Below are 54,058 nucleotides of genomic sequence, written 5' to 3' on the forward strand. Positions count from 1 at the left end.
CGTGGGGTGGATCGCTGTGACCTGCTGGTTCGCCTGGCTGGGACCTCCTAATCACCTCCTAAGTTTGGAAAGACTGGGTAGCTGCGCTGCCGCGGCTGATCTGGGGAGGAACAGATAGATCACGCAGGTTCTGTGCCCAGCCCCAGCCACCGGCGTCCGACGGAGCAGCTTTAGGCCGGCGCGGAGCCGGTCTCCCCCCAACGCACCCTCTAACTCCCATCCCGTCTGCCGTCGACCCACACACCGTGGAGCAGGCGCGGTGCCGGGCGTCCAGGTGGAGCGCGCCACTGTACGAACGACCTGGACGCCCGGTGCCGTGTCTGCTCGGCTCTGCCTGGGTCGACGGCAGACGGGATGGGAGTTCCCCACCGCAACACCCCACGGCCGGCACCCGCTCACAAAGCCCACGCCATCCCGGAGCCTGAGCGCCCCCGCCGGAGGCATCGTCTTGAGCCGCACTTGCGTGCCGCCTCGGCCGCATCGTGGTTCGTCGCCCATCAACCCGAGCTGTCAGGCGTGCGGACGGCGGCCGGGCTGGAGCGGGGCGGAGACAGGAGCGCAGGCCCGGGCGACGGGCCGCGCGCGCCGCGCTGTGCGCGGCGGGTGCCTTGATGAGGTAGAGAAACCTGTAACAGCTCTCCCGCTGCCCCTCGGCTACGCCGTGATGAGTGCGTCGGCGATGGCCTGCATGTCCTCTGTGATGACGTCGGCCTGGGCCTCGGTGAACTGGTCCGTCTTGTGGGGCTTGTTGGCGTAGCCGATGACCGTTGCGCCTGCCGCGTGGGCCGCCTGGATGTCCGTGAGCGAGTCGCCGATCAGGGTGCAGCTGGTGACGTCGATGTGCATCTGCTCGGCTGCCGTGATGAGCGGGAACGGGTTCGGCTTCATCAGGTGCGGCTGCTCGGAGGGCCGACCCACGATCTTCGTGACGCACTCCTCCAGCCCGTGGAGCCCAAGGAAGACCCGCACACACTCAGTGGAGTTGTTGCTCACCACGGCTACACCTCGACCGGCCGCGCGTGCTGCCTGGAGTGCTTCGGCTGCTCCTGGCGTCGGCTGGCCAGACACGGCAACGGCTCGGACCTCGGCGGCCGTGAGAGCCTGCTCGATCTTCTGGCCCAGTTCGGAGTCGGCCTCGTGTGCGATGCGCAGGACCTCGATGGGGTCGTCCGTCTGGGAAGCCTTCGCGCCCGCGGCTTCATCCTGAGCTGAGACGAGGGCGGTCAGCTCCCGCGCGACTTCGGGCGCCGGCAGTCCCGCGAACACGTCGCACACGGGTCCGTCGAAGTCGAAGAGGATGACTCGGGCGTTTGCCAGGGTCTCGGTGAGCGGGTCAGCGTGCGTCAAGGTCGAAGTCCCTTCCGATGGTCTCCCAGACGCTGTCGAACCACATCCGGGCCTGCTGGACCTGCTGGGTTCCGCCCGAGGACTCGCCGTCGTTGATCGAGTGATGGAAGAGGACGGTGTCCTTGCCCACGAGGTCGTAGATCTCGATCGTCTCGCCCTGGGCGACGACCTTGTTGGGGCGGATCGGGTAGTACCCGAAGAACGCGTCCTCGTTGTTGACCACATAGAGCTTGAAGAACTGCGTTCCGCTGTGTACCCGGACGCTGATCCTGGTCTCGGCGACCAGGCCGAGGTGCCCAAGCTCGGTGATGGCGTCCCGGATGCTGCGGGTGTAGCCGACCATGATGTCGTGCATGCGGTCGCGGAGCCGCTTATCGTCGGCGCCGTCCTCCATGCGCACAGGTGCGGCCTGCGGCACGGACATGTCCGGGACGAGTATCCGCATGGTGATGCTCGACGGGGTGAGCCTGCCGATCCGGATCTTGTCGAGCGGCTCCTGAAGGGCACCGTGCAGGGTCTCGCTGGAGAATCCAGCGAAGTCGATGGTGACGTGGTCCTTGGCGAAAGCCTGCTCCACATACGGCCGAAGTCCCGCCGGCCTTTCGGTCCGGTTGCGCACGTAGACGCCGCTGCCCTTGCGGGAGACCACGAGCCCGTCGTCTTCGAGGTCCCGTAGCGCCCGTTGGATCGTGGCCCGCGCGAACCCGTACAGCTCCGTCAGTTCCTTGTGGGACGGGAGCTTCTCGCCCGGCGCCAGCCGCCTCGTTCGGATGGCAGCGCTGAGGCTGCTGGCCACCTGCTCGTAGGGGGAACGCTCGTCGTCTGGGTCGAGGGGCTCGGGGACAAAGGTCATGAGTCGATCGTAGGCGACTGGGCTAGGTCAGGACAGTCATGGCAGTCATGTCGTTGACATGGCTAGCCATCCCCCCTAACTTCGAGATGTGACCAACCGGGTTAGCCAAGTTGGTCATCTGGTCCCTTCCTGCTCCTCGAAGGAGAAACTCATGCCGTCGTTCAAGGTGGACACGTCTACTGCTGTGGTGTTCGTGGCCACGGCTCCCACGCCGAAGCTCGTGAGCAAGCAGACCGGTGAGCGCGCGGTGGACCGGGAGACCGGTGCCGGGCTGTCCACGGTGGGTCTGCTGATCTCGGACGAGGGGGAGGGCAACCTCTACCAGGTGACCGTTCCGGAGACCGGTCTCCCCGACGGGCTCGCGCCGGGCATGCCGGTGTCGGTCATCGGCCTCAAGGCGCGCGACTGGGAGAACACGTTCAACGGCCAGACCCGTCACGGCATCTCGTTCCGCGCGGTCGCGGTCACCCCGGTCGGGGTCTGACCATGACGGATCTGTCGACGTTATGGGAGGTCGGCCTCCCGCTCGCCGGGGCCGGTGGCGGTCTTGGGTACGCGAAGGTCCGCGCGCCGCGTGTGTTCTGGTCGCTGGTGGGTCTGCCGGTGGCGACTACGCGGTTCGCGGTGACGTACCGGTCGACGATGGATGTGTGCGGGCTGACGGTTCAGCCGTCCCGCCTGCGGGCGTTCATGGTCCGCAACCTCGCCCGCCGACCCGACGTCCAGCCCGTGCCGCCGAAGATCCGTGGGGTGCGGGCCTCCTCGACCGGCCTGCGGGTCACCCTCCGACTCCCCGCCGGTCTGGAGCCCGCCGACGTGATGGCGGCCTCCGAGCGGCTGCGCCACGCCTGGGGCGTCCACTCCGTCCACGTGACCGAGACCAAGCCGGGGTTCGTCGAACTGCGGATGACCGGCTACAACGTCCTGCGACAGGTCAGGATGCCCCGCCCCATCGCCTCCGGCCCCATGACGGTTCCGGTCGCGCTGCGGGAGGACGGCACCGCGTTCGTCCGCGACTACCTCAAGGTCCCGCACGCGTTGACCTTGGGCGCGAACCAGTCGGGCAAGTCGATGTACCAGCGCAACCTGATCGCGGGCCTTGCCCGTCTCCGGGTCGCCCTGGTCGGGATCGACTGCAAGCGGGGTGTCGAACAGCAGCGGTACGCGCCGCGCCTGTCCGGGCTCGCGATTACGCCCGAGGAAGCGTCGGGACTCCTGGATGCGCTGGTGGAGGAGATGGAGGACCGGTTCGACCTGCTCAGCGACCATGGCGCCGCCGACATCTGGGAACTCCCGGACCACATCCGCCCTGTGCCCGTCGTGCTCCTGGTGGACGAGGTCGCTGAACTGTTCCTCGTGGCGACCAGGAAGGACGAGGAACGCCGGGACCGGATGGTCACCCAGTTGATCCGGCTTGGGCAGATGGCCCGCGCGGCCGGCATGTTCCTGGAGGTCTGCGGGCAGCGGTTCGGCTCCGACCTCGGCAAGGGCGCCACCGCGCTGCGGGCCCAACTCACCGGGCGCGTGGTGCACCGGGTCAACGACAAGCAGACCGCCGAAATGGGCCTGGGCGACATCGCCCCGGATGCCGTCGTCGCCGTGACGTCGATCCCGCCCGATCTGCCCGGCCTCGCGGTGGCCGGTGACACCTCCGGCGGCTGGTCCCGCATCCGCACCCCCGCCCTGACCGCGTCCGAAGCGGCCGCGATCTGCGCCGAGCACGCGCACCTCACCCCAGACGTCCCACGCCTCCACTCCTACAAGCCGGTAGTCCCCGCCTCTGCTGGGGCTGCCGGGCCTGTCCCGCTGGTAAAGCCGGTTCCGGCGACCAGCTGACACCCCTCTTCCCTCGGTTGGCGTGACCGTCTCACGCCAGGTCCCTACCCGACCCATGCCCGAAAGGAGGTGACCTCGTGTTCCGCACTCTCCGCCTCGACGCCGTACTGATCCAGGCCGTCATCGCCGGTGCCTTGTCCTTCGCCCACCTGCACGACCTGGCAGCCGCGGCCGGACAGGACGGCTGGAAGGCCTGGGCCTACCCGGTCAGCGTCGACCTGCTCCTCGTCGCCGCCTGGCGCCGGATGCGCAAAGACGGCGGCAACCGCGACGCCTGGCTCTGGTTCGCCATCGCCCTCATCGCATCACTCGGCGCCAACGTCGCCACCGCCGGACTCCTCGACATGAACGACGTCCCCGACTGGCTGCGCATCCTCGTCGCCGGATGGCCCGCCCTCGCCTTCCTCGGCGGCACCCTCCTCGCCCACGCACCCGCCCCCGAGCCCGAACCCCAGCCCGCGGCTGAGCCTGACCTCGAACCCGCTGCGCCGGACCTGGTCGTGGAACGCGTCCCGGACCCGGCTCCCGAGCTTCCGCCGGCCGAACCTGCCGCGCAGGACACGCCGTCGACACCCGAAGTCACGCCGGAATCCGTCACCCCGGCGCCCGCGGCTTCGGTGCCGCCCGCGCTGCTCGACCACGCCCGGAAGATCGCGGACGCCCATCACGCCCAGACCGGCGCCCCCATCGACGCGGCCACCCTCCGCACCCGCCTCGGCATCCCGGCACCCCTGGCCGACTCCATCGCCCTCCAACTCGCCTGACCAGAAAGGAGGTAAGACCCGTGCGCCCGAATCGCTTCCACCACGTGATCCGCATCGGCCCGGTCCAGGTCGGCACCCACCACGACGGCCGGGGCCGCACCAAGCACACCGCCGTGTGCACCGCCCCGCGCTGCGACTTCTCCGCCGACTACAACACCCGCGCCGCCGCCGAACTCGCGGCCCGCACCCACCGCTGCAACCCCCGCTGACCCCTGAGGAGATCCGCGTCATGGACGTCCCGCTCTGGCTCGCCCTGATCGTCGTCGGGGGCCTCGGCATCAAGCTCATCCGCCCGCCCTGGTGGCTCGTCGCCGTGATCCTCCTCGGCGGCTACCTCCTCGCTGACAGCCTCTTCGCCCCGCTCATCGACCCGATCGCCAAGTAGGGAGACCCCCGTCATGCTCCAGCCCCGCATCCCGGTCAACCCGCTCCCGACCGGCCACACCATCCCGATCCACAAGCCCGCCCCCGTGACCGACATCGAGCCGACCCAGGCCCCCATCCCGGTACCGGTCGTCCCCGCCCGGACCACGGTCCAGCTCACCCCGGGCAGCGCGCTCGCCCTCGCCGCCGGCGGTGGCGCCGTCGTCCTGGTCGTCGGCACGGTTCTGGTCTCGATGCTTCTCGCGGTCGCCATCACCGGGGTCTCCGTCGCCCTGATCGCCGTCGTCGTGCGCCTCGTCGTCCGCGACATGCAGAAGGGCCGGTGACCCTCATGGACACGCAGACGATTGCCGCCGCGGGCTTACCGGCCTTGGGCTGGGCCCTGCACGGCGGGCTGCTCTGGCGCCGCCTGGCCACCGCCCGACGCGACCCCCTGACCGGCCTCCACACCCGCGCCGGATGGACCACCCGCGCCGAACACCTGCTGGCCAAGCACCCCGGCGCCCTCGTCCTCCTGGTCGACCTGGACGACTTCAAGGCCATCAACGACACCCACGGCCACGCCGCCGGAGACGCCGTCCTCACCGCCACCGCGGGGCGCCTGGCTGACTGGTGCGGGCGCCACGGCTTCGCCGCCCGCCTCGGCGGAGACGAGTTCGCCGTCATCGTCACCGACCCCGGCCACACCGCCGGCCTTTTCGCCCTCCGGATCGCCCTGGACCAGCCGGTCGACCACAGCGGTCACGTCCTGTCGGTCTCGGCCTCGGTCGGCCACTGCCACCGCGACCAGCTGCCGGTCCCGACCCTCACCGACGCCCTCTCGGCCGCCGACGCCTCGATGTACGCGGCCAAGGGCCACGGCAGGCGCAACACACACTGAGCGGCCCCCGGGACGGCCTTGGTCGCCAAACTTCCGCCGCCCCGGGCGCCTGAACACCCTCCAGATCCAACGGACCCGAAAGGGAAACCTCATGATGCCCCAGCCCCGGACCCCGCGCGTCTGCTCCCACTGCGACGGCTTCCCCGTCGTCCACATCACCACCGGTATCACGCTGGACGGGCAGCGCAGCACCCTCGCCGCCGCCTGCCCCGCCTGCCAGGGCACCGGCACCCGCAACGCCCCGGCAGCCCTCGCCCGCGCGGGGAAGTGACCACGTTGACCGACACCGCCACTGCGGCGGGCCTGGACCCGGCCACCCTGAGCGACCTGCTCCGGGTGGCCGGGTCTCCCGGCTTCGACCGCCTCACCGAGCAACTCCGCCGCACCGGCGGCTGCACCGCCCCCATCCGCCTCACCGGCGGCACCAAGACCCTCGACCCCGCCACCCGCACCGTGCTCCACGCCTACAACACTGACGCCGAGCCCGGAGGCGTCCTGCGGGTCGCGTGCGGCAACCGGCGGGCCTCCCGCTGCCCCTCCTGCGCTTGGACCTACGCGGGCGACACCTACCACCTCATCCGCGCCGGACTCGTTGGTGCCCCGGACAAGGGCACCCCCGACACGATCCGCGATCACCCCCGGGTCTTCGCCACCCTCACCGCCCCGTCCTTCGGCCCCGTTCACAACCGGCCCGGGACCCGCCCCTGTCGCTGCGGCACCCGTCACGCCGAGGACGCCCCGGAGCTGGGCACGCCGCTCGACCCGGCCGCGTACGACTACGCGGGTGCGGTGCTGTGGAACAACCACGCCTCCGAGCTTTGGCGCTACTTCACGATCTACCTCCGCCGCGAGATCGCCGCCCGCGCCGGTCTCACCCAGAAAGCCGCCCGCGAACAGTCCCGCGTCTCCTTCGGCAAGGTCGCCGAGTACCAGAAACGCGGCGCCGTCCACTTCCATGCCGTCATCCGCTTCGACGGCCCTGAAGGCCCTCACACCCCGCCCCCGGCCTGGGCGACCCTCGACCTCCTCACCGACGCCATCCACGCCGCCGCCGCCCGCGTCCACATCGTCGTACCCGCTGCCCCGGCGTACGGCGTCGGCCAGGACCTGACGCTCACCTGGGGCACCCAGCTCGACGTCCAGCCCATCGGCGCCTTCGGTCAAGGCGAGGAACTGACCGAACAGGCCGTCGCCTCCTACGTCGCCAAGTACGCGACCAAGGCCGCCGAGACCACGGGCACCGTCGACCGCTCCGTCGGCAACAAGGAAGTCCTGATCCTCCTCGACGTCCCCGACCACACCCGGCGCCTCATAGAAACCTGTATGGACCTGGACGCGGCCTACCCGAACCGACGCCTCCGCGCCTGGGCGCACATGCTCGGCTTCCGCGGCCACTTCTCCACCAAATCCCACGCCTACTCCACCACCCTCGGCGCCTTACGCCAGGTCCGCGCCGACTACCGCGCCCACCAGCAACGCACCGCCCTCGGCCTCCCCAACCCCGACGAACACCCCGAGTCCACCCTCCTCGTCGTCGCCCACTGGACCTACGCCGGCCACGGCACCACACCCGGCGAATCCTGGCTCGCCGCCAACATCCGCCGCGACATCCAACACAACCGCGAACACGCCCGCGAGATCCGCGCCCAGCTCGAAGCGTCCACCGAACAGGAGTGGTGACCCATGTCCGCACGTCTGCTCACCGTCGACCAGGTCGCCGAACTCCTCGGCACATCCGTCCGGTTCCCCCGGCGACTGATCGAGGAACGACGCATCACCTTCGTCAAGGTTGGTCGCCACGTCCGCATCCCCGAGCACGTCATCCAGGCGTACATCGAGACCCACACCGTGCAGCCCATCGAGCGTCGCTATGGGCAGGTGGCCTGATGGCGAACCGTAAGGGCCAGCGCCGCCGGTTCGGCACCGTCCGACAGCTTGCGTCCGGCCGCTGGCAGGCTCGCTACCGCGACCCGCTGTCGGGGGAAACGAAGTCGGCGCCGCACACCTTCGACACCAAGACGGACGCCCTCGTCTGGCTGACCACCATCGAGGCGGAGATCATCCGGGGCACCTACCAGGCCCCCGACGCGGGCAAGGTCGCCTTCGGGCCTTACGCCGACGACTGGTTGAAGCACCGCAAGCTGGAGGACCGCACCCGGGAGCGGAACGAAAGCGTGATCCGGCTGCACATCAAGCCGACCTTCGGCGCCGGGACAGTGGCCGCGATCACCACACCTCGGGTCCGGGCCTGGCGCACCGCCCTCCTGGAGGACGGCGTGGGCGAGCCGACCGTCGTCAAGGCGTACCAACTCCTCCGCGCGATCCTGAACACGGCTCTCGACGACGAGCTGATCCGCCGCAACCCGTGCCGCATCAAGGGCGCCGACCGCTACGACGTCCCGGAGCGGCCCGTCCTCACCGTGGCCGAGGTGTACGCCGTGGCCGACGCCATCCGGCCGCACCACAGGGTGCTCGTCCTCCTCGCCGCCTTCACCACGCTCCGCTTCGGCGAGCTGGCCTCCCTCCGCCGCCGTGACCTTGACCTGACCCGCTCCGTGGTCCTGGTCCGCCGCGCACAGACCGAGCTGCAGAACGGCACCCTGGCCGACAAGGCACCGAAGTCCGCCGCCGGCGTCCGGCCCGTCGCCTTCCCTGCTGAGCTTGTCCCCGAGCTCGTTCACCACCTGGAGCACTTCGCCGGGGCTGGGCAGGACGGCCACCTGTTCCGGGGGCCCCGCGGTGGTCTCCTCCGACGGAGCAACTTCCGGGACGACTGGACCGCCGCCCGCGCCACCGCCGGCGTCTCCGGGGACGTGCACTTCCACGACCTCCGCCACACCGGGAACACCCTCGCCTCCAGCGCCGGAGCCAGCACCCGCGAGCTGATGACGAGGATGGGCCACAGCACGACCCGGGCCGCGCTGATCTACCAGCACATGACGAGCGACCGTGATCAGCACATCGCGGGCAAGCTCGGAGAGATGATCCGCCAAGCCCGTAAGGACAAGCCATCTGGCACGTAGGTGGCACGGCCGCGATCATGTGAAAGGGCCAGCGCCGGGGAATCATGCCCCTGCGCTGGCCCTTTTCGTGGAGCCCCCTGTCGGGTTCGAACCGACGACCCCCGCTTTACAAGAGCGGTGCTCTGGCCAGCTGAGCTAAGGAGGCAGCGAGTGCAGTGTAACCAACGACGTCCTGGTGGCGGTCGGAAATCTCACCGGCTGCGGAGTGCTGACAGATCGGGCGGCGGCGGGTAGCGTCACGTGCAGTTCACCCAGGTGGACTAGACCTCAATCCTTCCTTTACTCGGATCGTCCGGCACGTTCCTGCCGGTGAAGGGACACACCACCATGGCTTCCGTCACTTTCGACAAGGCGACCCGGGTCTACCCCGGTGCCACCAAGCCCTCCGTCGACCAGCTCGACATCGAGATCGCCGACGGCGAGTTCCTCGTCCTGGTCGGGCCCTCCGGCTGTGGCAAGTCGACCTCCCTGCGCATGCTCGCGGGTCTCGAGGACGTCAACGCCGGCTCCATCCGCATCGGTGACCGCGACGTCACGCACCTGCCGCCCAAGGACCGGGACATCGCGATGGTGTTCCAGAACTACGCGCTGTACCCGCACATGACCGTCGCCGACAACATGGGCTTCGCGCTCAAGATCGCCGGCGTCAACAAGGCCGAGATCCGCGCCAAGGTCGAAGAGGCCGCGAAGATCCTCGACCTCACCGAGTACCTCGACCGCAAGCCGAAGGCCCTCTCCGGCGGTCAGCGTCAGCGTGTCGCCATGGGTCGCGCCATCGTGCGCGAGCCGCAGGTCTTCCTCATGGACGAGCCGCTGTCGAACCTCGACGCCAAGCTGCGCGTCTCGACGCGTACGCAGATCGCGGGCCTCCAGCGCCGTCTGGGCATCACCACGGTCTACGTCACCCACGACCAGACCGAGGCCCTCACCATGGGCGACCGCGTCGCCGTCCTCAAGGACGGTCTGCTCCAGCAGGTCGACTCCCCGCGCAACATGTACGACCGGCCCGCCAACCTCTTCGTCGCCGGCTTCATCGGCTCCCCCGCCATGAACCTGATCGAGGTCCCGATCACCGACGGCGGCGTGAAGTTCGGCAACAGCGTCGTCCCGGTCTCCCGTGACGCCATCGCCGCGGCCTCCGCCAACGGCGACACCACCGTCACCGTCGGCGTCCGCCCCGAGCACTTCGACGTGCAGGGCCCCACCGGCAAGGACGGCCTGGCCGTCACCGTCAACGTCGTCGAGGAGCTCGGCTCCGACGGCTTCGTGTACGGCTCCACCCGCGTCGGCGGCGAGGACAAGGACCTGGTCGTCCGCGTCGGCGGCCGTGACGTCCCGTCCAAGGGCACCACGCTGCACGTCGTCCCGCGCGCCGCCGAGCTCCACGTCTTCTCGACCTCCACGGGCGCCCGCCTCAGCGACTGACCCGAAGCCCGAGCCGGACCGACCCGGACCGGATCGACCCGAGCCGGATCGGACCGGACCGAGCCAGACCGGGCCGAGCCGGACCGACCCGGAGCAGAGCAGAGCAGAGCAGAGCAAGCTGGCTGAACGGCCCCGTATCCCCTGTGGATGCGGGGCCGTTCGGCCATCTGCCGCGCAAGTGGTGGTTTACCCCGGAAAACCCCGGCATTCAGGGTCCACCCCCACCCTCCGCGTCAACACGGGATTCGAAAAGCCACTTCGAACCATCCCCCGCGAGAGTGACTAAATGTCGCCATATCACTACCGGCCGCTACGCTCGCCTGCGTGACGCACACTGCCCGCCGAATCGGCCGCTCTCTCGCCCTCGTCCTGCCCGTCGTCCTGGTGCTCTCGGGAACGCTCGCGGTGTCCGCCGTTCCGTGGGCCGGCAAGGACTCCGGGACCCAGCTCACGGCATCCTCCTCCGAGGTCTCCGTCCGGGCCAAGTCCCGTGCCCCGCAGGACGTCCTGCGCGACCAGCTCCTCGCCGAGCTCCAGGAGAAGGACCCCGGCATCGCCCTCACCCACCTCCAGCGCGAGGTGGAGAACCGGCCCTCCCTCGCCAAGCACTGCATGTCCATCGCCCGCTCCCTCGGCCGCGCCGCCGTCGAGCAGTACGGCCCCTCCCGCGCCCAGGCCTTCTCCCGCCCGGTCTGCGACACGTCGTACGCGACCGGCGTGATGCGCGCGAGCTGAACAGCCCGACACTGAGCGACGTCGCGCGTCCGGACCTCTCGCGTACGGGGCGCCTATCGTTCCCCGTATGCACACCTCTCCGACGCAGGCCGTGGTCCTGGCGGGCGGCCAGGGCTCACGGCTGCGCCCCTACACCGACGACCGCCCCAAGCCGATGGTCGAGATCCCGGGCACCGGGACCCCGATCATCGGCCATCAGCTTTCCTGGCTCGCCTCCGAGGGCGTGACCGACGCCGTCGTCTCCTGCGGCCACCTCGCCGAAGTGCTCCAGGAGTGGCTGGCAGGCGCCGACCTTCCCCTCAAGGTGACGACGGTCGTCGAGACCGAGCCCCTGGGCCGCGGTGGCGGCCTCAAGTACGCCGCCGCGCACCTGCCCGCGCCGGACCAGCCCTGGTACGCCACCAACGGCGACATCTGGACCCGCTTCTCGCTCCGCGAGATGGCCGCCTTCCACGCGGAGCGCGACGCCCTCGCCACCCTCGCCCTGGCCCGCCCCCGCATCCCGTGGGGCGCCGTCGAGACCGACACCTTCGGGCACATCACCGACTTCATCGAGTCGCCGCCGTCGCCGTTCCTCATCAACGCGGGCGTGTACGTCTTCTCCGCCGCGTTCACCGAGCTCCTCCCGGACCTCGGCGACCACGAGCGCACCACGTTCCCCCGGCTCGCCCGCGAGCGGCGCCTCGCGGGCTTCCCGCTGCCCCAGGGGGCGTACTGGCGGGCCATCGACACCGCCAAGGACCTCACCGAGGCCGCCAAGGAGCTCGCCGCCCAGCGGGGCTGAGACCGAGGACGGGAAAGGGCGGCACCGCGTACGAACCGCGGTGCCGCCCTTTCCCGTCCTTGAGGGACCTCTCCCGGGTCTCAGCCCAGCAGGCCGCCGATCGGGTTCCGCGCGCCGCCCGACGTCGAGCCGCTCTCCGACGGCGTGCCCGTCGAGCCGGTCGAACCGCCGGTGGAGCCGCCGCTCGACGTGCCGCCCGTGGTGGTCGGGGTGTCGCTGGTGGACGGCGGGGGCTCCGGGTCGGAGCGCGTGGGCGTACGGCTGCCGCCGCCGTCGCCGGTGCCGGCGCCCTGCGTCGCCGTCGGGCGCTGCTCCTGCGTCCGGGGGGCCTCGCGGGTCGTCTCGGTGGGACGGGTCGCCTCCTTCGTCTCCTCCCGCTCCGCCGGGGCCTCGCTGGTCGCGGCGGGCCGGGGCGCGGTGGACGCGGCCTCGGAGGGGGCGCGGCGCGTCGGCTCCGTGGGCAGCGGGCGGCCGGGGAGGTGGTTGATCGGGTCGTCGTTGGGGCCCGGGACGGTGACCATCTCGGTGGAGCGGACCGCGCCGCCGAGGACGGAGCCGATGAGGAGCGTGAGACCGACGACGACGGCGGCGAGGAGGGTGCTGCGCCGCGTGACGCGGCGGCGGAGGTCCCACAGGTCGGCGCGGGGGCCGAGGGTGCGCCAGGCCTCCCCGGCGAGGCGGCCGTCGAGGGAGTAGACGGGGGCGCCGGCGATGATCAGCGGCGACCAGGCGGCCAGGTAGATGATGTCGGCGGAGTCGTAGACCGGGACGGTCTTCCAGCTGACGGTCAGGATGAGCGCGGCGGAGAGCATCGCGCCGACGACGGCGGCGACGCGCTGCCAGAGGCCGAGCACGGTGAGGACGCCGACGACGACCTGGAGGAAGGCGACGGTGAGTCCGGCGCCGACGGGGTGCTGGAGGGCGAAGTCGCGGAGGGGTTCGGCGAGGGCCCAGGGGTGGAGGGAGTTGAGCCACTTCACCATGGAGCCGCGCTCGCCGCCGTCGAAGTAGACGGGGTCGCAGAGCTTGCCCATGCCGGCGTAGATGGAGATGAAGCCGAGGAAGACGCGGAGCGGGAGGAGGACGACGCCGAGGTTCATCCGGCGGCCGGGGTAGTAGGCGTGCCGGACGGCGTCCTGGCCGTGGCGCTGCTGGGGCCTGCCGTCGGCCGTCTCGTCCTCGTACGGTCCGGTGGTCTCGGGCCGGAGGTCGTACAGGTCGTCGTACGCGCCCTCGGCGCGCCGCATGGGCGGCAGCAGCGGGCCGGAGTCGGCGGTCACCACGGGGGTGGGCATGGTGTCGTCGATACGCGGGATGGCCTGGGTGGAGCCCCCGTCCAGACCCGCGTGGCCGCGGCCGCCGACCGGGTCGAGCGTCGAGACGGAGGACTCGCGTACGGCCTGGAGGAGGCCGGTCGCGCCCGGCGAGGACTTGCCGCTCCACACGACGGGACGACGGCGCTGGCCGCCCGCTCCGGCCGCCGCCCCGGACAGGGCGGCGACGCGGGCTCCGGCGCCGAGCTTCGGCTGCGGGGCGGGCGCGAGCCGCACACGGAAGCTGGCGTGGTTCACGATCACCTGGGCGGGATCGGAATCCACCTTGACCATGCTCAACGCGGGCTGATCGTCGAACCCCGGCCGGGGCGTTCTGGTGTCCACACTCATCTAACCGAGTGATCTGGGTTTAGGACACTGCCTTGACGGCTCGCAAATGTCCGAGACCCGTCAAGATCACGCCACGGCCGGGGCCGGGGGTACCGCTGTGGCCGATGTCAGCCCATGCGGCGGCGGGCCGCCTCGTAGAGCACGACGCCGGCGGCGACACCGGCGTTGAGCGACTCGGCGCCGCCCGGCATCGGGATGCGGACGAGGAAGTCGCAGGTCTCGCCGACGAGGCGGGAGAGACCCTTGCCCTCGGAGCCGACGACGATGACGACCGGGCCGCCCAGCTCCTCCAGCTCGTGGACCTCGCGGTCACCGTCGGCGGCGAGGCCGACGACCGTGACACCGGCCTTCTGGTACTGCTCCAGGCAGCGCGTCAGGTTGGTGGCGCGGGCGACCGGGGTGCGGGCGGCGGTGCCGGCCGAGGTCTTCCAGGCACCGGCGGTCATACCGGCGGCGCGGCGCTCGGGGACGACGACGCCGTGGCCGCCGAAGGCGGAGACGGAGCGGACGACGGCGCCGAGGTTACGCGGGTCGGTGACGCCGTCGAGGGCGACGATCAGCGGGTCCTCGTGGTCGTCGAAGGCGGCCGTGACCAGGTCCTCCGGGTGCGCGTACTCGTACGGCGGGACCTGGAGGACGAGGCCCTGGTGGTTGAGGCCGTTCGTCATCCGGTCGAGCTCGGGGCGCGGCGCCTCCATGATGTTGATGTTGCCGCGGCCGGTGGCGAGGTTCAGGGCCTCGCGCACGCGCTCGTCGTTGTCGATGAACTGCTGCACGTACAGCGTCGAGGCGGGCACGCCGTCGCGCAGGGCCTCGAAGACCGGGTTGCGGCCGACGACCATCTCGGACAGGCCCTTGCCGCCGCGGCGGGCGACGGGCTTGCGCTTGGCCGCGTTCCGGGCCATCGCGTTGGTGACGCGGTACGCCTTGTGGCCCTTGCGGGCCTCGGCCTTGGGCGTCGGACCCTTGCCTTCGAGGCCCTTGCGCCGCTGGCCACCGCTGCCGATCGTCGCACCCTTCTTGTTGGACGTGCGACGGTTCCTGCGCTGGCTGTTCCCGGCCATGACTACCTAATCCTCGGTGTTGCGTACATAGGTCTGTAACTGAAGTGTGCCGCCCGGAGGCCCGAGCGGCACATCTTCTAACGGTTGCCCAGCGTCCAGCGGGGGCCGTCGGGGCTGTCCTCGATGGCGAGGCCGGACTGGTTGAGCTGGTCGCGGATCGCGTCCGCGGACGCCCAGTCCTTGCGCTCGCGCGCCGACTCGCGCTGCTGGAGCACGAGCCGTACGAGGGTGTCGACGACGCCGTGGAGCTCCTCGCCGCCACCGGTCTCCTCGGCCCAGTGCGGGTCGAGGGGGTCCAGGCCGAGGACGCCGAGCATGGCACGGACCTCGGCGAGGCGGGCGATGGCCTCGTCCTTGTCGTCCGCGGCGAGGGCGCTGTTGCCCTGGCGGACGGTGGTGTGGATGATCGCGAGCGCGTGCGGCACGCCCAGGTCGTCGTCCATGGCCTCGGCGAAGGCCGGCGGCACCTCGGCGGCGGGGGCGACGGTCGTCCCGGCCTTCTCGGTGGCGCGCTGGACGAAGCCCTCGATACGGGCGAACGCCGACTCGGCCTCGCGCAGGGCTTCCTCGCTGTACTCGATCATCGAGCGGTAGTGCGGGGTGCCCAGGTAGTAGCGGAGGACGATGGGGCGCCAGTTCTTCACCATCTCGGACACCAGCACGCTGTTGCCGAGCGACTTCGACATCTTCTCGCCGCTCATGGTGACCCAGGCGTTGTGCACCCAGTACTGCGCGAACGCGTCGCCGTAGGCCTTGGCCTGGGCGATCTCGTTCTCGTGGTGCGGGAAGATCAGGTCGAGGCCGCCGCCGTGGATGTCGAAGGCGGAGCCCAGGTACTTGTGGGCCATGGCCGAGCACTCCAGGTGCCAGCCGGGACGGCCGCGGCCCCACGGGGTCTCCCAGTCGGGCTCGCCCGGCTTGGTCGCCTTCCACATCGCGAAGTCGCGCGGGTCGCGCTTGCCGGTGATGCCGTCCTCGGCGGGCTGGCGCAGGTCGTCGATGTCCTGGTTGGACAGCTCCAGGTAGCCCGGGAAGGAGCGCACGTCGAAGTAGACGCTGCCGTCGGCCTCGTACGCGTGACCGCGCTCGATGAGGCCGCGCATCATCTCGATCATCTCGGGGACGTGGCCGGTGGCGCGGGGCTCGTAGGTGGGCGGGAGGCAACCGAGCGCCTCGTAGCCCGAGTTGAACGCCCGCTCGTTCTCGAAGCCGATGGACCACCAGGGGCGGCCCTGGTCCGTCGCCTTGGCGATGATCTTGTCGTCGATGTCGGTGACGTTGCGGATGAACGTGACGTCGTAGCCGCGGTACGCGAACCAGCGGCGCATGATGTCGAAGTTCAGCCCCGACCGGATGTGCCCGATGTGCGGGGCCGCCTGGACGGTGGCACCACAGAGGTAGATCGAGACCTGGCCCGGCGTGAGCGGGGTGAAGTCACGGATCTGCCGGGCGCTGGTGTCGTACAGGCGAATAGTCACCACTCCAGGGTAGTGGGCGTGTGGTAGTGCCCCGATACCTGTTCCCGGTCTCCGATGACGTTTTTCACCGGTACCGGTGGCCGCCGGTACCGGTGAACGCCCCGGGACGCGCCCGGTGGACGCGGACACGCCCGCCCGGCCGGGTGTCCGCGGCCGTGGTTACGCCCGCCCGGCCGGGTGTCCGCGGCCGCGGTTACGCCCGCCCGGCCGGGTACACGAGGGCCGTCGCGAGCGCCGCGAGGCCCTCGGCGCGACCGGTGAGACCGAGGCCGTCCGTCGTGGTGCCGGAGACGGAGACCGGTGCGCCGGCCGCAGCGCTCAGCGCCTTCTGGGCCTCGTCGCGCCGCTTGCCGACCTTGGGCCGGACGCCGACGACCTGCACGGCGATGTTGCCGATCTCGTACCCCTCGGCGCGGACGATCCGGGCGGCCTCGGCGAGCAGGGTGACGCCGGAGGCGCCGGACCACTCGGGGCGCGAGGTGCCGAAGTGGGCGCCGAGGTCGCCGATTCCGGCGGCGGAGAAGAGCGCGTCGCAGGCGGCGTGGGCGGCGACGTCGCCGTCGGAGTGCCCGGCGAGGCCGTACCCGTCGTTCTCGTCGGCGTCCCAGAGGAGGCCCGCGCACCAGAGTTCGCGGCCCTTCTCGAAGGCGTGGACGTCGGTGCCGATGCCGGTACGGGGCAGCACGGGGATCTCAGAAGCCATCGTTGGCCCTCCTGCGGGCGAGTACGGCCTCGGCGAGGACGAGGTCGAGGGGTCGGGTCACCTTGAAGGCCTCCTCGTGGCCGGGCACGACGACGACGGGCGCGCCGAGCCGCTCGACCATGCCGGCGTCGTCGGTGGCGCCCTCGCCGGTGAGGGCGATGGTGGCGTGGGCGTTGACCAGGGTGTCGTGGTCGAAGCCCTGCGGGGTCTGGACGGCGCGGAGGCGGGCGCGGACCGGGGTGGCGACGACCTGCTCGGGGTCGCCGGGCCTCTCGGCCGGCTCGACCTCCTTCACCGTGTCCGCGACGGGCAGCGCGGGGACGACGGCGACGGCCCCGTCCCGCACGGCCTCGATGACGGCGTCCACGGTGTCGACGGGGACGAGCGGCCGTGCGGCGTCGTGGACGAGGACGGTGGTGATGCCCTCGGGGAGCGCTTCGAGGCCGAGGCGTACGGACTCCTGGCGGGTGTCACCGCCGGGGACGACGAGGTAGTCGGTCCGCTCGGGGAGGGCGTGGGCGTCGAGGAGGTTCTTGACCTCGGGGGCGCCTTCGGGGGGTGCGACCACGACGACGAGCGAAACCGCGCGAGAGGCGGCCATCGCGCGGACGGCGTGGACGAGCATGGGGGTGCCGTTCAGCGCGCGCAGCGCCTTGGGGGCGCCCGGCCCGAGGCGTACGCCCCGTCCGGCCGCCGGGATCACCACGGCGGTACGAGGAGGACGCACTTCGTCTGTCATCGGTTGCACTCCGGCAGGTTTGTTTCCGCGGCCGACATGGGTATGGCCTCACCGTGCCGGACGCTCCGCCTTGACCGGGCCCTTTCCGTGACGACGGTCGAGGCGTTGCCGCCCGAGCACAGGGGTTCGGACGTAACAGGGGGTGCGGGTTCTCTCTCAGCGGTGCACACACGTGACTGACGCCGTGTGCGTACGGCCGTGCGTACGCTCCGCATGCGTACGCGAGCAGGTGTACGGAGACCTACGTCCTCGAACGTACGGCACGTGGCCGTGCGGACAGGGGCGGATGCAGGCCGGTAGCCGTACGGCGCGTGGCCGTACGGAGTGGATGTACGTGAACATGCCGCAGGGCCCGACGGCAGCACTGTGTGGATCACAGCACGCCAGCGGGCACCGCGGCATCGCTTCACTTGGTAGCGCGCTCAGTGACTTCCGAGCACGCTCAGGACGCGAGGACCTCGTCGAGGAGAGCCTCGGCCTTGTCCTCGTTCGTGTTCTCCGCGAGGGCCAGCTCGCTGACCAGGATCTGCCGCGCCTTGGCGAGCATGCGCTTCTCACCGGCGGAGAGACCCCGCTCGCGCTCGCGCCGCCACAGGTCGCGGACTACTTCGGCGACCTTGATGACATCGCCGGAGGCGAGCTTCTCGAGATTTGCCTTGTAGCGACGGGACCAGTTCGTCGGCTCTTCGGCGTACGGTGCGCGCAGCACCTCGAAGACCCGGTCCAGCCCGTCCTGACCGACCACGTCGCGAACACCGACGAACTCCGCATTGTCCGCCGGCACACGAACCGTCAGGTCGCCCTGCGCGACCTTGAGCACCAAGTAGGTCTTGTCCACGCCTTTGATCTGGCGAGTTTCGATGGCCTCGATCAGCGCGGCCCCGTGATGGGGATAGACCACGGTGTCGCCAACCTTGAACGTCATGTGACAGGTACCCCTTCCGTGGCTATCCAGGGTAACACGGATACGGCTTCTTCTGAATGGCGTTTTCGCAGGTCAGGGCATATCTCGGGGCTTGACAACAGCGACACGAACGTGCTGCGGAGGGCTTCCGGAAGGCGGTATTCGCAGGTCGGAGCGGCTGCGCGGACGGAGAGAAACGCGCACGTTACACCTACCCGGACCCCCTCCAGGGAGGGGTGATGCCCCAGATTGTCGGGTTCGGAGGGGCCTTCTTCGCCTACTCCGTTCGAGGATCGTCCACCCGTACGGATGCATCACGGAGGGATTCCGTAATTGATCAGTCGACGCGGGTCGGGGATATCCGGAGGTACGGCTCCCGGGAATGCGCGGCGGCCCTCGAATTGATCAAGGCGGTTATGTGAACAACAGGTCAATGGGTCGTGATCCAGCCACACCGGCCGACACTCGACGAAGGGGCCCGACGGGTCGCCGGACCGCCCCGGAGACGCCCGCGGCCGGTTAGGGGCGGGTCGGGTGCGGGACGGAGAGTGCGGCTCGGTAACCTAAGCGCGCTGACGCACCTTTAGTTGGCCCTTAGTTCCGCAGCCTGTCCGTAGCCTGATCCGTTCGTCCTAGGAGATGCCGCCGCCGTGAGCCGCAGCCTTCGACGCGGCGCCCTCGCCGCTACCGCCATCGTGTTCTCCATCGCCGCGCTGTCCGCCTGTGGGGCGGGCAACGACGCGCAGACGCTCGGCGTCCGGCCGGACAACGCCGCCGTCACCGTGGACGACGTCAAGATCCAGAACGCCCTCGTGATCACCCAGCCCGAGGCCGCGTCCAAGGGCCCGGCCGTCGTCTCGGCCACCGTCTTCAACAACGGTGACGCGGCCCAGACGCTCGACTCCATCACCCTGCCCGGCAGCAGCGCCACCGTGCAGCTGAAGGCGGCCGAGGGCACCGGCCCGATCACCGTCCCGGCCGGCGGCTCCGTCGTCATCGGCGGTGAGGGCAACGCCTCCGCCGTGATCGAGAACGGCAACCAGGCCACCCGCGACGGCAACGCGCAGAAGGTCGTCTTCAAGCTGAGCAAGACCGGCGACGTGAGCCTGGCCGCCTTCGTCGTCCCGGCGACGAGCTACTTCAAGGAGTACGGCCCGGCCGTGGTCCCCGCGCCCCCGGGCACCGAGCCCACCGCCACCGCCTCGCCCTCCGGCGAGACCGAGGGCGGCCACGGCAGCGAGGGCGAGCCGTCGGGCGAGGCGAGCCACGAGGCCGGTCACTGACCGCACCGCGCACCTGCGTGAAAGGGCGCCTTCCCCGGCCGGGGAAGGCGCCCTTTCACTCGTTCGGACGCGTCGTACGGTTCGGGGCCGAACACGTCGTACGGTCTACGGCCGGACGCGCCGCACCCTCCGCGGCCGGACGCGTCGTGCGGTCTACGGCTCGAACTTGTAGCCCAGGCCGCGGACCGTCACCAGGTAGCGCGGGGCTCCCGGGTCCGGCTCGATCTTGGCGCGGAGGCGCTTGACGTGGACGTCGAGGGTCTTCGTGTCACCGACGTAGTCCGCGCCCCACACCCGGTCGATGAGCTGCATACGGGTCAGCACGCGGCCCGCGTTGCGCAGCAGCATCTCCAGGAGGTCGAACTCCTTCAGCGGCAGGTCGACCTTGCCGCCCGCGACCGTCACCACGTGGCGGTCGACGTCCATACGGACCGGGCCGGCCTCCAGGGCGGCCGGGGTGACCTCCTCCGGCTCACCGCGGCGGCGCAGGACCGCGCGGATGCGGGCGACCAGCTCCCGCGAGGAGAAGGGCTTCGTCACGTAGTCGTCGGCTCCTATCTCCAGCCCGACGACCTTGTCGATCTCGCTGTCCTTGGCGGTCACCATGATGACCGGGACGTTCGAGCGACCGCGCAGCTGACGGCACACCTCGGTGCCGGGCAGCCCCGGAAGCATCAGGTCGAGGAGGACGAGGTCGGCCCCGTTGCGCTCGAACTCGTCGAGACCGTCGGGCCCGGTCGCCGCTACGGCGACTTCGAAGCCCTCCTTGCGAAGCATGTACGACAGGGCGTCGCTGAAGGATTCCTCATCCTCGACGACGAGCACTCGGGTCACGGAAGGACCTCCGGGGCAGGAAGCGGTTCGGTCATGAGATCAGGGGTGGGGGACGAGGCGGGTCGGCGGTCCCGTACGGCGCCCGCCTCGGGCAGCCGCAGGGTGAAGGTGGAGCCCTGGCCCTCGGTGCTCCAGACGGTGACCTCGCCGCCGTGCGAGGCGGCGACGTGCTTGACGATGGCCAGGCCGAGCCCCGTACCGCCGGTGGCGCGGGAGCGGGCCGGATCGACGCGGTAGAAGCGCTCGAAGACGCGCTCCTTGTCCTTGTCGGGGATGCCGATGCCCTGGTCGGTGACGGCTATCTCGATGAGATCGCCGGAGGGGGCGGCGACACGGCGGGCGGCGATGCCCACCCGTGTACGGGCCGGTGAGTAGTTGACCGCGTTCTCGACGAGGTTGCCGAGAGCGGCGGCGAGCTGGCCGCGGCTGCCCCAGACCCGCAGGTCGGCGTCGCCTCCGGAGACCATGGTGATCTGCTTGGTGGAGGCGGGCTGCCGGGAGCGGTCGATCGCCTCGGCGACGAGTTCGTCCACGGACACGGGCTCGGAGTCTTCCAGCGGGTCGTCGTTCTGCACGCGGGAGAGGTCGATGAGCTCCTGTACGAGGTTGGTGAGGCGGGTCGCCTCTATCTGCATGCGGCCGGCGAAGCGGGTGACCGCCTCGGGGTCGTCCGAGGCGTCCATGACCGCCTCGGAGAGCAGGGAGAGCGCCCCCGTGGGGGTCTTGAGCTCATGGCTCACGTTGGCGACGAAGTCGCGCCGTACCGCTTCGATACGACGGGCCTCGGTCAGGTCCTCGACCAGGAGCAGCACGAGGCGCGAACCCAGCGGGGCCACCCGGGCGGAGACGGCGAGGGCCTCGCCGCGTCCGGTGCCGCGCCGCGGCAGGTCCAGCTCGACCTGCCGTATCTCCCCGTCGCGGCGGGTGTCGCGGGCCATGTTGAGCATGGGCTCCACGGCCAGCTTCCCGCCCCGGACCAGGCCGAGCGCGTACGCCGCCGAGCTGGCCTTCACCACGGAGTCGCTCTCGTCGAGGACGACCGCGGAGGAGCGCAGCACGGACAGCACGGTGTCGACGCCGGGCGGGAGCACGGCGTCGGTGTGCAGGGAGGTTCGGGTGGGTCTCGCCTGGTCGCGCTCGCTCCAGCGGAACGCCAGCATGGCGATCACGCCGGTGCACACTCCGGCGATCGCGGCCAATGCGGCAACCGCCGCGTTCACGTCCATGCCTCAAGGTTATGCGGGGTGGCGGACACTCTCCCAGCCGTCCGAGTGGCTCCTCGAACAGTCGTCGCCCAGAGTTCACTCTCAGGACCTGGCCGGTTCATTTGTCGCGACCGGGGCAGTGGCGTGCGTAGCCCAGAGTTCACCTTGGGGAAAGTGCCGGTTCATGTGTGCGGGTGGAACCGGACGCGTAGGGGGCCGAACGTGGGAGCGTGGGGGTCCGACGCCCCACCCGGACCCCGGAGCTTTGCGTAGAGAGGGACACCATGCGGGACGCGTACCACGAGGAACTGGATTCGATCGGCGAGAGCCTGGTCGAGATGGCCCGACTCGTCGGGTCGGCGGTCGGGCGGGCCACGACGGCGATGCTCGACGCGGATCTCAAGCTCGCGGAGAGCGTGATCGCGGCGGACCAGAAGGTCGACGACCTCCAGCACGACCTGGAGGCCCGGGCGATAGCACTGCTCGCGCGGCAGCAGCCGGTGGCGACCGATCTGCGGATCGTGGTGACCTCGCTGCGCATGAGCGCCGACCTGGAGCGCTCGGGCGACCTGGCGCAGCACGTCGCGAAGCTGGCGCGGCTGCGGTTCCCGGACTCGGCCGTACCGCGTGACCTGCACGCGACCATCCTGGAGATGGGCCAGCTGGCGCAGCGCCTGATGGCGAAGGCGGCGGAGGTCATCATCACGAAGGACGTCGACCTGGCGCTCCAGCTGGAGCAGGACGACGACGAGATGGACCTGCTGCACCGGACGCTGTTCCAGCACCTGATCGACGACCGCTGGAAGCACGGCATCGAGACGGCGGTCGACGTGACGCTTCTCGGCCGCTACTACGAGCGGTTCGCCGACCACGCGGTGTCGGTCGCGAAGCGGGTCGTCTACCTGGTGACGGGTGAGCACGCGGACGAGCTGCAGGCGGCGGACTCGCCGGTCGAGGGCGCATAGGGCGCTCGGGGTCCGTCGGGCGGCGCGGGCGCCGATGCGCCGTTGATGCGCCGGTCCGAGTGGGCATGCAATGGGGGGAGGCGATGTGCGCCTCGAAAGGGAGGGACCCCCATGGCCGAATCCCCCATGCCGACCGAATCCGGAGCGGAGGCGCCGCGCGAGGCGGTGTTCCTGCCCGTGCTGGGCGCCTGCGGGTGCGGCTCGGGCTGCGGCTGCGGCTGCCAGTCGGGTTCGCCGTGCCAGTGCGGCGGCTGCTCGGGCTGACAGCGAAGGGGTGGGGCGCGGGCATCCGCACCCCACCCCCCTCCGCGCACGGGTCAGATGTCGAGGACGCCGACGGTCTGGCCGCCGCTGAGCTCACCGGTCGGGCGGAATCCGAGCCGGTGGTAGAAGGCGCCGGGGCCGTCGTCGCCCGGCTCCCAGGTGACGTAGAGGCGCCGCTCGCCGCGCCGCCGCAGCTCGTCGCGTACGGCTTCGACGGCGAAGCGTCCGTACCCCTTGCCCTGGACGTCGGAGGCGATGTTGAGCCGCCAGAGACCGCTGCGGCGGTCGGCGGGGTCCTTCTCCTCGTTCCACGGGATGTCGAGGAAGGCCATGAGGAAGCCGACGAGCCGGTCGCCGTCGAAGATCAGCCGGGGCCAGGCGGTGTCCCCGTGCGCGTACGCCTCGGCGAGGGAGCGCGAGACGGGGGAGACGTTCTTCTCCTGATGGGGGTGGACGCGCAGGCCGAGGGCGGCGTCGACGGTGGCGGGGGTGACCTTCTCCAGGCGGAGGGGTGAGGGTCGGTCGGGGGCCGGGGTGGCGGGAGGCGTGCTCATGGCCAGGACCGTAACGATTCCGCGTGATCACCACCGCCGAATTTCGGTGCGGGCAGGATGGCCCCCATGGTTCCCACGACCGCCCGGCTCCGCCGCCGCGCACTCCTCGCCGCCGCCGTACTGTCGGCCCTGCCCGCGCTGGCCGGCTGCGGCGTCGGGTCCGCGGGCGTCACGGGCGTCACCGTGACGGCGGAGGGAGCGCCGGTGGGCGTGGTCCTGGTGTGCCACGACCGGATCGACACGGCGGTGCTGTACCCGGACGAGCCGGTCACCGACCCGGACGCGGACGTCACGGCGGAGGCCGCGGAACCGGAGTACACGGACTCCTGGTCGGCGGCCACGCCCGTCGAGGACTTCTCGACCTGGCCCCTGACCCTCCCGCCGGGCGCGGAGACCGCCACCCTCTTCTGGACGCCGGAGGAACCTCCGCGCCCCCTGGAGCCGGGTCGGCTCTACACGCTGTACGGCGCGACCCGGGACAACTCGTGGTCCACGGACCACCACTCGTTCACCCTGGCCGACCTGAAGCACCTCACCCCGGACCGGGTCAGCTACACGCACGGCGACACGGTCCGCACCACGACCCTCACGGATTTCCGGGCCCACGCCTGCGACGCCTTCTGACGACACGCCGAGGCCGCCTCCCCGCCGGGCGCGGCGGGAAGGGGGCTCGTACGGGGAGAGCGTGCGTCAGGGTTACTTCTTGCCCTGGTTCTTGACCGCCTCGATCGCCGCCGCCGCGGCTTCCGGGTCGAGGTAGGTGCCGCCCGGGTTGAGGGGCTTGAAGTTCTCGTCGAGCTCGTAGGCGAGGGGGATGCCCGTCGGGATGTTGAGGCCCGCGATGGCCTCGTCCGAGATGCCGTCGAGGTGCTTGACCAGGGCGCGGAGGCTGTTGCCGTGGGCGGCGACCAGGACCGTGCGGCCGGTGAGGAGGTCGGGGACGATCGCGTCGTACCAGTACGGGAGCATCCGCTCCACGACGTCCTTCAGGCACTCGGTGCGCGGGCGCAGCTCCGGCGGGATCGTCGCGTAACGCGCGTCGTGCGCCTGCGAGTACTCGCTGTCGTCGGAGAGCGCCGGCGGCGGGGTGTCGTACGAGCGGCGCCACAGCATGAACTGCTCCTCGCCGAACTCGGCGAGCGTCTGGGCCTTGTCCTTGCCCTGGAGGGCGCCGTAGTGGCGCTCGTTGAGGCGCCACGAGCGGTGGACCGGGATCCAGTGGCGGTCCGCGGACTCCAGCGCGAGCTGGGCGGTGCGGATGGCGCGCTTCTGGAGGGAGGTGTGCAGCACGTCGGGGAGCAGGCCGGCGTCCTTGAGCAGCTCGCCGCCGCGCGTCGCCTCCTTCTCGCCCTTCGCGGTGAGGTTCACGTCCACCCAACCGGTGAACAGATTCTTCTCGTTCCACTCGCTCTCGCCGTGGCGGAGGAGGATCAGCTTGTACGGTGCGTCGGCCATGCGTACGAGCCTAATGGACCTCTGACGATTGACGCGCGTCGTCAATTGGCTGGCGTCCGACACATGAGATGCGTAAGTTACGGACGCCGGAAGCAGGGCTTACGCAGACCAAGGGGCCGCCACACATGTCCATCGACTCGCTCAGACGATCAGCCCGGGCGACGGTCTCCGGCTTCCCGCAGGGCTTCTGGTGGCTCTGGCTCTCGACCCTGGTCAACCGGACCGGGGCCTTCGTCCTGACGTTCCTCTCCCTCTACCTGACCGTGGAGCTCGGCCACTCCGCCTGGTTCGCCGGACTCGTCGTCGCCCTCCACGGTCTCGGCGGCGTCGCCGGCTCCCCGCTCGGCGGCACCCTCACCGACCGCTGGGGCCGGCGCCCCACCATGGTCACCATGCACCTCGCGGCCGCCGCCTGCGCCGCCGCCCTCGCCGTCGTCACCAGCGCCTGGGCCATCGCGACGGTCGTCCTCCTCATGGGCGTCGCGATGCAGGCCGTCCGCCCCTCCATCAACGCCACCATCGCCGACATGGTCCCCGCCCACGACGTGCGCCGGGCCTACGCCCTCAACTACTGGGCCCTCAACCTCGGCTTCGCCATCGCCTCCATCGGCGGCGGCGCCGCGATCTTCCTCGGCTACCGCACCCTCTTCGTCGTCGACGCCGTCGCCACCACCCTGTGCGCCGTCATCGTCTTCCTGCGGCTCCCCGAGACCCGCCCCCAGGCCCGTACCGACAAGGCCGGCGAGCCGGTCGTCGAGGCCAAGGTCAGCATGGTCACCGTGCTGCGCGACGCCCCCTTCCGCACCCTCGTCCTCCTCAACCTCCTCGTCTGCCTCGTCTTCACCGCCCCCTGGATCGGTCTCCCCCTCACCATGGCGGACCAGGGCCTCTCGCCCTCCTCGTACGGCATGGTCATCGCCGTCAACGGCATCGTGATCGTCGGCTTCCAGCTGCTCGTCAACAAGCTGACCGACAAGCGCTCCCCGGTCCTCCTGCTCACCCTCTCCTCCCTCCTCTTCGCCGTCGGCACCGGCGCCACCGCCCTCGCCGGCTCCCCCGTGGCCTTCGCCGCGACCGTGATCGTCTGGACGGTCGGCGAGATGATCCACGTCCCGACGAACGCCGCCGCCACCGCCCGTCTCGCCCCCGAGCACGCCCGGGGCCGCTACCAGGGCGTCATGGGCATGTCCTGGGCCGTCGCCGGCTTCGTCGCCCCGATCGGCGCCGGCGCCGTCGTCGGCGGTCCCGGCCCCGACGTCCTGTGGGCGGCCACGGCCGCGATCGGCGCCCTCGCCGCCGTCGGCTACCTCACCCGTCTGCGCAAGGCCCTAGCCGACGACGAGGACGGCGTCCCGATGCCGCTGCCCGACCCCCGCGCTACCGAGGCCGCGCCCGCCACGGCCAAGGACGCCCAGACCCCCGTCGGCTCCTGACCCCCGCTCACCGCCCTCACCCGGTGCCGTAGGCCGCCCACCGCACCAGGCCGAAGCCCTTCCCCTCCCTGCGCACCTCGGCGGCACCGGCGCCGCCGAAGTGCGCGGGCACGACCAGCTCCCGCTGATCGGCGGCGCGTTCGAGGATCCGGCGGCGGCTGGTCGCCGCCCGGTCCGCGTCCAGGCAGAAGCAGCTGGCGCAGGAGGGGTCGAGGATCTGCACGGGGCTGTGGAGGAGGTCTCCGACGAAGACCGCCCGGTCCCCGCCGGACGCGAGCCGCAGTACGGCGGAGCCGGGGGTGTGGCCGGGCGCGGACTCCAGGACGAGGTTCTCGTCGATGCGGTGGGACCCGTCCCACAGATCGACCAGCCCGGCGCGGTGCACGGGCGCGACGCTGTCCTCGTAGACGAGCCGGTCCTCCTCGTGGAGGCCGTCGCCGTACGCGTTCCCCGGACCGAAGTGGACGTCGTCGGCGGCCGGGACGAGGTACCGGGCGTTCGGGAAGGTCGGCACCCAGGTGCCCCGGTCGTCCCGGGTGTTCCAGCCGACGTGGTCGGCGTGCAGGTGGGTGTTGACGATGACGTCCACCTCCTCGGGGCGGATCCCGGCCCGCTCCAGAAGGCCGGGGAAGTCGCCCCGCCGCTGGTGGAAGTGCGGCGAGTGCGGCCGCTCGCGCCCGTCGCCGACGCCCGTGTCGACCAGGACGGTCCGGCCGCCGCTGCGCAGCACCCAGCTCTGCAGCGCCATGACCGCGCTGTCGGTGTCCGGCGCCCAGTGGTCCGGCGCGAGCCACTCCTCGTTGGCCTGCCACAGGTCGGCCCCGGAGTCGGGGACGAGGCCGCGGGCCGGGGCGAACGGCCCCTGCCACTCGACGATCCGGAGGATCTCGACGTCCCCCAGGACGATGCTCGGTGTGCTCTCGTTGGTCATGAAACCGACCCTAGGGAGGGGTGGTTGAGCCTCTCAATGCTCGTGGGGCTCCCCTGGATACGCGAGACGCTCACCGCCCCGACCGGGGCGGATACCCTGCCGCCCATGGACGTGGTCAGCGACGCGATCTCGGCCGTCCGCGCCGGGCGGCCCTCCTCCGACCGGGTACGGGTGGGCGGGCGCTGGTGCGCGCGGCTCGATCCGTACGACGGCGCCGGCTTCCACATCGTCCTGAAGGGCGGTTGCTGGCTGCTGCCCGACGGTGGCGCACCGGTCGCGCTCGGCGCGGGAGACGCGGTGCTGCTGCCGCACGGGACGGGGCACGTCATCGCCGACGCGCCCGCCGACGCGGCCATGCTCGCGCGGGCGGTGCCCTTCGTCCCGTGGCGGGACGGCGGTCCGCCCGGCTCGCCCCTCACCCCGTCCCCGCCCGGGTCCGGCGGGCGCGAGGTGGAGATGCTCTGCGGCAAGTACCGGCTCGACCGCAGCCACGCGCACCCGCTCCTGGCGGAGCTCCCTCCGGTCGTCCACCTGCCGAGCCGGCCCGGTGCGCATCCCGAACTCCGCGCCGCCATCGACCTGCTGGGCGGCGAACTCGACGAGCGGCGACCCGGCTCGGGCGTCGCGCTGCCCAGCCTGCTCGACCTGCTGCTCGTCTACATGATCCGTTCGTGGCTGGCCGAGGGTACGGCCGGAGCCTGGCCGGCCGTCCTCGGCGACCCGGTGACCGCCGCCGCGCTGCGCGCGCTGCACTCCGACCCGGCCGCCCCGTGGACCACCGACCGGCTCGCGGCCGAGGCGGGGGTCTCCCGGCCCACGCTGGCCCGCCGTTTCACCGCGCTCGTCGGCAGGCCTCCGATGGCGTATCTGACGTGGTGGCGGCTGACCCGCGCCGCCGCCCTGCTCCGGGAGACCGACGATCCGCTGGCGGCCGTCGCCCGGCGGGTCGGCTACAGCACGCCGTACGCCCTCTCGCACGCCTTCCGCCGGGAGTTCGGCACGACGCCGGGCCGGTACCGGAGCAGCGGGGACCCGGGCAGCCGGGCCCCCGCTGCCCCCGGCACGCGTGCCGGCTGACCCCGGCCGAGCGCCCGTCAGCCCCGGCCGAGCGCCCACCGCCCCCGGCCGAGTGCCGACCAGCCCCAGGCGAGTGCCCGCTATCCCCGGCCGAGTGCTCGCTGGGCCTCGTACAGGTTCCGCGGGCGGACCGACCCCGGGGTTCCGTACGCCTCCACGCGCGCGTGGAGGTCGCCCGTGAAGTCCGGGACGTCGGTCTGGTCGAACTCGCGGACCTCGCTGATGCCGACCGTCGCGCTGTACGGGGCGATGGTGTCGATCTTCACCAGCCCCGCCCGGCCGTTGGTCACCGTGACGTTCCAGTGGGCGAACCGGGCCCCGTAGAGCGGGCCCGCGGAGGCGTCGCCGCCGTGCCGGCCGTTGTTCTCGACCGTGATCTCGGTCCGTACGTTGGCGAAGGGCATGCCCCGGTGGGTGTCGAAGGTGCCCATCTCCATCACCCCGCGCGACCAGACGTTGTGGCTGGACAGACCCTCGACGTTGATGCCGTGGAGCTGGGTCCCGGCCGGTGCGGGGACGGTACGGGCCGCGACGCGGAACTCCTCGACCAGGTTGTCGTGCGCGCCCTCGCGGCAGAAGTACGGGTGGTGGGAGCCGCGCCCCTCCACCCGCGTACGGCGCAGGGTGCAGGCGGAGGCGGCGACGAGCCCGAAGCCGTTGTCGACGTGGCGGACCACGACGTCCTCCGCCCAGCAGTCGTACGCGCACTGGAAGGTGACGCCGTTGTACCCCTGGTCGAGCAGGTGCGGTGACTGCGGGGTCTCCACCGCCTCCAGGGTCAGGCCCACCACCCCCGAGCCGGTGAGCGGCTCCGCCCCGGAGATCAGCCGGGGGTCCCACTCCGGGCGGAGGTCGAGCGGAAGGGGCCGTTCGAGGGTCACGGTCCGGCCCCGCACGGAGGTGATCCGTACGGGCCACTCGTAGGGGACGTAGCTGGTCAGCTTCGTCCTCTCGTCCCAGGTGTACGCCTCCGGGCCCGGGCCGCCCCCCGCCATGTGCTCCAGGAGCGTGTGGTCGGGATCGTCGGCGAGGCGGAGGACGACGAGTCGGCCGCGCCGGAGGGCGGAGGGGTCCTCGACGGTGACCGAGCGGTCGCCCCGGCGGGCCGGGCGGAGGGTCGTCAGCGTGGTCCACTCGTCGCGACGGTTGCCGGTCCAGCCCTCGAAGGGCCAGGCCCGGTCCCGTATCGCCGCGACGAGGGAGGCGTGCCGGGCGCGCGGGGAGAGCCAGATCAGGCCGCCGGCCCAGGACCAGGAGGACTTGTCGCCGCCGTAGCGGGAGCCGTACGGGCCGATCAGCTCGGTGAGGTTCCGGGTGGCGAGCAGGGTCGTGCGGCCGGAGCCCGCGCCGCGCAGGACGGTTCCGCTGTGGCCGATCCGGAGGTAGTCGTCGATCCGGTACGTGCCCGGCGGCAGCAGGACCGTGCCGCCGCCGCGCTCCCCCGCCGCCGCGAGGGCCCGGTTGAGGGCGGGCGCGGAGTCGGCCGATCCGTCGGGGGTGGCCCCGTAGGCGAGCGCGTTCGCCACGACGGGCGGGCGGGGCGCGCGGCGGGCTCCGGCGTGGGCGCCGGCCCGGCCCACGTAGGGGATCTGGGGGTGGGTGTAGGGGTCGGCTTCGAACTCCCGCCAGAGCTCCGCGGGGCGGGTGGGGGGAGCGAGGCCGGTGGTGCCCAGTGCCGCGGTCGTGGCTCCCGCGACTGCCACCGCGCCGCCGACGAACTGCCTTCTGCTCAGTGCCATGCCTCTGAACCTTTCACGTATATGAATGGTGTTCAGATCTGCGTCGGGCGTGAGCATGGCACTGCGCGGCTCTTGCGGGAAGAGGTCAGTTACCGGGTTTCTGGGTCAGGTTCTTGAACGCGTCGAGGTTCCGGGTCGACTCGCCGCGCGAGACCCGCCACTCGTACTCACGACGGATCGCCGAGGCGAACCCCAGCTCCAGCAGGGTGTTGAAGTCGCCGTCCGCCGCCTCCAGGACCGAGCCGAGCAGCCGGTCCAGCTCCTCGGGCGTGACCGCGGAGAGCGGCAGCTTGCCGGCGAGATAGACGTCGCCCAGGGCGTCGACCGCGTAACTCACCCCGTACAGCTTGAGGTTGCGTTCCAGCAGCCAGCGGTGGACGCCCGCCTCGTTCTCGTCCGGGTGGCGGATGACGAAGGCGTTGAGGGAGAGCGAGTGGCGGCCGGTGCGCAGCGACAGCGTCGTGAAGAGCTTGCGCGTGCCGGGGAGTTTGACCACGTAGGAGCCCGGTTCGGGGGACTCCCACTCCAGCTCCGCGTCCTTGAAAGTGTCCTCGACGATCCGTCGGACGTCCTCAGCCTCAGCCATGGTGGGAGCGTACGCGACGGCGGTTCTCCCGCAGCCGATGGTCGTGCACGGCGGCCGTGTACACGTCCGCCGTACCCGAGGCCGCCGTGTCCCAGCCGAACGAGCCGGCGTGCCGGGCCGCCGCCGCGCCCATCGTGGCCGACAGCGACGGATCGGCCACGAAGCGGCCGAGCGCGCGGGCGTAGTCCGCCGGATCGTGGCCCTGGACGAGGAAGCCGGTCACGTCGTCCCGTACGGCCACGGGCAGACCGCCCACCGCCGCCGCGACGACCGGGGTGCCGGCCGCCTGCGCCTCTATGGCGACCAGACCGAAGGACTCGCTGTACGAGGGCATGACCAGGACGCTCGCCGCGCGGAACCAGTCGGCGAGCCGGTCCTGGCCCACCGGCGGGTGGAAGCGCACGATGTCCGCGATGCCGAGCCGGGCCGCCAGCTTCTGCAGCCCCTCCGGCTTCGCGAGGCCGCTGCCGCTCGGGCCGCCGACCACCGGAACGATCATGCGCGAGCGCAGCGAGGGATCCTGGTCGAGGAGCACCGCGGCGGACCGCAGCAGGATGTCCGGGGCCTTCAGCGGCTGTATGCGGCCGGCGAAGACCGGGATGAAGGCGTCCTGCGGCAGCCCGAGCCGGGCGCGGGCGGCGGCGCGGCCGTCGGCGGGACGGAAGTGGTCGAGGTTGACGCCCGGGTGGACGACCGCGATCTTGCCGGGGTCCGCCTCGTAGAAACGGGCGAGCTCGTCGGCCTCCTCGGCCGTGTTGGCGATCAGCCGGTCGGCGGCCGAGACGATCTGCGTCTCGCCGATCACGCGGGCCGCGGGCTCGGGCGTGTCGCCCTCGGCCAGCGCCGCGTTCTTGACCTTCGCCATGGTGTGCATGGCGTGGACGAGCGGGACGCCCCAGCGCTCGGCGGCGAGCCAGCCGACATGGCCGGAGAGCCAGTAGTGGGAGTGGACGAGGTCGTAGTGGCCGGGCCGGTGGCCCGCCCACGCCTGCATCACGCCGTGCGTGAAGGCGCAGAGCTGGGCCGGCAGCTCCTCCTTGGCCAGACCCTCGTACGGACCGGCGTCGACGTGCCGGACGAGGACACCGGGGGTCAGCTCGACGACCGGGGGCAGGCCGCCGGTCGTGGCCCGGGTGAAGATCTCCACCTCGATGTCGATGGCGGCGAGCCGTTTCGCCAGCTCGACGATGTAGACGTTCATACCGCCCGCGTCGCCCGTGCCCGGCTGGTGCAGCGGGGAGGTGTGGACACTGAGCATGGCCACCCGGCGCGGGGTGCGGTTCCGGCCGGGGAGCCGGAGCCTGCTCGGCGCCGGGTGCCGGTGCCGGGTACCGGCGAACCGGGACACGTACTGGCTCACGTCGGCGGTCCTTCCGCTCGAGGGCAGTGTCGTCGGGCATGACGGCGGGAGGACGTGGTGCGCCCTCCGGCTCCGACAACAGCGGAATGGCCTCTTTCATTTCCACCCCGGGGGGCACTTTGCCAATTAATTACCGGGTGGGTGGTCGGTGGGCCGGTGGTCGCTCGGCGGGCGGAGGGCTTGGTGGGCGGGCCCTCGGTGACGGGAGTCCCCCGGCGGGCGGGGCCCTCGGCGGGGGTCGCTCGGCGGGCGGGCCCCCGGCCGCCGGGCCCCCGCGCTCGCCGGCCGGGGAGCGACCCGTACCCCTTACGCTCTTCGCATGGCCCCGCGCACCACCCGCCCCGTCGGCACCCCGACCCGCGGGACCACCAACCCCAACCGTCTGCGCCGCATGGACCGCTGGATCGCCGCCGTCCACGGACCCGCCCTGCGCCGCTCCCCCGAGCCGCCGCTCGCCGTGGACCTCGGCTACGGGGCCGCCCCCTGGACCGCCGTCGAACTCCTCGCCCGGCTGCGGACCGCCGAACCCCGCACCCGCCTCTACGGCATCGAGATCGAACCCGCCCGCGTCGAGGCCGCCAAGCCGTACGAACACGAGGGCCTCTCCTTCCTGCACGGCGGCTTCGAGGTGCCGGTGCCCGGCGAGGTCCACCTCATCCGCGCGGCGAACGTGCTCCGCCAGTACGACGAGGAGCAGGTCGCGGCCGTCTGGAAGCGGCTGTGCGGGCGACTCGCACCCGGCGGGCTGCTCGTGGAGGGCACCTGCGACGAGATCGGGCGCCGGCACGTCTGGGTGGCGCTCGACCGGAGCGGACCGCGCACGGTGACCTTCGCGACCCGGCTCGGCTCCCTGGAGCGCCCCTCGGACCTCGCGGAGCGGCTGCCGAAGGCGCTGATCCACCGCAACGTGCCGGGCGAGCCGGTGCACGCGTTCCTGCGGGACTTCGACCGGGCGTGGGCGGCGGCCGCCCCGTACGCCTCGCTCGGCGCGCGGCAGCGGTGGATCCGCGCCGCCCGCGACCTGGCGGCGGACTGGCCGCTGACGGACGGTCCCCGCCGGTGGCGCCAGGGCGAGCTGACGGTGCGGTGGGAGGCGCTGGCACCCCGGGGGTGAGGCCGCGTCCCCGCCATCTCCCCGCGGGCCTCGCTTTCCCCAACTCCCGCTGAATTTCCCGTACGCCGGGAACGCCACGCGCGCATCACTCGTCCCCCCTGGGGGGAACAGGCCCGACAGGCCCCGGTTTCCCCTGTTGCTTTGCGGTTTCGCATGGCACTATCGCCAAGGTCACCGTCAAGTTACTGACGGTAAATCAGATTTGGTCACTCGAGGGGGAGCTCGTGAACCGACGCCGCCACGCCACTGCCGCGATCACCGTGATCTGCGCCCTGACCGTGCTGGCCTCTCCCGCACTGACCCTCCAGGCCGCCGCCGCGCCCCTGCCGCCCGCCCCTCCGAAGAAGAGCCTGGAGGAGGTGCGCAAGGAGATAGACACCCTGTACCGGCAGGCCGCCGTCGCCACCGACGCGTACAACCTCGCGGAGGAGAGGACCAAGGAGCAGTCCGCGGAGATCGTCCGGGTCGCCCGGATGATCGTGGAGGGCCGCGAGAAGATCGAGGACCTCAAGGCCAAGGCCGGCGCCGCCGCCCGCGCCCAGTACCGCAACGGCGGACTGCCCGACGGCGCGCAGCTCGTCCTCACGAACGACCCGCAGCTCTTCCTCGACGCCGCCGGACGCCTCAAGGACGGGGCGAAGGCCACCACGGACCTCCTCGGCGAGATGACCCGCACCCAGGCCCAGTTGGACGTCTACGCCAAGGAGGCGGGCGTCAACTGGACGAGGCTGGAGGCCAACCGCGTCCGGCAGGCCGCGGCGAAGAAGGAGATCAACGACAAGATCGCCGCCGCCAAGAAGCTGGAGTCCGAACTCGCCGCCGAGGAGCGGGAGCGGCTGCGGCGCCTTGAGGAGCAGGCGCAGCAGAAGGCCCAGACGACCTGGCTCGGCACCGGCGCCCTCACCGGCCTGACCACGGACGCGACGCCGGAGGCCAAGAAGGCGATCGCGTACGCCACGGCCCAGATCGGCAAGCCGTACGGGTGGGGGGACGAGGGTCCGCGCGCGTACGACTGCTCGGGCCTGACCCAGAGCGCGTGGGGCTCGGCGGGACGGCAGATCCCGCGCACCTCGCAGGAGCAGTGGCGCCTGCTGCCCCGCGTGGACATCAAGGACATGCGGCCGGGCGACCTGATCGTCTACTTCAAGGACGCGAGCCACATCGGGATGTACGTCGGCAAGGGCACGATCGTGCACGCGCCGCGTCCCGGCCGGAACATCACGCTCGCGGGAGCGGGCTCGATGGAGATCCTGGGAGTCGTCCGCCCGATGTGACGGAGCCAGGGGCCCCCGCCCCGTCCGGGGCGGGGACGGCACGACGACGGCGACGTGGATGACGACGACCACGGCGACGTGAGCAACGACGGCGACGCGTACGGCCGCGACGCGTACGGCGACGGCGACGCGTACGACCGCGACGCGTACGGCGACGGCGACGTGTACGACCGCGACGGGTACGGCGACTGCGACGGCGACGTGACGGAGTGCACGCGCCGAAGCGGAACCGGGAAACCTCACCCGGCGTGACCTTTCTCATTGCCCCGGGGCCGCCCCTCCGGCCCTCCGGGGGCAAGTACCTCCCCTTCCGCGGCATATGCCAACACCGACGCGCGCACCCGCCCCCTGATCACCATTCCGCTGCGCACCGCCCTACCGCTATGGTCCGGGACGGGCGGGGCGCCACCCGGCGCCCTGCGCACCCTCGGGGGGAGGGAAGGAAACCCGGACCGATGCCCGTATCCCTACCGCGGCAGAGAAACGTCTCTGCTGATGCGGGACCCGGCGAAGCCACCGCTACGGACGCCACCGCCATGGACGCCACCGCTATGACAGGCACAGTCACAGGCACCGACCGCACCGATCTCACTCTCCTGGTCGTCGAGGACGACCCGGCGGGTGCCCTCGCCGTGCCCGAACTCCTCGACGCGGCGGACGCCGCCGGCACCCGGGTCCGCATCCGTACCGCCCGCAACCTCACCGAGGCCGAGCGGCTCCTCACCGACGACGTCCACTGCGTCCTCGTCGACCTCTCCCTGCCCGGCCCCCGGGCCGCCGCCGGCGACGACCCGCTCGCCCCGCTGCGCCACATCCTGCGCCTCGCCCCGCGCCACGCCGTTCTCGCCCTCGCGGCCTCGGCCGACGCGGAGCTGGCGGCCGAGGCGGTACGCGTCGGGGCCCAGGACCACCTCTTCCGCGAGGAACTCGACGGGCGGCTGCTCAGCCGGGCCATCCGGTACGCGGTCGAGCGCAAGCGGGCCGACGCCGTCCAGGTCAAGCTGGCCGAGTCCCGGCTGAGGGCCCAGGAGAACGCCCGCCTCGAACGCGGCCTGCTCCCCACCCCCCTCCTGGAGGGCTCCGACCTGCGGTTCGCGGCCCGCTACCGGCCCGGCCGGTCGCGCGCCCTGCTCGGCGGCGACTTCTACGACACGGTGCGTACGCCCGACGGCACCGTCCACGCCATGATCGGCGACGTCTGCGGGCACGGCCCCGACGAGGCCGCCCTCGGCGTCGAGCTGCGGATCGCGTGGCGGGCCCTGACCTTCGCGGGGCTGTGCGGGGACGAGCTGCTGTCGACGATGCAGCAGGTCCTGGAGCACGAGCGGGAGAGCGAGGAGATCTTCGCGACCCTCTGCACCGTCGACATCGCGCCCGACGGGCGCCGGGCGGGCCTGTGCCTGGCCGGCCACCCCTCGCCGCTGATCGCCCGGCAGGGGCGGACGGCCCGGCTGCTGCCGTACGAGGACGGCGGCCCGGCCCTCGGCCTGCTGCCGCGCGCCCGCTGGCCGCGCCGCCAGGTGGAGCTCGGCGGGTCCTGGAGCCTGCTCATGTACACGGACGGACTGATCGAGGGCCGCTCGGCCGGACCCGGCTCGCCGCGACTCGGCCAGGACGGGATGGTCGCGATGATCAACCGGCAGCTGGCCTCGGGGCTGCGCGGCGAGGAGCTCCTGGAGGCGGCGGTGACGGAGGTCCGGTCGCTGAACGGCGGCGAGCTGACGGACGACGTCGCGGTCCTGGCCCTGGAAAGGGACAGGACCCGGGGCTGAGCCCCGGGTCCCGCTGTCGGTCACTTCTTCGATCGTCCGCGCCTCTCCGGCCGCCGGCTGCTGTCGCGGCCGGCCACCGGCCGTCATCGCGGCCCCGGCCCGAAGGCCCCGGCCGCCGTCGGCGGCGGGTCGGCTACCTGCCGCCGTTGTAGGGGCCGTACGGTCCGTCGCTGCTGGAACCGCCGCCCCGGCGACCCCCGCCGCCGCCCGAGACCTGCTGGAGCGCCGGGCGGACGTCCACCATGAAGACGATGGCGGCGATCACGCCCGCGATCTGCAGGAACAGCATCGGGAAGAGCAGGTTCAGGGCGAGGTTGATGCCCAGGACGATCAGCCAGAACTTCTTCGTCTGCTTCTCGGCGGCGCGGTACGCGTCCTCGCGCGCCAGAGCGGCGAAGACGAGCGCGGCGACGGCGAAGCCGGTGAAGATCAGGAACATCACCAGGGAGAGAAGGGAGTCGAATCCCGCGCGCAACATGCTGAGCACCGCCTAGAGAAGAGGGGAAGAGCGCCTCGCGGTCAAGGTACCCGTTCCAACGCCCCGGGTACCCCCTATGGTGCCCGCCCTACTCCTTCTCGGCGGCGACGGTCGCCTTCTTGGCGGGCGCCTTGCGGGCGGTGGTCTTCCGGGCGGGCGCCTTCTTGGCCCCGGCGGCGTCGGCGGACCCGTCCGATGCGGCGGGCGCGTCGGCGGACTCCGCCGTGTCCTCGGCCTTGGTCTCGTCCGGCTCGACGACGACGGCGATCTCGACGATGTCCTCGGCGACCTCGCCACGCCAGGCCTTGACGGCCTCCTCGCCGTGGGCGGCGACCTCCTCGTACTTCTCGCGCGCCTTCACGGCGTACTCGGCGGCGACGCCGACACCGCGCAGGGCGAGGTCCTGGGCCGTCTCACCGAGCTTCTTGAGGTCCGTGTCGAGACCGCCGACGACATCGGCGAACTTCGACTGCACGGTGGCCTGGGCCTCCTTGGCCTGCGCGGTCACCTTCTCCTGCACGACCTTCGGGTCGGTGTTCCGCACGGCCTCGATGCGGGCGGGCGCCTCGGCGGCGAGCTGCTCGATGAGGCCCGGCACCTTCTTGGCCTGCTGCGCGACGAGGTCGGCGGTGCCGGCGGCGAAGTAGAGAGGGGTACGCAGTTCGTCGATGATGGCCATGCTGGTGGTCCTCCCGGATGTGGCGTACGAGCGAGTGGCGGGTGCGGCGAGCGGGCTAGGTCAGGGGTGGTTCGGCATCGGGCGCGGCGGCGCGGGCCCCGGCCGGCCGGGCGGCGGCCTCGTCGGCCGCTGCGGTGGCCGCTGCCGCGGCGGCCTCGACGACCTCGGTGGCGGCCGCGACTTCGGCGGCGTTCTCCTTGCGGAAGGAGTCGTAGATCTGGAGCAGCACCTGCTTCTGCCGCTCGTTGATCGAGGGGTCGGCCAGGATGACGGCGCGCGTCTCCAGCTCGTCCCGCTCCTTCTCGTCCAGGATCCCGGCCCGTACGTAGAGCGTCTCGGCGGAGATCCGCAGCGCCTTCGCGACCTGCTGCAACACCTCGGCGCTGGGCTTCCGCAGCCCCCGCTCGATCTGACTCAGGTACGGGTTCGACACCCCGGCGGCGTCGGCGAGCTGCCGCAGGGACAGCTGGGCGGTCCGCCGCTGCTCGCGGAGGTAGTCACCGAGATTGCCGACGTTGAGCGATGCCATGCCCCGACCATGCCAGCCATTGCTAACTATTGCAAGCACCTGCTTGCAATAGTCGCCCTGCGCGTCCCCGCGTGCCATGCTGGTGGGCGTGACCCTGGAGGACCTCGTGCGGCTGCGCCGGGCGCGGGACGTGATGGACCGCGACTACGCGCTGCCGCTGGACGTCCCCGCGCTGGCCCGCGTCGCGCTCATGTCGACCGGGCACTTCGCCCGCAGCTTCCGCGCCGCGTACGGCGAGACCCCGTACAGCTACCTCATGACCCGCCGCGTCGAGCGGGCCAAGGCCCTGCTCCGGCGGGGCGACCTGAGCGTGACGGACGTCTGCTTCGCCGTCGGGTGCACCTCGCTCGGGTCGTTCAGCACCCGCTTCACCGAACTCGTCGGCGAGACCCCGTCCGCCTACCGGGCCCGCCGCCACGAGGACGGCGCCGCCATCCCCGCCTGCGTCGCCAAGATCCGCACCCGACCGGTCCGCAGGACCTGACCGGAGTCCCGGGCACCCGAATCCCGGACCGAGGCCCTGTACCGAGCCCCTGGCCCGCAAGTCCCCGGACCGGAGCCCCGGACCGCCACCCCCGCACGGCCGCCCCGGGCCGCGAGCCCCCGGGCCGGGCGACCGGCGGCCGGGTACCGCCCCACCCATCGGTCAGGATCGGAGAAGCGGATTCCCGCGCCCGGCCGTAGCGTCGATCGCATGAACGTCAAGCTCTCGCAGTGCTTCATCGCCGTCGACGACCACGACAAGGCCCTCGCCTTCTACCGCGACGCCCTCGGTCTCGAAGTGCGCAACGACGTCGGTTTCGAGGGGATGCGCTGGGTGACCGTCGGGTCGCCCGCGCAGCCGGACGTGGAGATCGTCCTCGAACCGCCGCTCGCCGACCCCAACGCCTCCCCCGCCGACCGCCAGGCCGTGGCCGAACTCCTCGCCAAGGGCATGCTGCGGGGCGTGATCTTCTCCACCGAGGACGTCGACGCCACCTTCGAGCAGGTCCGGGCGGCCGGCGGCGAGGTCCTCCAGGAGCCGGTCGACCAGCCGTACGGCGTCCGCGACTGCGCCTTCCGCGACCCGGCCGGCAACATGCTCCGGTTCACCCAGCCCCGCACGACGTGACCGTCCCGGCCGGCCGGCCGACCGGCCGACTGACCGGCTGACCGGCTGACCGGCCGACCGGCCCAACCGTCGACCGAGCCGTCGCCAGGGCCACCGCCCGGCCCGTCCGACCCGCCCCGCGCGGGCCGAGCCTCCCCCTCACCCCTCCCTGCCGACCGGCCGCGTGCCAGCATGGGTCCGACGTCAACAGGGAGGGCAGTCATGCCGGTTGAGCGCGCCAGCAGGGACGTACCGTACGCCGAGAGGGACGTGCCCGAACCCGGCCGGGCACGGTGGGACCCGCCCGCAGGCGCGACCGGGCCCCGCCGCTCCGCCCGCGCGACCGGCGGGCGGGCGTGGTGAGCGCCCGGCGGCGCGCGGAGGTCCTCGACGAGACGGGCAGCCCGGGGCCCCGGCGGTTCTCCGGTCCCGCGACCGGGGACGAGCGGAGCATGCTCGCCGGGTTCCTGGCCGACCAGCGCGCGACGCTCGTGCTGAGGTGCGCGGGCCTGGAAGGGGCGCGGGAGGGCGAGCTGGCCCGGCGGTCTGTCGAGCCGTCCACGCTCTCGCTGCTCGGCCTGGTCCGGCACCTCACCGACGTCGAACGCCGCTGGTTCCGGAAGGTGCTCGCCGGGCAGGACGACGCCGGTCCGCTCTGGTCCTCGGCGGAGGACCCGGACGGGGACTTCGACGGCGCGGCGCCCGACGCGGCCTCCGTCGCCGCGGCCTGGGAGGCGTGGCGGGAGGCGGTCGACTTCGCCGAGCGCTTCGCGGCAGGGGCGCCGGACCTGGAGGTGTCGGGTCACGACGACTGGCGCGGCACGGTCTCGCTGCGCTGGGTCCTGGTCCACATGATCGAGGAGTACGCCCGTCACAACGGCCACGCGGACCTCCTCCGGGAACGCATCGACGGCACCAGGGGCATCTGAGCCACCGCCTCCGGGCGCCCTGCCCCTTCGCCCTCCGGCGCCGTCAGTCCCCCGCCCCCTCCGCCCAGCGGGCGAGCCTCTCGTAGTCCGCCGCGGTGAGTCCGCGGCGGGGGTCCACCCGGTGGAGCAGCGCCCGCCCGGGGTGGTGGGCGGCGACCCAGTCGTGGTCGACCGCGCCGATCTCGTCGTCCACCCAGGCGAACGGCCGCCCTCCGGCCCACGCCAGGAGCGCCGGCGTCTTCCAGTGCAGCCCCACCACGGCCCCGGAGCCGATCCCCACGGACCCTGCCCCCGTAGCCACGGACCCGGCCCCGGTCCCCGCAGACCCCGCCCCCGTAGCCACGGACCCGGCCCCGGTCCCCGTACCCGCCGACCCCGCCCCGGCGCCCTCCGGACCGGGCTCCTCGTCCGGCCACCCCACCCACGGCAGTGGGGGCAGGCCGAGGCGCGGGGCGATCCAGGCGTTCGCGTCGTCCTCCCAGGTCGTCGCCCACACCAGTTCGTACGGCAGTGCCGCGAGCCGCGGCCCCTGGGCGGGGTCCAGCCGTGCGAGGAGCGGGCTCACGGACGCGGGCGGCGCGGGCGGGTACGTCGGGTAGGCGCCACCGCTCGCCCCGAAGGGGATCAGCGGTCCGTCGACGTCCAGGAAGAGGAGCGGGATGGTCATGGCCCCATCGTGGCCGCACCCGGCCCCCACTCGTCCACTTCGCGATAATCCGCGACGGATCGATCCTCGTTACCCTGGGGGCCATGACAGCCATGGCGCCCACCCGCACCGAGCCCGACCTCTCCTACCTCCTCGACCACACCAGTCATGTCCTGCGGACCCGGATGGCCGCCGAGCTCGGCGCGATCGGGCTCACCGCGCGGATGCACTGCGTCCTCGTCCACGCCCTGGAGGAGGAGCGCACGCAGGCGCAGCTCGCGGAGATCGGCGACATGGACAAGACCACCATGGTGGTCACCGTCGACGCCCTGGAGAAGGCCGGGCTCGCCGAGCGCCGCCCGTCGAGCACCGACCGGCGGGCGCGGATCATCGCCGTGACCGAGGAGGGGGCGAAGGTCGCCGGGGAGAGCCAGAAGATCGTCGACGGCGTGCACGAGAGCGCCCTCGCCTCCCTTCCCGAGGACGAGCGCACGGTCCTCCTGCGCGCCCTGAACCGCCTGGCCACCGGCCATCTGGAAACCCCGGCCGAGGGCCCGCGCCCGGCCCGCCGGGCCCGGCAGCGCGGCTGACCCGGACCTGCGAGACCGCCTGACCCGAGCCCGGCATCGCGGCCGACCCGGGCCCGGGAAGCCCGGCCAACCCGGACCCGGCAGCACTGCCGACCCGAGCCCGGGAAGCCCGCCCGACCCGAGCCCCGCGGCACCGCCACCCCCGGCCCGGCGCGCCCGGCGGACCGCGCCCTCAAAGCGGTTCCGTAAAAAATAGTCTGCAACAAAACCTTCTGCTAATGTCACTCCTGTCGGCCTCCCCGGACCAGGAGTGACCCCCATGCCCAGATCCACCCGCCCCACCCGCGCCACCGCCCCCTCCCCGCAGCTCGCCCTCGGCGTCCTCGCCACCGGCATGCTGATGACGATCCTCGACGGCAGCATCGTCACCGTCGCGATGCCCGCCATCCAGAGCGACCTCGGGTTCACCCCCGTCGGCCTCAGCTGGGTCGTGAACGCCTACCTCATCGCCTTCGGCTCGCTCCTCCTCCTCTCCGGCCGCCTGGGCGACCTGATCGGCCGCAAGCGGATGTTCCTCGCGGGAACCGGCCTCTTCACCGCCGCCTCGCTCCTCGCCGGGGTCGCCGCCTCGCCCGGCGTCCTCATCGCCGCCCGCTTCCTCCAGGGCGTCGGCAGCGCGATGTCCTCCGCCGTCGGGCTCGGCATCCTCGTCACGCTCTTCACCGTGCCCCGCGAACGCTCGCGCGCCATCGCCGTGTTCAGCTTCACGGGCGCCGCCGGCGCCTCGCTCGGCCAGGTCCTCGGCGGTGTCCTCACCGACGCCCTCACCTGGAACTGGATCTTCTTCATCAACCTGCCGATCGGCGCCGCCACCCTCCTCGTGGCCCTCCGCGCCCTCCCCTCCGACCGCGGTCTCGGTCTCCGGGCCGGCGCCGACGTCATCGGCGCGTTCCTGGTCACCGCCGGTCTCATGACCGGGATCTACGCGGTCGTCAAGATCGAGGAGTACGGGGCCGGTTCGGCGCACACCCTCGGCCTCGGGGCCCTCGCGCTCGCCCTCCTCGCCGGCTTCCTCGTCCGCCAGGCGAAGACCGCGAACCCGCTCATGCCCCTGCGGATCCTCCGCTCGCGCAGCGTCGCCGGCGCCAACGCCGTCCAGATGCTGATGGTCGCCGCGCTCTTCTCCTTCCAGATCCTCGTCGCCCTCTACCTGCAGAAGGTCCTCGGCTACGGAGCCGCCGAGACCGGCCTCGCGATGCTGCCCGCCGCCGCCGTCATCGGCGCCGTCTCGCTCGGCGTCTCGGCCCGTCTCATCGCCCGCTTCGGCGAGCGGAACGTCCTGATCGCCGGGCTCCTCCTGCTCGTCGGCGTCCTCGGCCTGCTGACCCGCGTCCCCGTCCACGCCTCGTACGTCACCGACCTGCTCCCCGTGATGCTGCTGGCCGCCGGGTTCGGCCTGGCGCTTCCCGCCCTCACCTCGCTGGCCATGTCGGGCGCCGAGGAGAAGGACGCGGGCCTGGCCTCCGGCCTCTTCAACACCACCCAGCAGATCGGCATGGCGCTCGGCGTCGCGGTCCTCTCCACGCTCGCCGCCGCCCGCACCGAGACCCTCACCGCGGCCGGACGGCCGGCCGCCGAGGCGCTGACCGGCGGCTACCACCTGGCCTTCGCCGTCGGCGCCGGTCTCCTCCTCGTCGCCCTGGCCATCGCCGTCACCGTCCTGCGCCGCTCCACCGCCCACCGGCCGGAGGCACAGGAGCTCGCCCACCGGCCGGAGGCACAGGAGCTGCCGGAGCCCGCGAAGGCCCCGGCGACAATGACCCCATGAGAGCCGACCGACTCGTCGCCGCACTGCTCTACCTCCAGACCAGGCAACGGGTCACCGCCGCCGGACTCGCCGCCGAACTGGGCGTGTCCGAGCGCACCGCACGCCGGGATCTCGAAGCGCTCGCGAGCGCCGGGATCCCGGTGTTCTCGCAGGCGGGCCAGGGCGGCGGCTGGTCCCTCGTCGGCGGCGCCCGTACCGACCTGACCGGCTTGACCGCCCCGGAGATCCGCGGCCTCTTCCTCCTGGCCGGCCCCGACTCCGATGCGAGCCCGCAGACCAGGACCACCCTGCGGAAGCTCGTACGGGCCCTGCCCCCGCCCCTCCGGGAAGGCGCCGAGGCCGCGGCCCGCGCCGGGGTCTCCGACGGCGCCGATTGGGCCGGGACGGAGACGGAGGAGGCCCTGCTCGCTCCGCTCCAGCGGGCGGTGGTCGAGGCCAGGGAGGTCAGGATCGGGTACGCGCGGCCCGGCCGGGAGCCCCGCGAGCGGACCGTCAGCCCGCTGGGGATCGCCGTGAAGTCCGGGGTGCGCTACCTCGTCGCGGAGACGGAGCACGGCCTGCGGACCTTCCGGATCGGCCGGGTCGCCTCCGTGACCGAGACCGGCGCCCCCGCCGTACGGCCCGAGGGCTTCGACCTGCCCACCGCGTGGCGGGCGCTCGCCGCCCGGATGGAGGACCGGATGGTCGCGGCGACGGTACGCGGCCGGGCCGCACCCGGCACCGAGGCGGTCCTGGAGCGCCTGCTCGGAGGGCGGGTACGGTACGGGGAACGCGCCCCGGACGGCTGGACGGCGATCGAGGCCGACGGCCCCTCCCCCGAGGTGATCGCCGCCCGACTGGCCGGCCTCGGCGCCCGCGTGGAGCTCCTCGACCCGCCCGAGGCCCGGGCCGCCCTCGCCCGCGTCGGCGCCGAACTCACCGCGCTGTACGGGGAGACCGCCGGGAGGTAGCCCCCGCGCCCTTCCGCCGGTGCGTCACTCCGGCCCCGGCGCCAGCCACTCCGGCAGCTCCTCCGTGTGCACCAGGGTCAGCCGGGACACCGCCCGGGTGAGCGCCACGTACAGCCGGTTCGGCCCCCGTGCCCCGGCCGCCACGATCGCGGCCGGTTCGACCACGACGACATGGTCGAACTCCAGGCCCTTCGCGACCGTCGCGGGCAGGACGGTCACCCGCTCCTCCGCCTCCGCCCCCTGGCCGCGCAACGCCTCCTCCACCCGGCCGGCCAGCCCGTCGGCCGTGATCACCCCCACCGAGCCCTCCCTCGCGAGCGCCCCGCGCACGGCCTCGCGGGTCACGGCGAGGAGGTCCGCCGCCCGGTGGACCGACACCTCGCCGTCCGTCCGGACCGAACGGCCCGCCGGCACGTCCACGCCCAGGTGCGGCAGGGTCCGGTTGGCGAGGTCCACGAGGGCCGCCGGGACCCGGTAGCCCAGGGTGAGCGGCACCACGGGCGCCCCCGCCTTGCCCAGGTGGGCCAGTTGCTCGTGCCAGTCGCGGGCCGCCCACGGGGTGGTGCCCTGGGCCAGGTCCCCGAGGACGGTGAGCGAGCCGAAGGCGGTGCGCCGGGCGATCGCCCGGCACTCCATGGGCGAGAGGTCCTGGGCCTCGTCGACGACGACGTGACCGTAGCCCAGGGGGCGTTCGAGCAGGCCCGCGAGCTCGTCGAGGAGGACGAGGTCGGCGGCGGTCCAGCGCGCCGAGCGGAACGAACGCGGCGGCCGGTCCCACCGGATCGCCGCCCGCTCGGCCTCCGTCAGGGCGGGGTCGGTGGGCTCCGTGAGGAACTCCGCGAGCACCTCCTCCGGACTCGTCCTCGGCCAGCAGGCGTCGAGGAACGCGGTCACCGCCCGCGCCCGCTCGACGCGCCGCGCCCAGGCCGCGCCCACGGGCCCCCGCCGGCGTTCGGCGCGGAGCCGGAGGGCCCGGACGACCCGGGCGCGGACCCGCTCGCGGCCCGTCGCGTACGGCGGCGCCTCCTCCCGTACGGCCGCGACGACGGCGGCGAGTTCGGCGGCGGGCAGCCGCCAGTGGTACGAGCCGTCGGGGACGGCGAGGTCGGCGGCGGGGGCCGGGTCGACCCTGCCGTACAGGGCCCGGTGCAGCACCTCGGCCATCCGGGGGTCGTGCTTGACCCGGGCCGCCGGGCCGTCGTCCTCGGCCCGGACCGGGTGGCGGGCGATCTCCTCGTCGAGGGTGGCCTGGCGGACCCCGGTCTCGCCCAGCGACGGCAGCACCTCGGCGATGTACGAGAGGAACGCGCGGTGGGGGCCGAGGACGAGCAGGCCGGAACGGCGGATCCGCTGCGGATGGCTGTAGAGGAGGTACGCGGCCCGGTGCAGGCCCACCGCGGTCTTGCCGGTGCCGGGCGCGCCCTGCACGCAGAGGGAGGCGGCGGGGTCGGAGCGTACGAGGTCGTCCTGTTCGGGCTGGATGGTGGCGGCGATGTCCCGCATGGGGCCGACCCGGGGGCGCTCGATCTCCCCGGTGAGGAGGGCGCCGGCCGTCGCCGCCCCGCCGGCCGTGAGCTGTTCGTCCTCCAGGGCGGTGAGGTCCTCCGAGGCGCCCCTGCTGTACGGGGCCCAGCCGAAGCGGCGGCGGCGCAGGACGCCCTGCGGGTCATGGGCGCCGGCCTGGTAGTAGGCGCGGGAGACGGGGGCGCGCCAGTCGACGACGAGCGGTGGGGCGGCGGGGTCCTCGGCGATCCGGCGGCGGCCGATGTGGTGGGTCTGGCCGTCCTCCCGGTCGAGCCGCCCGAAGAAGAGCGGCCCGGGCGGCTGTTCCCGCATCTCCTTGGCGCGGCTGCGCAGGTGCCGGCCGAGCGCCTCCGCGTCGGCACCGGACGCGGCGGTGTCCTCGCCGGTGCCGACCTGCTCGGCGGCGTCCTCCGTCATCCGGGTCAGGGCGGCGCGGCAGGCGTCGTGGTGGGAGCGTTCGCGGGCGAGCTCAAGGTCCAGTGACGTCATTCCGAGAAGCTTAATGGAAAACGTTACTGGGTTACATTTTTTACTTGTCTACAGAACCTGCCCTCGAAGGAGCGCGGGGAACCGGCGAGGAGGAATCAGTACGGGAGCCCGTCCCGCAGCAGCCGGAAGGCCAGCCCGGCCTGGGCCACCGCGTCCGCCTCCACCGCGTCCGCCGTCTCCCCGCCCGCGATCCGGGCCGCGTTCTCCTCCGCGAGGACCCGGAGCACCGTCACGATCTGCCCGGCGGCGAGCCGCGCCTCCGGCCCGGCGCCGGCCGCCGGCCCCGCCGCGTCACCCGCGAGGGCGGCCGCGAGCGCCGCCTCCGCCCGCACCCGGTAGGCGTGCAGCCGACCGACCAGGGCCGGTGTGCCGTACAGGAGCCGGAGGTACGCGAGGACCGACGGGTGGTCACTGAGACCGGTGACCGGGTCGCGGCGGGCGAGCCCGTCGAGCAGGTGCGCGTACAGCGCGTCGAGCGGCGCCGTACCCGCCCCGCGCCCTTCGGTCACCACCCGGGCCGACTCGTCCTCGTGATCGGCGAACCGGTGGAGGACGAGGTCCTCCTTGGCGGGGAAGTACCGGAAGAGGGTCGGCTTCGAGACCTCGGCGGCGGCGGCCACCTCCGCGACCGAGACGCCGTCGAAGCCCCGCTCCAGGAAGAGCGCGACGGCCGCGTCCGACAGGGCCTGCCGGGTGCGCGCCTTCTTCCGCTCACGCAGCCCGGGAACGGGAGCACCCGGAACGGGAGCAACGGGAGCGGGAGGGCCGGGAACAGGAGCGCCGGGAACGGGAGCGGCGGAGTCGGGGGCGGCGGAGCCGCTGTCCCGGGTCATGAGGAACGCCCTTCCACCAGCACCGCGACTCCGTCCAGGATCCGGTCGAGACCGAAGCGGAACTCGACCTCGGGGTCGTCCGCGACGTCCAGCACCCCCGACTCCAGCAGCCGTGCCACCGCCGGATACCTCCCCGGGTCCGCGAGCCGCCGCAGGGTGTGGCCGTAGCGGGCCAGGACCTCGCCCGCGTCCGTACCGCCGGCCGCGATCGTGACGGCGAGATCGGCCGTGACCAAGGCCTCGTTCTTCACGAAGCCACCGACCAGCAGGGTCACCGAGATCTTGGTGCCCTCGTCGAGACCGGCGCCCTCCAGGGCGACGAGGGCCTTCTCCCACCAGGCGACCATGTGCGGGGTGGCGGGCGGCCCTGAGACCGGGAGCCGCAGCATCCAGAGGTTGCGGTGGTAGACCTCGCGCAGCGCCCAGGCCCAGGCCTCGATCGCCTCGCGCCAGCCGGTGCCGGGCGGGAAGAGCTCGGGCGGGGCGCCCGTGGCGGCCTCCTGCATGAGGACGTACAGCTCGCTCTTGGCGGAGACGTACCGGTAGAGCGACATCGGCGAGGAGCCGAGCTCCTTGGCGACCCGGCCCATGGAGACGGCTTCGAGCCCCTCGGCGGAGGCGAGGGAGACCGCCGCCCCGACGATCCGGTCCAGCGTCAGGCCCGGCTTGGGCCCCTTCGAGGGGCGCTCCCGCAGCCCCCACGCCGCCTCGATGCTCGGCGGCAGGAAGGTCCCGCCGCCGTCCGCGCTCCCGTCGCGAGCCCCGCCCCCGCTGCCGTCCGCGCCGTTCCCGCCGTCGTCGCCCGCCATGACCCGCCGCCTCCGCACCTCACCCGCTGTCCACGCTTGACGCCCATCCTAGTAATGCGTAACCCTTACACAGTAACGCGTATGCAATACGCAGTACTGATCCCGCCATGACCTCCACCGGCCCAGGGAGTACGCCCATGTCACCTCCGGCAGTCGAAGCCACCGGCCTGACCAAGACCTACGGGGGCGTCCGCGTCCTCGACGCGCTCGACCTCCACGTCGCACCCGGCACCGTCTTCGCCCTCCTCGGCCCCAACGGCGCCGGGAAGACCACCACCGTCCGCATCCTCGCCACCCTCACCACGCCCGACGCCGGCCACGCGCGCGTGGCCGGGCACGACGTCGTCACCGCGCGCTCCCGGGTCCGCCGCGCGATCAGCCTCACCGGACAGTTCGCCGCCGTCGACGAGAACCAGACCGGTGCCGAGAACCTGTGGACGGTGGCCCGGCTCTCCGGCCTCTCCCGCCCGGCGGCCGCCCGCCGCGCCGCCGAACTCCTCGAACGGTTCGGCCTCACCGAGGCCGGCGGCCGTCCGACGAGGACGTACTCGGGCGGCATGCGCCGCCGCCTCGACCTCGCCGCCGGCCTCGTCCGCGATCCCGGCGCGACCCGGGTGATGTTCCTCGACGAACCGACCACCGGGCTCGACCCGCGCAGCCGCCAGGAGCTGTGGGAGGTGGTCCGCGAACTCTCCGCCGAGGGCACGACGGTCTTCCTGACCACCCAGTACCTGGAGGAGGCCGACCGGCTCGCCGACCGCATCGCGGTCCTCGGCAGGGGCCGCGCCCTCGCCGAAGGCACCCCCACCGAGCTCAAGGCCCGGTACGCCGCCCACCGGCTCGACGTCGTCGCGCACGACCCGGAGAGCTATCTGCGCCTCACCGCCGAGGCCGGCGCCATGGCCCGGACGGCCGCCACGGACCCCGGCGTGACCCACGACCCCGAGACCCGCACGCTCGGCGTCCCCACCGACGGCAGCGCCGCCCACGTCCGCGCGCTGCTCGACGCGCTCGACCCCCGGCACCGGGACATCGCCCGCTTCACCCTGCACACGGCCACGCTCGACGACGTCTTCCTGACCCTCACCGCCGACCAGGAGCCCAGCCATGTCTGACAGCCTCACGGCCGACGCCTCCGGCAGCGCCACGAGCAGTCCCGCCGGGAGTGCCGAGGACAGTGCCACGGGCAGTCCCACCGGCGGCGCCACGGGCAGTGCCACCCAAGGCTCCATGAAGAGCCACACCACCGGCCTCACCACCGGGTTCACCGCCGCGATCACCCTCGCCGAGCGCGGCATCCGGCTCAGCCGCCGCAACCTCGACGCGGTCATCACCTCGATGATGATGCCGATCATGCTGATGCTGGTCTTCGTCTACTTCTTCGGCGGAGCCATCGACACCGGCACCCGGTACGTCACGTACGTCGTCCCCGGCGTCCTCGTCCTCTGCGCCGGATTCGGCGCGGCGAGCACCGCCGTCACCGTCAGCGAGGACATGCGGCGCGGGGTCGTCGACCGCTTCCGCACGCTCGACATCGGCGGAACGCCGTTCCTCGCCGGACACGTCGCCGCCACCGTCACCCGCAACGCGCTCTCCACGACCCTCGTCCTCGGCGCGGCCTTCGCCATCGGCTTCCGCCCGACCGCCACACCCGGCGGCTGGCTCGCCGCGATCGGGCTGCTGCTCGCCTGGATCACCGCCGTCTCCTGGCTGTCGGCGGCCCTCGGACTCGTCACCAGGACGGCGGAGGCCGCCGGAGCGATCACCTTCTTCATGATGTTCCTGCCGTACCCGAGCAGCGCGTTCGTGCCGATCGACACCATGCCGAGGTGGCTGCACGGCTTCGCCGAGCACCAGCCGGTGACCCCGCTCATCGAGTCGATGCGCGGCCTGCTGCTGGACCGTCCGGTCGGCGACTCCCCCTGGATCGCCCTGGGTTGGTGCGCCGCGCTGCTGACCCTGGCGCTCGCCGCCTCCCATCTCCTCTTCCGCCTCCGGACCCGCTGACCTCCGTACGGAAACCGGCGCGAAGGTCAGAAGATGTCGGGCGAGAAGGGCCGCAGCGGGGTGCGGAACAGCAGGTCGGCGCGGGCCGCCGCGCCCGCCGTCAGCTCGTCGACGCGCCCGAGCCGGCAGAGCCGTACCGCCGACTCGTCACCGAAGGCGAGGATGCCCAACTCGGCGATGTCGAGGGCAAGATCGGCGGACCCGGTCGTACGGGCACAGGAGACGCCGTCCGGGGAGGCGTCCAGGCGGTAGCGCCCGCCGGCGATCCCGTCGCCGTCCCGCAGTTCGAGCACGAGCCCGTCCGCCACCGGGTACGTCCGGCTCTCCAGGACCCGGACGACGTCCAGGACCCGGACCCACAGCATGTCCACATGGGTCAGCGTCCGCGCGGCGCGCGGGTCCGGCAGCAGCATCGGCAGCGGGTCGTCGGGCGCCCGGTAGCCGGAGCGGACCGTGGTGATCCAGTCGACGGAGCAGAGGTAGAGCCACAGGGCGCGCTCGGCGGCCGGGGTGAAGGCGATCAGGTCCCGCACGGTCGCCGTGTTCACGGGCTGCTTGGCGTCGTCCCACTTGTCGTCGGCCGAGTAGGACACGTACCCCTCGACCTCGCCGGACTCCCCGCGGTACAGCGCGTAGTACGGCTCCCGCCACGGCTCGCTCTGCGCGCCGAGTCCGGTGCCGAGGTCCCAGCCGCGCGCGGTGCGGTCGGTCACCCCGGCGCGGACACCCGCGAGCCGGCGGTGCACCTCGGGGCCGACCTTGCGGATCTCCTCGGCGTCGGTCAGGTCGATCCGGCCGCCCTCCGGGCGTCCCGAGCGGCGCGGGTCGAGCCCGGCGCGGCGCACGTCCACGCTCCACTCGGTGCTCCAGCTCGCCGCGCCGAAGCCGAACCGTCCGTAGATCGGGTACTCGGCGGCGATCAGGGTCGCGATCGCGTCGCCCCGCTCCCTCGCGGCGGCCAGGTCCTCCGACATCATCCGGCTGAGCAGCCCGCGCCTGCGGTGCGTCGGGGAGACGGTGACCTGGGTGATCGCGTCGGCGGTGAGACCGCCGCCGCCGACCGTGCTGACCTCCTGCCGGAACGAGCGGAAGGTGGCGACGATCCGGCCCCGGTCGAAGGCCCCGAGCGTCCGCCCGAGGTCGACGTGGGGCAGCCGGTCGGCGATCTCCTCCTCGGACACGACGGGCGGGCGCAGGAACCCGGTGCGCAGGGCCCGGTTCCAGTCGGGGAACTCGGACTCCGTCACCGCGCGTACGTCGACAGTCATCCCTCGACCCTACGCACGGCCCCCACGCACCCGCACACGAGTTTCCGGGGCCCCCGCCCGGGCCCGGAGCCGGTCGACAGGCCCGGTCGCCTCAGCCTCGACCGGCCGGGCGCGGTCTCCTCAGCCTCGACCGGGCTCGGGCCCGGTCTCCTCAGGCCAGCAGGTCGTCGACCTGCGCCTCGCCCTCCCGGTAGCGGCGGGCGATCTCCGCGCTGCAGTCGTCGGCGGTCCGCTGGAGGTGCTGGCGGCGCCGGGAGACCTGCTGCTCGTACCCGGCGAGCCGTCCCATCGCCGTGTGCAGTTCGTCGTCCGTGCGGGCCGTCAGGTCCGACAGCTCGACCTCCGACAGCATCTCGGCCGCGAGCCGCCGGTACTCCTCGCTGCGCGGCGTCGACAGCGTCACGTGCCGGGCCGAGGTGCGGTGGCGCGAGGGCACGTCGGCGAGGATCTCGGAGAGCCGGTCGAGGACCGGGGCCTCCGGGTCGGTCCGCCGCGCCAGTTCGGCCCGGAGGATGTCGATCCGGCCCTGGAGCATCCGCCGGACGTAACTCAGGTCCGCCTCGTCGCTCTGGGCGTCCCGGCGCAGCGCGCGCAGCTCGGGCAGGCGCAGCGCGCCGAGCTCCGGCTGGGTCCGGTCCGGCAGCGCCGGTTCGGCGGTGCGCTGCACGGGTGGGCGGGTGCCCGGGCCTCCGCCCGGTCCACCGCCCCGGGTTCCGGCGCGGATCAGCGGTACGGGGCCGGACGGCGTCGGCCCGGTGCCAGGTGCACTCATGAGAATCGTCCCCTCGACCGGTGCGGAGCCGCACCGCCTGACACGCATGGTGCCACTCCTGCACGGGCACGTGCAGGCGCTCTGCACCCGTTCGGCCCCTCATCCGTCGGACTGGGGGTCTCTCGGTAGGTTGGGGCCCATGCGAGCTGTGGTGCAGAGGGTCGACGGCGCGAGCGTCGTCGTCGCAGGGGAGACCGTCGGTGAGATCACCGGCGAGGGGTTGTGCGTGCTGGTCGGGGTGACCCATGACGACACCCCGGAGAAGGCCGCCCAATTGGCCAGAAAACTCTGGTCCGTCCGGGTACTGGACGACGAGAAGTCATGCTCCGACGTGAACGCGCCGCTGCTCGTGATCTCTCAGTTCACGCTCTACGGCGACGCCCGCAAGGGCCGCCGCCCCACCTGGAACGCGGCGGCGCCGGGCCCGGTCGCCGAACCCCTGGTGGACGAGGTGGTGGCCCGGCTGCGCGAACTGGGCGCCCACGTGGAGACGGGCCGCTTCGGAGCGGACATGCGCGTCTCCCTCACGAACCACGGCCCGTTCACGGTGCTGCTGGAGGTCTGACCCCACGGCCCGCGCTCACGGCGCCGGCGGACGTCCGACGTCACGACCCGCTCAAGGCGCCGCCGGTCGCCGGCGCCCCTTGCTCGTGGTCCGGCCGCGCGGGCGGCCGGACCGTCCGGCGGAGTCCTACGGCTCGACGACGGTCTCCTGCGCCGCCGCCGTCGTACCGGCGATCAGCGGGGCGTCCACCGGGACGTTCCGCTTCACCAGGGCCAGGGCGATCGGGCCGAGTTCGTGGTGGCGGACGGCGCTCGTCACGAACCCGAGCTGGCGGCCCTCCTCCCCGTCGGCCGCGAGCCGCAGCGGGGTGCCGTGCGGGGGCAGCAGGACCTCGCTGCCGTCCAGGTGCAGGAAGACCAGGCGGCGCGGCGGCTTCCCCAGGTTCTGCACCCGGGCGACGGTCTCCTGGCCCCGGTAGCAGCCCTTCTGGAGGTGGACGGCGCTGCCGATGAGGCCGAGCTCGTGCGGGATGGTCCGGTGGTCGGTCTCGAAGCCGAGCCGGGGCCGGTGCCCCTCGACGCGCAGCGCCTCGTACGCCAGCATCCCGGCAACCGGCCCGTGCGAGCCCGCGAAGGACTCCAGGTCGGCCCGGGGCAGGAACAGGTCGCGGCCGTACGGGGTCTCCCGTACGACGGCGCCCTCGGGGACGTCGGCGATGGAGCCGGCCGGGAGGTGGACGACCGCGATGTCGTCCGTGCGGTCGGCGACCTCGACCCGGTAGAAGAACTTCATCGACTCCAGGTACGCGACGAGCTCCTCCCCCGTCCCCGGCTCGACGTGCGCCCACACCGTCTCGCCGTCGTCGACGAGGTACAGGGCGTGCTCGATGTGCCCGTTCGCGGAGAGCACCAGCGCCTCGGTGGCCTGTCCGGGCGCCAGGTCGGTCATGTGCTGGGTGACGAGCAGGTGGAGCCAGCTCAGCCGGTCGTCGCCGGTGACGGCGACGACGCCGCGGTGCGAGAGGTCGACGAAACCGAGTCCGTCGGCGAGGGAACGCTGCTCACGGAACAGGTCGCCGTAGTGCGCGGCGACACCTTCGTCGCGGCCTTCCGCGGCGACGGCACCGGGAAGGGACAGCAGAGGGCTGGTCGTGGAATGTCGCTGCATGGGGAAAGCCTACGACTCGGAGTCCAGGGCCTTCCGGGTGCAGTCCCCGCACCGGCCGAAGATGGCGAAGTGCTTCATGTCCGTCTCGAAGCCGAAGGTCTCGCGGAGCTTCCCGGTGAACTCGCCCGCCACCTCGACGTCCGCCTCGATCACCTCGGAGCAGTCCCGGCAGACCAGGTGCAGATGGTGGTGCCGGTCGGCGAGGTGGTACGTCGGAGCCCCGTGCCCCAGATGCGCGTGGCTCACCAGGCCGAGCTCCTCCAGGAGCTCCAGGGTCCGGTAGACGGTGGAGATGTTCACCCCGGACGCGGTCCTGCGGACCTCGACGAGGATGTCGTCGGGCGTCGCGTGCTCCAGCGCGTCGACGGCCTCCAGGACGAGCTGACGCTGCGGCGTCAGCCGGTAACCGCGCTGCCGCAGGTCGCTTTTCCAGTCGGTGCTCACCACGCCCTCCAGTGTAGGAGGGCGCGGCGCGCAGCCCTAGGGCCGGACGGACCCGGGTCCGTCGGACCCGGGTCCGACGTCCTGGCGTCCTAGCGGAAGAAGGCGATGCCGTCGTCCGGCATGTCGGGCAGGTTGCGGGCCATCTCCGCGAC

At 72.6% G+C, this 54,058-nt stretch carries 61 protein-coding genes and 1 tRNA gene (1 of these 62 cut by a window edge); 33 read left to right on the plus strand and 29 right to left on the minus strand.

The genetic code is table 11. The features are described from left to right. Positions 1-654: 654 nt before the first annotated feature. Positions 655-1,347 (minus strand): HAD family hydrolase, encoded by a 693-nt coding sequence (locus tag ABT129_RS20600; RefSeq protein ID WP_351903267.1) that lies wholly within the window; start codon positions 1,345-1,347, stop codon positions 655-657. Further along, positions 1,334-2,200, minus strand: coding sequence for a GntR family transcriptional regulator (locus ABT129_RS20605; protein ID WP_351903270.1), 867 nt, complete (start codon positions 2,198-2,200; stop codon positions 1,334-1,336). The genes ABT129_RS20600 and ABT129_RS20605 overlap by 14 nt, the downstream gene beginning before the upstream one ends. 151 nt (positions 2,201-2,351) lie before the next feature. Here ABT129_RS20605 and ABT129_RS20610 point away from each other — a divergent pair, with 151 nt between their 5' ends. From ABT129_RS20610 to ABT129_RS20660, 11 genes are all read left to right on the plus strand, one after another. Further along, positions 2,352-2,684 carry an SCO3933 family regulatory protein gene (locus ABT129_RS20610; protein ID WP_351903273.1) on the plus strand — a complete coding sequence of 111 codons (333 nt, stop codon included), beginning with the start codon at positions 2,352-2,354 and terminating at the stop codon, positions 2,682-2,684. 2 nt (positions 2,685-2,686) lie between these two features. Continuing rightward, positions 2,687-4,036, plus strand: coding sequence for an FtsK/SpoIIIE domain-containing protein (locus ABT129_RS20615; RefSeq protein WP_351903276.1), 1,350 nt, complete (start codon positions 2,687-2,689; stop codon positions 4,034-4,036). A gap of 77 nt (positions 4,037-4,113) precedes the next feature. After that, a complete protein-coding gene (locus ABT129_RS20620; protein ID WP_351903279.1) occupies positions 4,114-4,800 on the plus strand; it encodes a DUF2637 domain-containing protein in 687 nt (228 codons plus the stop codon). A 20-nt stretch (positions 4,801-4,820) separates the two neighbouring features. Next, positions 4,821-5,009, plus strand: a complete 189-nt coding sequence (locus tag ABT129_RS20625; protein ID WP_351903282.1) for a mobile element transfer protein — start codon at positions 4,821-4,823, stop codon at positions 5,007-5,009. A 20-nt stretch (positions 5,010-5,029) separates the two neighbouring features. Continuing rightward, on the plus strand, positions 5,030-5,185 hold the full coding sequence (locus tag ABT129_RS20630) for a hypothetical protein (RefSeq protein ID WP_314619884.1): 156 nt from the start codon (positions 5,030-5,032) through the stop codon (positions 5,183-5,185). A gap of 13 nt (positions 5,186-5,198) precedes the next feature. Further along, positions 5,199-5,510 carry a SpdD-like protein gene (locus ABT129_RS20635; protein ID WP_351903285.1) on the plus strand — a complete coding sequence of 104 codons (312 nt, stop codon included), beginning with the start codon at positions 5,199-5,201 and terminating at the stop codon, positions 5,508-5,510. 5 nt (positions 5,511-5,515) lie between these two features. Then, positions 5,516-6,064: a GGDEF domain-containing protein gene (locus ABT129_RS20640; RefSeq protein WP_351903288.1), complete on the plus strand. Its 549-nt coding sequence runs from the start codon at positions 5,516-5,518 to the stop codon at positions 6,062-6,064. A gap of 91 nt (positions 6,065-6,155) precedes the next feature. Then, entirely contained in the window at positions 6,156-6,335 is a 180-nt protein-coding gene (locus ABT129_RS20645; protein ID WP_351903291.1) for a hypothetical protein, read from the plus strand. A gap of 5 nt (positions 6,336-6,340) precedes the next feature. Then, on the plus strand, positions 6,341-7,744 hold the full coding sequence (gene repSA / locus ABT129_RS20650) for a replication initiator protein RepSA (RefSeq protein WP_351903294.1): 1,404 nt from the start codon (positions 6,341-6,343) through the stop codon (positions 7,742-7,744). A 3-nt stretch (positions 7,745-7,747) separates the two neighbouring features. Then, complete coding sequence (locus tag ABT129_RS20655) at positions 7,748-7,951, plus strand: excisionase family DNA-binding protein (RefSeq protein ID WP_351903297.1); 204 nt, start codon at positions 7,748-7,750, stop codon at positions 7,949-7,951. Continuing rightward, positions 7,951-9,087: a tyrosine-type recombinase/integrase gene (locus ABT129_RS20660; RefSeq protein ID WP_351903300.1), complete on the plus strand. Its 1,137-nt coding sequence runs from the start codon at positions 7,951-7,953 to the stop codon at positions 9,085-9,087. Before ABT129_RS20655 ends, ABT129_RS20660 begins: the two co-directional genes overlap by 1 nt. Positions 9,088-9,155: 68 nt before the next feature. On the opposite strand, the gene ABT129_RS20665 is transcribed toward ABT129_RS20660, so the two are convergent. Then, positions 9,156-9,232 (minus strand) — tRNA-Thr (locus ABT129_RS20665). Positions 9,233-9,414: 182 nt separating this feature from the next. On the opposite strand from ABT129_RS20665, the gene ABT129_RS20670 reads away from it, so the two are divergent. The 3 genes from ABT129_RS20670 (at position 9,415) to ABT129_RS20680 (ending at position 12,031) form a co-directional block, all read left to right on the plus strand. Next, on the plus strand, positions 9,415-10,512 hold the full coding sequence (locus tag ABT129_RS20670) for an ABC transporter ATP-binding protein (protein ID WP_351903303.1): 1,098 nt from the start codon (positions 9,415-9,417) through the stop codon (positions 10,510-10,512). A 324-nt stretch (positions 10,513-10,836) separates the two neighbouring features. Further along, complete coding sequence (locus ABT129_RS20675) at positions 10,837-11,247, plus strand: hypothetical protein (protein WP_351903306.1); 411 nt, start codon at positions 10,837-10,839, stop codon at positions 11,245-11,247. 67 nt (positions 11,248-11,314) lie between these two features. Beyond that, positions 11,315-12,031: a nucleotidyltransferase family protein gene (locus tag ABT129_RS20680; protein ID WP_351903309.1), complete on the plus strand. Its 717-nt coding sequence runs from the start codon at positions 11,315-11,317 to the stop codon at positions 12,029-12,031. Positions 12,032-12,111: 80 nt separating this feature from the next. Here the strand turns inward: ABT129_RS20680 and ABT129_RS20685 are convergent, their stop codons facing one another. From ABT129_RS20685 to ABT129_RS20710, 6 genes are all read right to left on the minus strand, one after another. Beyond that, positions 12,112-13,695: a DoxX family membrane protein gene (locus ABT129_RS20685; RefSeq protein ID WP_351903312.1), complete on the minus strand. Its 1,584-nt coding sequence runs from the start codon at positions 13,693-13,695 to the stop codon at positions 12,112-12,114. A gap of 107 nt (positions 13,696-13,802) precedes the next feature. Further along, positions 13,803-14,759 carry a 23S rRNA (guanosine(2251)-2'-O)-methyltransferase RlmB gene (gene rlmB / locus ABT129_RS20690; protein WP_351903315.1) on the minus strand — a complete coding sequence of 319 codons (957 nt, stop codon included), beginning with the start codon at positions 14,757-14,759 and terminating at the stop codon, positions 13,803-13,805. Between the two features lie 77 nt (positions 14,760-14,836). Further along, positions 14,837-16,237: a cysteine--tRNA ligase gene (gene cysS / locus ABT129_RS20695; protein ID WP_351903318.1), complete on the minus strand. Its 1,401-nt coding sequence runs from the start codon at positions 16,235-16,237 to the stop codon at positions 14,837-14,839. Between the two features lie 193 nt (positions 16,238-16,430). Continuing rightward, complete coding sequence (gene ispF / locus ABT129_RS20700; RefSeq protein ID WP_351903321.1) at positions 16,431-16,940, minus strand: 2-C-methyl-D-erythritol 2,4-cyclodiphosphate synthase; 510 nt, start codon at positions 16,938-16,940, stop codon at positions 16,431-16,433. Beyond that, a complete protein-coding gene (gene ispD / locus ABT129_RS20705) occupies positions 16,930-17,679 on the minus strand; it encodes a 2-C-methyl-D-erythritol 4-phosphate cytidylyltransferase (protein ID WP_351903324.1) in 750 nt (249 codons plus the stop codon). The genes ispF and ispD overlap by 11 nt, the downstream gene beginning before the upstream one ends. A gap of 442 nt (positions 17,680-18,121) precedes the next feature. Further along, positions 18,122-18,604 (minus strand): CarD family transcriptional regulator, encoded by a 483-nt coding sequence (locus ABT129_RS20710; protein WP_003953493.1) that lies wholly within the window; start codon positions 18,602-18,604, stop codon positions 18,122-18,124. A 629-nt stretch (positions 18,605-19,233) separates the two neighbouring features. Here ABT129_RS20710 and ABT129_RS20715 point away from each other — a divergent pair. Next, positions 19,234-19,866, plus strand: a complete 633-nt coding sequence (locus ABT129_RS20715; protein WP_351903327.1) for a copper chaperone PCu(A)C domain-containing protein — start codon at positions 19,234-19,236, stop codon at positions 19,864-19,866. 153 nt (positions 19,867-20,019) lie between these two features. Here the strand turns inward: ABT129_RS20715 and phoP are convergent, their stop codons facing one another. Together phoP and phoR are read right to left on the minus strand one after the other, a co-directional pair. Continuing rightward, on the minus strand, positions 20,020-20,691 hold the full coding sequence (gene phoP, locus ABT129_RS20720) for a two-component system response regulator PhoP (RefSeq protein ID WP_466728736.1): 672 nt from the start codon (positions 20,689-20,691) through the stop codon (positions 20,020-20,022). 5 nt (positions 20,692-20,696) lie between these two features. Then, a complete protein-coding gene (phoR, locus tag ABT129_RS20725; RefSeq protein WP_351903330.1) occupies positions 20,697-21,926 on the minus strand; it encodes a two-component system sensor histidine kinase PhoR in 1,230 nt (409 codons plus the stop codon). 263 nt (positions 21,927-22,189) lie between these two features. On the opposite strand from phoR, the gene phoU reads away from it, so the two are divergent. Then, positions 22,190-22,870 carry a phosphate signaling complex protein PhoU gene (gene phoU / locus ABT129_RS20730; RefSeq protein ID WP_351903333.1) on the plus strand — a complete coding sequence of 227 codons (681 nt, stop codon included), beginning with the start codon at positions 22,190-22,192 and terminating at the stop codon, positions 22,868-22,870. Positions 22,871-22,981: 111 nt separating this feature from the next. After that, entirely contained in the window at positions 22,982-23,134 is a 153-nt protein-coding gene (locus ABT129_RS20735; protein WP_351903336.1) for a hypothetical protein, read from the plus strand. Positions 23,135-23,187: 53 nt separating this feature from the next. Here ABT129_RS20735 and ABT129_RS20740 read toward each other — a convergent pair whose 3' ends face one another. After that, the gene (locus ABT129_RS20740) at positions 23,188-23,688 is read right to left on the minus strand and encodes a GNAT family N-acetyltransferase (protein WP_351903339.1); all 501 of its coding nucleotides are present in this window, start codon (positions 23,686-23,688) and stop codon (positions 23,188-23,190) included. A gap of 66 nt (positions 23,689-23,754) precedes the next feature. On the opposite strand from ABT129_RS20740, the gene ABT129_RS20745 reads away from it, so the two are divergent. Further along, the gene (locus tag ABT129_RS20745) at positions 23,755-24,312 is read left to right on the plus strand and encodes a hypothetical protein (RefSeq protein WP_351903342.1); all 558 of its coding nucleotides are present in this window, start codon (positions 23,755-23,757) and stop codon (positions 24,310-24,312) included. 72 nt (positions 24,313-24,384) lie between these two features. Here ABT129_RS20745 and ABT129_RS20750 read toward each other — a convergent pair whose 3' ends face one another. Then, positions 24,385-25,143 (minus strand): phosphoglyceromutase, encoded by a 759-nt coding sequence (locus ABT129_RS20750; protein WP_351903345.1) that lies wholly within the window; start codon positions 25,141-25,143, stop codon positions 24,385-24,387. A 125-nt stretch (positions 25,144-25,268) separates the two neighbouring features. Here ABT129_RS20750 and ABT129_RS20755 point away from each other — a divergent pair, with 125 nt between their 5' ends. Continuing rightward, the gene (locus tag ABT129_RS20755; protein ID WP_351903348.1) at positions 25,269-26,576 is read left to right on the plus strand and encodes an MDR family MFS transporter; all 1,308 of its coding nucleotides are present in this window, start codon (positions 25,269-25,271) and stop codon (positions 26,574-26,576) included. Between the two features lie 16 nt (positions 26,577-26,592). Here ABT129_RS20755 and ABT129_RS20760 read toward each other — a convergent pair whose 3' ends face one another. Continuing rightward, the gene (locus ABT129_RS20760; RefSeq protein ID WP_351903351.1) at positions 26,593-27,507 is read right to left on the minus strand and encodes an MBL fold metallo-hydrolase; all 915 of its coding nucleotides are present in this window, start codon (positions 27,505-27,507) and stop codon (positions 26,593-26,595) included. Between the two features lie 105 nt (positions 27,508-27,612). Here ABT129_RS20760 and ABT129_RS20765 point away from each other — a divergent pair, with 105 nt between their 5' ends. Then, a complete protein-coding gene (locus tag ABT129_RS20765; protein ID WP_351903354.1) occupies positions 27,613-28,584 on the plus strand; it encodes an AraC family transcriptional regulator in 972 nt (323 codons plus the stop codon). 80 nt (positions 28,585-28,664) lie between these two features. On the opposite strand, the gene ABT129_RS20770 is transcribed toward ABT129_RS20765, so the two are convergent. The 3 genes from ABT129_RS20770 to mshA all read right to left on the minus strand — a co-directional run bounded on the left by ABT129_RS20770 (position 28,665) and on the right by mshA (position 32,269). Continuing rightward, entirely contained in the window at positions 28,665-30,323 is a 1,659-nt protein-coding gene (locus ABT129_RS20770; RefSeq protein ID WP_351903357.1) for a glycosyl hydrolase family 28-related protein, read from the minus strand. Between the two features lie 85 nt (positions 30,324-30,408). Further along, the gene (locus tag ABT129_RS20775) at positions 30,409-30,909 is read right to left on the minus strand and encodes a type III secretion system chaperone family protein (RefSeq protein WP_351903360.1); all 501 of its coding nucleotides are present in this window, start codon (positions 30,907-30,909) and stop codon (positions 30,409-30,411) included. Next, positions 30,902-32,269, minus strand: coding sequence for a D-inositol-3-phosphate glycosyltransferase (gene mshA, locus ABT129_RS20780; RefSeq protein ID WP_351903362.1), 1,368 nt, complete (start codon positions 32,267-32,269; stop codon positions 30,902-30,904). The genes ABT129_RS20775 and mshA overlap by 8 nt, the downstream gene beginning before the upstream one ends. A 319-nt stretch (positions 32,270-32,588) precedes the next feature. Between mshA and ABT129_RS20785 the strand changes: the two genes are divergently transcribed. The 4 genes from ABT129_RS20785 (at position 32,589) to ABT129_RS20800 (ending at position 36,429) form a co-directional block, all read left to right on the plus strand. Continuing rightward, positions 32,589-33,383, plus strand: a complete 795-nt coding sequence (locus ABT129_RS20785; protein WP_351903365.1) for a class I SAM-dependent methyltransferase — start codon at positions 32,589-32,591, stop codon at positions 33,381-33,383. Between the two features lie 224 nt (positions 33,384-33,607). Continuing rightward, entirely contained in the window at positions 33,608-34,657 is a 1,050-nt protein-coding gene (locus tag ABT129_RS20790; RefSeq protein WP_351903367.1) for a C40 family peptidase, read from the plus strand. Positions 34,658-34,711: 54 nt separating this feature from the next. After that, positions 34,712-34,909, plus strand: coding sequence for a hypothetical protein (locus tag ABT129_RS20795; RefSeq protein ID WP_351903370.1), 198 nt, complete (start codon positions 34,712-34,714; stop codon positions 34,907-34,909). 284 nt (positions 34,910-35,193) lie between these two features. Further along, positions 35,194-36,429: a PP2C family protein-serine/threonine phosphatase gene (locus ABT129_RS20800; protein WP_502981833.1), complete on the plus strand. Its 1,236-nt coding sequence runs from the start codon at positions 35,194-35,196 to the stop codon at positions 36,427-36,429. 133 nt (positions 36,430-36,562) lie between these two features. On the opposite strand, the gene ABT129_RS20805 is transcribed toward ABT129_RS20800, so the two are convergent. The 3 genes from ABT129_RS20805 to ABT129_RS20815 all read right to left on the minus strand — a co-directional run bounded on the left by ABT129_RS20805 (position 36,563) and on the right by ABT129_RS20815 (position 38,115). Beyond that, positions 36,563-36,907: a DUF2516 family protein gene (locus ABT129_RS20805; protein WP_351903376.1), complete on the minus strand. Its 345-nt coding sequence runs from the start codon at positions 36,905-36,907 to the stop codon at positions 36,563-36,565. Positions 36,908-36,995: 88 nt separating this feature from the next. Next, the gene (locus ABT129_RS20810) at positions 36,996-37,586 is read right to left on the minus strand and encodes a hypothetical protein (protein WP_351903379.1); all 591 of its coding nucleotides are present in this window, start codon (positions 37,584-37,586) and stop codon (positions 36,996-36,998) included. A gap of 55 nt (positions 37,587-37,641) precedes the next feature. Next, the gene (locus ABT129_RS20815; protein ID WP_351903382.1) at positions 37,642-38,115 is read right to left on the minus strand and encodes a helix-turn-helix domain-containing protein; all 474 of its coding nucleotides are present in this window, start codon (positions 38,113-38,115) and stop codon (positions 37,642-37,644) included. An 88-nt stretch (positions 38,116-38,203) separates the two neighbouring features. Here ABT129_RS20815 and ABT129_RS20820 point away from each other — a divergent pair, with 88 nt between their 5' ends. From ABT129_RS20820 to ABT129_RS20830, 3 genes are all read left to right on the plus strand, one after another. After that, complete coding sequence (locus ABT129_RS20820; protein ID WP_351903385.1) at positions 38,204-38,599, plus strand: helix-turn-helix transcriptional regulator; 396 nt, start codon at positions 38,204-38,206, stop codon at positions 38,597-38,599. Between the two features lie 210 nt (positions 38,600-38,809). Beyond that, on the plus strand, positions 38,810-39,226 hold the full coding sequence (locus tag ABT129_RS20825; RefSeq protein WP_351903388.1) for a VOC family protein: 417 nt from the start codon (positions 38,810-38,812) through the stop codon (positions 39,224-39,226). A 335-nt stretch (positions 39,227-39,561) separates the two neighbouring features. Beyond that, the gene (locus ABT129_RS20830) at positions 39,562-40,134 is read left to right on the plus strand and encodes a DinB family protein (RefSeq protein WP_502981839.1); all 573 of its coding nucleotides are present in this window, start codon (positions 39,562-39,564) and stop codon (positions 40,132-40,134) included. 43 nt (positions 40,135-40,177) lie between these two features. Here the strand turns inward: ABT129_RS20830 and ABT129_RS20835 are convergent, their stop codons facing one another. Beyond that, complete coding sequence (locus ABT129_RS20835; RefSeq protein WP_351903391.1) at positions 40,178-40,801, minus strand: hypothetical protein; 624 nt, start codon at positions 40,799-40,801, stop codon at positions 40,178-40,180. A gap of 83 nt (positions 40,802-40,884) precedes the next feature. On the opposite strand from ABT129_RS20835, the gene ABT129_RS20840 reads away from it, so the two are divergent. The 3 genes from ABT129_RS20840 to ABT129_RS20850 all read left to right on the plus strand — a co-directional run bounded on the left by ABT129_RS20840 (position 40,885) and on the right by ABT129_RS20850 (position 44,088). Beyond that, complete coding sequence (locus ABT129_RS20840) at positions 40,885-41,370, plus strand: MarR family winged helix-turn-helix transcriptional regulator (RefSeq protein ID WP_351903394.1); 486 nt, start codon at positions 40,885-40,887, stop codon at positions 41,368-41,370. Positions 41,371-41,629: 259 nt separating this feature from the next. After that, on the plus strand, positions 41,630-43,138 hold the full coding sequence (locus tag ABT129_RS20845) for an MFS transporter (RefSeq protein WP_351903397.1): 1,509 nt from the start codon (positions 41,630-41,632) through the stop codon (positions 43,136-43,138). Beyond that, positions 43,135-44,088, plus strand: coding sequence for a helix-turn-helix transcriptional regulator (locus tag ABT129_RS20850; protein ID WP_351903400.1), 954 nt, complete (start codon positions 43,135-43,137; stop codon positions 44,086-44,088). The genes ABT129_RS20845 and ABT129_RS20850 overlap by 4 nt, the downstream gene beginning before the upstream one ends. A 24-nt stretch (positions 44,089-44,112) precedes the next feature. On the opposite strand, the gene ABT129_RS20855 is transcribed toward ABT129_RS20850, so the two are convergent. The 3 genes from ABT129_RS20855 to ABT129_RS20865 form a co-directional block, all read right to left on the minus strand. Beyond that, a complete protein-coding gene (locus tag ABT129_RS20855; protein ID WP_351903403.1) occupies positions 44,113-46,101 on the minus strand; it encodes a HelD family protein in 1,989 nt (662 codons plus the stop codon). A gap of 95 nt (positions 46,102-46,196) precedes the next feature. After that, a complete protein-coding gene (locus ABT129_RS20860; RefSeq protein WP_351903406.1) occupies positions 46,197-46,934 on the minus strand; it encodes a TetR/AcrR family transcriptional regulator in 738 nt (245 codons plus the stop codon). Continuing rightward, positions 46,931-47,743, minus strand: a complete 813-nt coding sequence (locus ABT129_RS20865; protein WP_351903409.1) for a TetR/AcrR family transcriptional regulator — start codon at positions 47,741-47,743, stop codon at positions 46,931-46,933. Before ABT129_RS20865 ends, ABT129_RS20860 begins: the two co-directional genes overlap by 4 nt. A 137-nt stretch (positions 47,744-47,880) precedes the next feature. Between ABT129_RS20865 and ABT129_RS20870 the strand changes: the two genes are divergently transcribed. Further along, the gene (locus ABT129_RS20870; protein ID WP_351903412.1) at positions 47,881-48,858 is read left to right on the plus strand and encodes an ABC transporter ATP-binding protein; all 978 of its coding nucleotides are present in this window, start codon (positions 47,881-47,883) and stop codon (positions 48,856-48,858) included. Between the two features lie 115 nt (positions 48,859-48,973). Further along, positions 48,974-49,750, plus strand: a complete 777-nt coding sequence (locus tag ABT129_RS20875) for an ABC transporter permease (RefSeq protein ID WP_351903573.1) — start codon at positions 48,974-48,976, stop codon at positions 49,748-49,750. Between the two features lie 26 nt (positions 49,751-49,776). Here ABT129_RS20875 and ABT129_RS20880 read toward each other — a convergent pair whose 3' ends face one another. After that, positions 49,777-51,018, minus strand: coding sequence for a GNAT family N-acetyltransferase (locus ABT129_RS20880; RefSeq protein ID WP_351903415.1), 1,242 nt, complete (start codon positions 51,016-51,018; stop codon positions 49,777-49,779). A gap of 151 nt (positions 51,019-51,169) precedes the next feature. After that, the gene (locus tag ABT129_RS20885) at positions 51,170-51,790 is read right to left on the minus strand and encodes an RsiG family protein (RefSeq protein ID WP_351903418.1); all 621 of its coding nucleotides are present in this window, start codon (positions 51,788-51,790) and stop codon (positions 51,170-51,172) included. Positions 51,791-51,929: 139 nt separating this feature from the next. On the opposite strand from ABT129_RS20885, the gene dtd reads away from it, so the two are divergent. Further along, on the plus strand, positions 51,930-52,355 hold the full coding sequence (gene dtd / locus ABT129_RS20890; RefSeq protein WP_030323272.1) for a D-aminoacyl-tRNA deacylase: 426 nt from the start codon (positions 51,930-51,932) through the stop codon (positions 52,353-52,355). Between the two features lie 126 nt (positions 52,356-52,481). On the opposite strand, the gene ygfZ is transcribed toward dtd, so the two are convergent. The 3 genes from ygfZ to ABT129_RS20905 form a co-directional block, all read right to left on the minus strand. Next, entirely contained in the window at positions 52,482-53,462 is a 981-nt protein-coding gene (gene ygfZ, locus ABT129_RS20895) for a CAF17-like 4Fe-4S cluster assembly/insertion protein YgfZ (RefSeq protein WP_351903421.1), read from the minus strand. 9 nt (positions 53,463-53,471) lie between these two features. Beyond that, positions 53,472-53,909, minus strand: coding sequence for a Fur family transcriptional regulator (locus tag ABT129_RS20900; RefSeq protein ID WP_351903423.1), 438 nt, complete (start codon positions 53,907-53,909; stop codon positions 53,472-53,474). Positions 53,910-53,995: 86 nt separating this feature from the next. Next, on the minus strand, positions 53,996-54,058 hold the 3' end of the coding sequence (locus tag ABT129_RS20905; RefSeq protein ID WP_351903426.1) for a heme-binding beta-barrel domain-containing protein. It continues 510 nt past the right edge of the window; 63 of the gene's 573 nt are visible here — the last part of the coding sequence; the start codon falls outside the window, past its right edge — the gene reads right to left on this strand; the stop codon is at positions 53,996-53,998.

Origin of the sequence: Streptomyces sp. NPDC002057, assembly GCF_040296665.1 — a bacterium.
Lineage (GTDB): Bacteria > Actinomycetota > Actinomycetes > Streptomycetales > Streptomycetaceae > Streptomyces.

Bases quoted from the DNA above. Each gene is read 5' to 3' on its own strand.
- ABT129_RS20605 (WP_351903270.1), bottom strand. From the start codon at position 2,200: ATGACCTTTGTCCCCGAGCCCCTCGACCCAGACGACGAGCGTTCCCCC.
- ABT129_RS20610 (WP_351903273.1), top strand. From the start codon at position 2,352: ATGCCGTCGTTCAAGGTGGACACGTCTACTGCTGTGGTGTTCGTGGCC.
- ABT129_RS20615 (WP_351903276.1), top strand. From the start codon at position 2,687: ATGACGGATCTGTCGACGTTATGGGAGGTCGGCCTCCCGCTCGCCGGG.
- ABT129_RS20630 (WP_314619884.1), top strand. From the start codon at position 5,030: ATGGACGTCCCGCTCTGGCTCGCCCTGATCGTCGTCGGGGGCCTCGGC.
- ABT129_RS20635 (WP_351903285.1), top strand. From the start codon at position 5,199: ATGCTCCAGCCCCGCATCCCGGTCAACCCGCTCCCGACCGGCCACACC.
- ABT129_RS20640 (WP_351903288.1), top strand. From the start codon at position 5,516: ATGGACACGCAGACGATTGCCGCCGCGGGCTTACCGGCCTTGGGCTGG.
- ABT129_RS20645 (WP_351903291.1), top strand. From the start codon at position 6,156: ATGATGCCCCAGCCCCGGACCCCGCGCGTCTGCTCCCACTGCGACGGC.
- ABT129_RS20655 (WP_351903297.1), top strand. From the start codon at position 7,748: ATGTCCGCACGTCTGCTCACCGTCGACCAGGTCGCCGAACTCCTCGGC.
- ABT129_RS20660 (WP_351903300.1), top strand. From the start codon at position 7,951: ATGGCGAACCGTAAGGGCCAGCGCCGCCGGTTCGGCACCGTCCGACAG.
- ABT129_RS20670 (WP_351903303.1), top strand. From the start codon at position 9,415: ATGGCTTCCGTCACTTTCGACAAGGCGACCCGGGTCTACCCCGGTGCC.
- ABT129_RS20680 (WP_351903309.1), top strand. From the start codon at position 11,315: ATGCACACCTCTCCGACGCAGGCCGTGGTCCTGGCGGGCGGCCAGGGC.
- ABT129_RS20685 (WP_351903312.1), bottom strand. From the start codon at position 13,695: ATGAGTGTGGACACCAGAACGCCCCGGCCGGGGTTCGACGATCAGCCC.
- rlmB (WP_351903315.1), bottom strand. From the start codon at position 14,759: ATGGCCGGGAACAGCCAGCGCAGGAACCGTCGCACGTCCAACAAGAAG.
- ispF (WP_351903321.1), bottom strand. From the start codon at position 16,940: ATGGCTTCTGAGATCCCCGTGCTGCCCCGTACCGGCATCGGCACCGAC.
- ispD (WP_351903324.1), bottom strand. From the start codon at position 17,679: ATGACAGACGAAGTGCGTCCTCCTCGTACCGCCGTGGTGATCCCGGCG.
- ABT129_RS20710 (WP_003953493.1), bottom strand. From the start codon at position 18,604: ATGACGTTCAAGGTTGGCGACACCGTGGTCTATCCCCATCACGGGGCC.
- phoR (WP_351903330.1), bottom strand. From the start codon at position 21,926: ATGGACGTGAACGCGGCGGTTGCCGCATTGGCCGCGATCGCCGGAGTG.
- phoU (WP_351903333.1), top strand. From the start codon at position 22,190: ATGCGGGACGCGTACCACGAGGAACTGGATTCGATCGGCGAGAGCCTG.
- ABT129_RS20735 (WP_351903336.1), top strand. From the start codon at position 22,982: ATGGCCGAATCCCCCATGCCGACCGAATCCGGAGCGGAGGCGCCGCGC.
- ABT129_RS20740 (WP_351903339.1), bottom strand. From the start codon at position 23,688: ATGAGCACGCCTCCCGCCACCCCGGCCCCCGACCGACCCTCACCCCTC.
- ABT129_RS20745 (WP_351903342.1), top strand. From the start codon at position 23,755: ATGGTTCCCACGACCGCCCGGCTCCGCCGCCGCGCACTCCTCGCCGCC.
- ABT129_RS20750 (WP_351903345.1), bottom strand. From the start codon at position 25,143: ATGGCCGACGCACCGTACAAGCTGATCCTCCTCCGCCACGGCGAGAGC.
- ABT129_RS20755 (WP_351903348.1), top strand. From the start codon at position 25,269: ATGTCCATCGACTCGCTCAGACGATCAGCCCGGGCGACGGTCTCCGGC.
- ABT129_RS20760 (WP_351903351.1), bottom strand. From the start codon at position 27,507: ATGACCAACGAGAGCACACCGAGCATCGTCCTGGGGGACGTCGAGATC.
- ABT129_RS20765 (WP_351903354.1), top strand. From the start codon at position 27,613: ATGGACGTGGTCAGCGACGCGATCTCGGCCGTCCGCGCCGGGCGGCCC.
- ABT129_RS20770 (WP_351903357.1), bottom strand. From the start codon at position 30,323: ATGGCACTGAGCAGAAGGCAGTTCGTCGGCGGCGCGGTGGCAGTCGCG.
- ABT129_RS20775 (WP_351903360.1), bottom strand. From the start codon at position 30,909: ATGGCTGAGGCTGAGGACGTCCGACGGATCGTCGAGGACACTTTCAAG.
- ABT129_RS20785 (WP_351903365.1), top strand. From the start codon at position 32,589: ATGGCCCCGCGCACCACCCGCCCCGTCGGCACCCCGACCCGCGGGACC.
- ABT129_RS20800 (WP_502981833.1), top strand. From the start codon at position 35,194: ATGGACGCCACCGCTATGACAGGCACAGTCACAGGCACCGACCGCACC.
- ABT129_RS20805 (WP_351903376.1), bottom strand. From the start codon at position 36,907: ATGTTGCGCGCGGGATTCGACTCCCTTCTCTCCCTGGTGATGTTCCTG.
- ABT129_RS20810 (WP_351903379.1), bottom strand. From the start codon at position 37,586: ATGGCCATCATCGACGAACTGCGTACCCCTCTCTACTTCGCCGCCGGC.
- ABT129_RS20815 (WP_351903382.1), bottom strand. From the start codon at position 38,115: ATGGCATCGCTCAACGTCGGCAATCTCGGTGACTACCTCCGCGAGCAG.
- ABT129_RS20825 (WP_351903388.1), top strand. From the start codon at position 38,810: ATGAACGTCAAGCTCTCGCAGTGCTTCATCGCCGTCGACGACCACGAC.
- ABT129_RS20835 (WP_351903391.1), bottom strand. From the start codon at position 40,801: ATGACCATCCCGCTCCTCTTCCTGGACGTCGACGGACCGCTGATCCCC.
- ABT129_RS20840 (WP_351903394.1), top strand. From the start codon at position 40,885: ATGACAGCCATGGCGCCCACCCGCACCGAGCCCGACCTCTCCTACCTC.
- ABT129_RS20845 (WP_351903397.1), top strand. From the start codon at position 41,630: ATGCCCAGATCCACCCGCCCCACCCGCGCCACCGCCCCCTCCCCGCAG.
- ABT129_RS20850 (WP_351903400.1), top strand. From the start codon at position 43,135: ATGAGAGCCGACCGACTCGTCGCCGCACTGCTCTACCTCCAGACCAGG.
- ABT129_RS20855 (WP_351903403.1), bottom strand. From the start codon at position 46,101: ATGACGTCACTGGACCTTGAGCTCGCCCGCGAACGCTCCCACCACGAC.
- ABT129_RS20860 (WP_351903406.1), bottom strand. From the start codon at position 46,934: ATGACCCGGGACAGCGGCTCCGCCGCCCCCGACTCCGCCGCTCCCGTT.
- ABT129_RS20865 (WP_351903409.1), bottom strand. From the start codon at position 47,743: ATGGCGGGCGACGACGGCGGGAACGGCGCGGACGGCAGCGGGGGCGGG.
- ABT129_RS20870 (WP_351903412.1), top strand. From the start codon at position 47,881: ATGTCACCTCCGGCAGTCGAAGCCACCGGCCTGACCAAGACCTACGGG.
- ABT129_RS20875 (WP_351903573.1), top strand. From the start codon at position 48,974: ATGAAGAGCCACACCACCGGCCTCACCACCGGGTTCACCGCCGCGATC.
- ABT129_RS20880 (WP_351903415.1), bottom strand. From the start codon at position 51,018: ATGACTGTCGACGTACGCGCGGTGACGGAGTCCGAGTTCCCCGACTGG.
- ABT129_RS20885 (WP_351903418.1), bottom strand. From the start codon at position 51,790: ATGAGTGCACCTGGCACCGGGCCGACGCCGTCCGGCCCCGTACCGCTG.
- dtd (WP_030323272.1), top strand. From the start codon at position 51,930: ATGCGAGCTGTGGTGCAGAGGGTCGACGGCGCGAGCGTCGTCGTCGCA.
- ygfZ (WP_351903421.1), bottom strand. From the start codon at position 53,462: ATGCAGCGACATTCCACGACCAGCCCTCTGCTGTCCCTTCCCGGTGCC.